This is a genomic window from Marivita geojedonensis (assembly GCF_002115805.1).
GTDB lineage: Bacteria > Pseudomonadota > Alphaproteobacteria > Rhodobacterales > Rhodobacteraceae > Marivita > Marivita geojedonensis.
In genome coordinates this window covers 57,672-114,557 of the sequence record NZ_JFKC01000003.1, presented here as the reverse complement: position 1 = coordinate 114,557, position 56,886 = coordinate 57,672, and the positions used below count along the sequence as shown (strand labels likewise).

Genomic DNA, 56,886 nt, shown 5'->3' with positions numbered 1-56,886 from the left:
CAGAGCCAGAATCTCGGCCTGGATTGTCACGTCCAGCGCTGTCGTCGGCTCGTCCGCGATCAGCAGACGCGGTTCACAGGCGAGCGCCATCGCGATGACCACGCGCTGCCGCATCCCGCCGGACAGTTCGTGCGGATACTGTTTCAGCCGCCGTTCCGGTTCCGGGATGCGCACCTGACGCAGAAGCTCCAGTGCCCGCGCTTCGGCCTGTGCCCGCGACATGCCCTTGTGCAGCCGCAACCCTTCGGTCAGCTGCCGCCCCACCGTGAACACCGGGTTGAGCGCGGTCATCGGCTCCTGGAAAATCATACCGATCTCGTTGCCCCGGATCGTGCGCATCAGATCCTGATCGGTTTCCGACAGATCGACCTTGCCCTGATCCTTGCGATCGAAAAGCAGGCGCCCGCCCGCAATGTCGCCGCCGCCGAACTCGATAAGCCGCATTAGAGCCAGCGAGGACACCGATTTGCCCGACCCGGATTCGCCCACCACGCAAACGGTTTCGCCGGGATTGATCTCGAACGAGACGTCTTCAACCCCCACCACGGTTCCGGACTTTGTCTGGAATTCAACGCGAAGATTCTGAATCTGGGCAATGCTGCCGTCCGGCATGGGCGCGGTCCTTATTCTGACGTTGCCCAAACGCTAACCACAGTTCCGCCAGAGTCAAACGCTGTCTCCACGTCGCCTCTGTTATCGCTCCCAGAGGACTTGCATTTTGCTCAAAAGCTGTTTCGATGCGCAATCAGGGGGAAAAAGACCTGCGTTTTGTCAAACGTGAACCTGTGTGATCCGCATGGCGCCGCGACGGAGCAAATCCCGGAGTTTCCCACCACAACGAGAACGACACGGAAAAACTGTGTCCAACAAGGAGAGACGAATGAAACTCAAATCCCTACTCATGGGTGCTGCGGCTGCCGTTGCACTTGCGCCTGCCGCGTTTGCCGAGCGTGGCGCCGACGGCGAGGTCAAGATCATCTACTGGCAGGCTCCGTCGATTCTGAACCCGTTCCTGTCGGGCGGGACGAAAGACGTGGAATCCGCGTCGATGATCATCGAACCGCTGGCGCGCTATAACGAAAAAGGCGAGCTGGTTCCGTGGCTCGTCGAAGAGATCCCGACGGTCGCCAATGGCGGCGTCAGCGAAGACCTGACCTCGATCACGTGGAAAATCACCCCCGGACTGACATGGTCGGATGGCAGCGCGTTCACTTCTGCGGACGTGGCCTTCACCCACGCGTACTGCACGCATCCCGAAGGCGGCTGCGCACAGATCACCAAATTCGAAGGCGTCACCAGCGTCGAGACCCCGGACGACCTGACCGTCGTCGTGAATTTCGGCGGCCCGACCCCGAACCCCTATGGCCCGTTTGTGGGTGGCGAAAGCCCGATCCTGCAGAAAGCGCAGTTCGAAAGCTGCATGGGCGCGGCGGCCTCCACCTGCACCGAGCAGAACTTCAACCCGATCGGCACCGGCCCGTTTGTCGTCACCGAGTTCAAGCCGAACGACGTGATCACCATGGCCGCAAACGAAAACTACCGTGATCCGGCGAAGCCCGCCTTCGCAAGCGTGACCTTCAAAGGCGGCGGCGATGCCCGCGCAGCAGGTCAGGCCGTGATGGAAACCGGTGAATTCGACTACGCCTGGAACCTCCAGCTGGCACCCGACGTGATTGCGCAGATGCAGGAAGGCGGCAAAGGCGTTCCGATCGCAGGCTTCGGCCCGCTGCTCGAGCGCATCATGATCAACCAGACCAACCCTGATCCGAACCTGCCCGAAGGCGAGCGTTCCACCGCGGCGCACCCGCATCCGTTCCTGCAGGAACCGGCGGTCTACAAGGCGATGTCGATGGCAATCGACCGCCCGCTGCTGGTGGAAATCGGCTATGGTCAAGCCGGCAAGATCGGCTGCTCGTGGGTTCCGGCCCCCGAAGCGTTTGCGTCCACATTCGACGGCTGTGACGTGCAGGACCTCGACGGCGCGAAAGCGCTTCTCGATGGCGCAGGCATCGTCGACAGCGACGGCGACGGCGTGCGCGAGCACAACGGCGTGCCGCTTTCGATCCTTTACCAGACCTCGACCAACGCCGTCCGTCAGGACTTCCAGGCGCTGATCAAGGAATGGTGGGAACAGATCGGCTTTGAAGTCGAACTGCGCAACATCGATGCGTCGGTCTTCTTCGGTGGTGACCCGGGTTCGCCCGACACGTTCCAGAAGTTCTACGCAGACGTGGAAATGTACGCGAACACCTTCAACGGCACCGACCCGCAGACCTATCTCGGCAACGGCCTGTGCGACAAGGCTCCGCGCCCGGAAACACAGTGGCAGGGTGAAAACATCAGCCGCTTCTGCATGGAAGAGTTCGACGCGCTGCATGCAGAGCTGACCAAGACCGCAGACATGGCAGAGCGTCAGCGCATCGGCCGTGAGCTGAGCGGGATGATGGTCGACAACGGCGGGATGATCCCGCTGGTGCACCGTGGTCGTCTTTCGGCACACGCAACCACCCTTGGCGGTGTCGTGCTGAACGTTTGGGACAGCGAACTGTGGAACGTTGCGGACTGGTACCGCATCAAGTCCAAATGATCGCACGCCTGTGATCGCAGGGTGGGCACCATGCCCACCCTGCTTTTCGTTTCCCGTAAAAGACTAATGACCCGAGGCGCCACACGATGCTGACCTTCGCCGTCCGACGACTTGTTCTTGCCGTTCCGACGCTTCTGTTCATCAGTTTTGTCATATTCATGCTGCTCCAGCTCGCCCCCGGTGACCCGATGGCGCAGGTACCCCTGACGGTACCGCCCGAGGTGAAGCAGAAGATGCGCGAGGCGCTTGGGGTGGGTGAACCACCGCTGGTGCAATACTGGAAATGGCTGGTGCAGGTCTTCTGGCTGGAGCCAAAGGTCTTTATCGACTGGCTGACCAATTCAAGCACCCTTCTGGGCTGGCTGCCGGACACCCAGCTTTACCAGGGCGAACTGCGCGTCATCTCCTGGCAGACCCGTTCGCCGGTGATGGACATCGTGATCCAGCGCATCCCGCAAACGCTCTGGGTCGTTGGCATGGCCTACGTGGTGGGCATCCTGATCGCCCTGCCCATCGGCATCTATTCGGCCTACCGGCAGTATTCGGTCTTCGACCAGTCCGGGACGTTCATCACGATGATCGGCTTTTCGATCCCGCCGTTCTTCACCGGCCCGCTGCTGATCGTGATCTTCTCCGTACAGCTGGGCTGGTTCCCGTCGATTTATGACACAACCCATGTGGTGAACGACTGGGCCAGCTTCAAATACCAGCTTCAGCAGATGATCCTGCCGGTGATGGTACTGGCCCTTCAGACCACGGCGCAGATCAGCCGCTACATGCGCGCGTCGATGCTGGACAACCTGAATCAGGACTACGTGCGCACCGCCCGGGCAAAAGGTCTGAGCGAGGCTGTCGTTGTGACCGTGCACGTGCTGCGCAATTCGATGATCCCGGTCATCACCGTCATCGCACTCAACGTGCCGTCGATCTTCGGCGGCGCGATCATCACCGAGAACGTGTTCAAGGTGAATGGCATCGGGCAGCTTCTGATCACGGCGCTCTTTGCCAATGACCTGCCGATGGTGATGACGCTGACCTTCATCTTTGCCGTGCTGATCGTTCTCTTCAACCTGATTGCCGATATCCTCTACGGCCTTCTCGACCCGAGGATCCGCTATGACTGAGCCCGTCCAAGCCACTCCGACCCCGATCGAAGCGCTGGCCGACAAAGGCCCGCTGGAGCCGCCGCGCAGCCAATGGCTCGATGTCTGGGACCAGTTCCGCAAGCACAAGGGCGCCATGTTCGGCGGCGGGTTTCTGCTGTTCATCACTCTGGCCGTCCTGCTTGGCCCGTATCTCTGGCAGGTGGACGCGCAGAAGCTCGACATCCGCAACAAGGACCTGCGCCCGATCTGGAACCTTCTGTGGGACAGCGGGGCCAAGGTCGCCTGGAACCGCCCGTTCGGCACGGATCAGCTGGGCCGCGATCAGCTCGCGCAGATCATCCAGGGCGGGCGGACATCCATGGCCGTCGGTTGGGCCGCAATGGTTCTGAGCCTGATCATCGGCACCACGGTCGGTGTTCTGGCGGGGTTCGTGCGCAAGGCCGACGGGCTGCTCATGCGTCTCACAGACCTGTTCCTGTCGCTGCCGATCCTGCCCCTGCTGCTGGTGGCTGTGACGCTCTTCCGCCAGCCCCTGCGCGAGGCATTCGGTCCCGAAGGCGGGATGTTCGTGCTGATCGTCGGCATCATCGCCATAACAAGCTGGATGCCCACCGCCCGCATCGTGCGCGGCGATATCCTCGCGCTCAAGGAACGTGAGTTCATTCTGGCTGCGCGCTCCATTGGCACCACGCCCTTCCGCATCGTGCAGCGTCACCTGCTGCCCAACGTGCTGTCACCGATCATGGTCTCGGCCACGCTTGGCCTCGCCACCGCGATCATCACCGAAAGCGCGCTCAGCTTCCTTGGCGTCGGTTTCCCGTCCGACTTCCCGACATGGGGCAAGATGCTCGCCGACGCGGTACAGCGGATGCAGCAGTTCCCCGAACGGGTCTACCTGCCGGGCATCGCGATCTCGCTGACGGTGCTGAGCGTGAACTATCTGGGTGACGGCCTGCGCGACGCGCTGGACCCCCGCATCCGGGGCCGGTGACAGGCGTACAAGTGAAATAAGATTGATCGGCTTGAGGAGCACGCCCGCCGCCGAACGCCGGACCCGATTTTTCTTGAAAAATCGGAACAGCGTTCTGGCCTGAAGCGAAATCCCAAGACCCAATCCCCCAGGGAGCGCCTCAAAGGCGCTGCCCCACCCTTGCCGCAGGAATATATTCCCTCCATCTGGCCTCAAGGCAAATGGAAGGAGCGACCCATGTTCGAATCCCTGGGCTTTGAGAATTACACCGCGCCGCAAGTGGCGGTGGGTCTGGCGCTGGTCCTTGGCGCCGTGTTCGGTCTGCTGGCCGAGCGCACGAAATTCTGCTTCCGCCGCGGGCTCGTCGGGGACGACCGCAAACAGGCGCTCGGCGTCTGGTTGACCGCGCTGGCCGTGGCCGTGCTTGGCACTCAGGCCGCAGTTCTGTCCGGCTTCATCACCTTCGACGACCACCGCTTCATGTCCGGAGAGTTGCCGATCCTCGCCATCGTGCTCGGCGGGTTGATGTTCGGCGCCGGGATGGTGCTGACGCGTGGCTGTGTCTCGCGGCTGACCGTGCTGTCTGCCAGCGGCAACCTGCGCGCCGTCTTTGTGCTGCTGGTCTTCGCCATCACCGCCCATGCAACGCTGAAAGGCATACTGGCCCCGGTCCGCACGACACTGGGTTCCGTCACCGTTTCGTTGGGCGACACTGTCTCTCTGGCCGCGCTGCCCGGCGGCGCGTTGGTCTGGTCCGTGATCATCGCCGCTGTCGCACTGGCCATTGCAGCCCGCTCAGGAAACCGGGTCATCACACTGGTAATGGCTGCACTTCTGGGGGCCTTGGTGCCGGCAGGGTGGGTTGGAACGGGCTTCGTCCTCTATGACGATTTCGACCCGGTGGCGCTGGAAAGCCTGTCGTTCACCGCACCCTTTGCCGACACGCTCTTCTGGACCGTCGCCTCTACCTCGATCCCCGCCAATTTCGGTGTGGGCCTGATCGGCGGCGTGGTGATCGGGGCGCTGGTGTCCTCGCTGATCTTCGGCAGCTTCCAGTGGCAATCCTTCCACGCACCGGCAGAAACCGGTCGCTATGCGGGTGGTGCGGTTCTTATGGGTGTCGGTGGCGTTCTGGCCGGCGGCTGCACCGTGGGCGCGGGTCTCGCTGGCGTGCCGACCCTTTCCTTCGCGGCACTGCTCGCCATTCTGTCGATCGCCGGGGGCGCGCTGCTCACCAACGCGGCGCTGAAGCCCGCGCGCCAGACAGCCTACGCACAGCCCGCTGAGTAAGGGTCAGATGTCGATCTCGCCGTCCTCGGGCGGCGGGAGATCATCAAGCGGCGGCGCGTCCTGCTTGCGTTTGAGAAGAATGTCCCCGTTGGGCAATACCACCGGCGGCTCATAGGCGGACCAATCCTCGACCTGCGCCATCAGCTCCCGCAGAGCCGGTCCCATCTCCTCGGCAAAACTGCGCAGCGCCGGTTCAATGTCTTCGGCCAGCCCTTCGAGTTCACGCAGGGCGGGTTCCATTTCTTCCATCAATCCCCGGAAAAACAGCTTAGCCCCCTCTTCCATGAGGCTGGTGCCGTTTTCCTCGGCGGATGCGCCCGTCGCAAGAAGGGCCGCCGCAAGCGCATATGCAGAAATCTGTTTCATGCGGCCAATATAAGCGATCCCGGCGCGGATTTCACCTCAGAGATCAAGATCCAGCGTCACCGGGAAGTGATCCGACGCGGTCAGCAAGGCCTCGCGCAGTTCGACCGTCTTCCAGCAGGCCGGATCGTCGAACGGGTGCCAGATGCGCCACCGGACCGCCTTTTCCCGCAGATCAGGAGACACCATCACGTAGTCCAGCAGCGCCTGAAGATACCGCTCTTCCTGAGACAGGTAGAACCGTGCCGTGGTGGGCTGGGGGCCGAACTTGCGGGACAGAGCCTGCGCCGCGTTGGGATCGAAGAGCACATGATCTCCGTGCCCCATGACAATCTCGACCGAGCTGCGCCCGAACAGATGCTCATACTCATCAAGCCCCGGACCGTCGTTCAGATCGCCCATGACGATCAGCGGCTCTGCGGCGTCCAGATGTTCGGCCACCCGGGTCCGCAACCAGATCGCCTGCGCAAGCTGCTTGCGGCGGTTGGCAATCGACAGGCGCATCACCTCGTCTCGGTTGGTTGCGCCATGGGGGGCCTTGGATTTCAGATGCGCACCGATCAGGCGGATCGTTTCCCCTGTGGCCCGCACCGTCATTGCCACTTCCAGCGGCGGCTTGGAGAACACCACCCGGTCCTCGGTCGCGTCGATATCGAGGTCGATGCGGAAAGTGCCGTCAAAGCGGGGCGCACCATCGACCTGCGGCGCGCCCGGCACCGGAGCCTGCCCTCTCGGATCATGCCGGGCCGACACGATGTCCGGATCGTACAGCAATGCAATCTCCTGCTGGGTGTCATTGCTGAAGCCCATGACCGCCCTGCGGGCCCGAAGACTGAACGCCTCGGCAAAGCCCTCGAGCGCGCGCACCGTGTCGCGCTGCCGGTTTGTGTCGGGCGCTTCGACCACCATCACCGCGTCCGCGTCCATGGCGGTAAAGACGATGCCCAAGGCCTCGATCTGCATGGCCCGGGTCACGTTGTGGCGGGCGGACCATGCGTCGTCCACGAGAAGCTGCCCGCTATCGTCGAACAGCGCGTCGAACCATTCGACATTGTAGGTGGCAAGTCTCATCCGTGCCGCTTCAGGCGTGCTCCCGCGCCGCGATTTCCTCCCAGGCGCGGTTGATATCGATGAGACGACGCTCCGACAGCTTGACCGCCTCCTCCGGCACCCCACGGGCGATCATCCGGTCCGGATGGCTGTCGCGCACCAGTTGACGCCACGCAGAGCGGATTTCCGAAAGCGGCATATCCGGCGAGACCCCAAGCACGTCATAGGGGTCGGGTGCGGCATCGGGCACAAAGCGCGTTCTGAGGCGGCGGAACGAACTTTCCGGCAGTTCGAAGATTTCAGCCACCCGCAGCAGGAACGCATCTTCGCCCGGATGATAGGTGCCATCAGCCATCGCGATATGAAACAGACCTTCCATCAGATCGCAAAGCGTACCCTGATCCTGTCCGAACATCGCGCGAATGCGTTTGGCATAATCCTCGAATCCGGCCACGTCCTGACGCGCAAGGTTGAACACGCGTGCCGCACCCGCCTCGTCCTCGGGCGGAATGTGAAACACCTCGCGAAAGGCCATGACCTCGTCACGGGTCACAAGCCCGTCAGCCTTCGCCATCTTGGCCGACAGGGCGATCACGGCAATGGTAAACGCCACGGTCTTTTCCGGTGGCGTCCGCAGCCGGTCGAACACCGCAGCCAGGCCCTCGCCCGAGGCAAGGGCCGAAACGGCGTCCGCAATGCGTGTCCAGATCGACATGCCTTCAGTCTATGGCAGAGCACGCAAATTGTCAGTGCGGCATCAGAGCTTTTTCTGCATCAGCACAAGGTCGATCCAGCGCCCGAACTTGAACCCCACCTCGGGCAGAGTGGCGACTTCGACAAATCCGATTGCCACATGAAACGCGCGGCCGGACGGGTTTTCGCCACTGACACCGGCGATGAGGGAATGCACCCCCTCCCCGCGCGCAACCTCTTCCAGAGCCGTCATCAGGGCTCGTCCGGCACCCTGACCCCGCGCACCCTGCCCCAGCGCTATGGAATGTTCTTTCGTCCAAGCATACCCAGGACCGCTGCGAAACGGGAAGAAACTCGCGTAGCCCGCGGCAACGCCATCGATCTCGACAACCTGATAGGCCGGGCCACGCGACGCGATGTCGTCACGGACCATCGCTTCGGTCTTCCGGTCCGAGGTAAAGGTGATGGTCGTGTTGTCGATCACATCGTTCAGGATCGCCGTCAGTGGCGCCGCATCCTCGGGTCGCCCCGGACGGATGATCATCTGAGCACCAGCGACGTGCCGTCCGGCGCGGTGAACTCCGCAACCAATTCCCGGTCGTCTGCCGTTTCGAACCGAACACGCGCGTCCCGAAACGCAGGAGAAAGCCGTTCAGCCAGAGCATGTGCATCCGGACCCGACACCGTCAGGCTGCGCAGGCGCAGCCCGGACGAGGACAGAGTCTGCCCCGGAGGGGTATCGGTATGCCATTGAATGATCGCCGGAAACTGCCCGCCAAACGGCAAGCGGCCATCGCGCGGCACAAGCATCGTCCAGCTCAGATGGCCCCGAGACAGCCGAACCGGCGCTCCGGCTTCGGGAAACGCATCCTGCGCTGCTGCGATGTCCGAACAGCGGATGATCCATTTGTCGAGTCGCGCCGCACCCCGGAACTCATCCAGCCCGAACCAGCGCGGGAACGCTGGCGTCGGCTGCGACGGGTCGATGGCGATGGCCTCGAAATAAAGTCCGTCCTCGAGCCCGAGAAGCTGGTTGTGGGTGGCGAAATGGCTGTGCTGCCCGCCGGGAAGAAGCGGCACACCCAGCACCGCTTCGGAGTGTTCAACGGCATCGGCCAGCGTCTCGCCAGCCACCGCGATATGATCGAGTTCGAAGTCCATACGTACATCGACACATGCCACGGATTTTCCGTCAACGGAAAATCGCAGACGCGTGGACGCGTCCGCGCGCCTTCAGATCAGCCGCGTGCTTCGCGGATGAGCCGCAGGATGTCCTGCGCCGCCTCCGGAATGTTGGTGCCCGGACCGAAGATCGCCTTGACCCCGGCATCATAGAGGAACTGGTAGTCCTGCTGCGGAATGACCCCGCCGCAGATCACCAGAATGTCGCCTGCACCCTGCGCCTTCAGCTCCTGCACCAGCTGCGGCGCCAGCGTCTTGTGCCCTGCGGCCTGGCTTGAGATCCCGATCACATGCACATCGTTGTCGATGGCGTCCTGCGCCGCTTCGGCCGGTGTCTGGAACAGCGGGCCCACATCGACGTCAAAGCCGATATCGGCAAAGGCCGTCGCGATGACCTTCGCGCCCCGGTCATGGCCGTCCTGCCCCATCTTGACCACAAGCATCCGCGGGCGGCGGCCCTCATCCTCGGCGAACGCCTCGACCGAACGCTGGATCGCCGCAAAGCCTTCGTCGCCCTCGTATGCCGCGCCATAGACGCCGGCCAATGTCTTCACCTCGGCCCGGTGACGGCCGAACACCTTTTCCATCGCCATGCTGATTTCTCCTACTGTGGCGCGGGCGCGGGATGCTTCTACCGCCGCCTCCAACAGATTGCCGCCTTCGGCCGCACGTTTCTCAAGTTCGGCCAGAGCCGCATCGCAGGCCGCCTGATCGCGGGTCGCACGGATCTTCTCGAGGCGGTCGATCTGGCTCTGCCGAACCTTGACGTTGTCCACGTCCAGAATGTCGAGCGGATCTTCCTTGGCGAGCCGGTACTTGTTCACACCCACGATCACATCGGTGCCCCGGTCGATATCCGCCTGCCGCTGCGCCGCCGTTTCCTCGATCCGCAGCTTCGGCATCCCAGAGGCAACGGCCTTGGTCATGCCGCCCATCTCGTCGACCTCTTCGATCAGCTTCCACGCCGCTTCAGCCAGATCATGGGTCAGTTTTTCAACGTAGTAAGACCCGGCAAGCGGATCGACCACCTTGGTCACGCCGGTTTCTTCCTGAAGGATCAACTGCGTGTTCCGCGCGATGCGGGCACTGAACTCGGTCGGCAGTGCAATGGCTTCGTCCAGCGCGTTGGTGTGCAGCGACTGTGTACCGCCCAGAACCGCGCTCATCGCCTCATAGGCGGTGCGGATCACGTTGTTGTATGGATCCTGCTCGGCCAGCGACACACCCGAGGTCTGGCAGTGTGTTCGCAGCATCTTGGAGCGGTCATTCTTTGCGCCCAGATCGGTCATGATCCGGTGCCAAAGCAGACGCGCCGCGCGCAGCTTGGCCGCTTCCATGAAGAAGTTCTTGCCGATGGCAAAGAAGAACGACAGACGTCCGGCGAACTTGTCCACATCCATGCCCCGCGCCATCGCGGTCTGCACGTATTCCTTGCCGTCCGCCAATGTGTAGGCCAACTCCTGAACGAGGTTCGCGCCCGCTTCCTGCATGTGGTAGCCCGAGATCGAGATCGAGTTGAACTTCGGCATCTCGTTCGAGGTGTATTCGATGATGTCTGCGATGATCCGCATCGACGGCTCGGGAGGGTAGACATAGGTGTTGCGGACCATGAACTCCTTGAGGATGTCGTTCTGGATGGTGCCGGACAGCACAGCGCGGTCATGCCCCTGCTCTTCGCCTGCAACGATGAAACTGGCGAGGATCGGAATGACCGCACCGTTCATCGTCATCGAGACGCTGACCTGATCGAGCGGTATGCCGTCAAAGAGGATCTTCATGTCCTCGACGCTGTCGATGGCAACGCCGGCCTTTCCCACGTCCCCCACCACACGCTCGTGGTCGCTGTCATAGCCGCGGTGCGTGGCAAGGTCGAAGGCGACGGACACGCCCTGCTGACCGGCAGCAAGGTTCTTGCGGTAGAACGCGTTCGACTCTTCGGCGGTGGAAAAGCCCGCATATTGCCGGATCGTCCAGGGACGGCCCGCATACATGGTGGCCTTTACACCGCGCGTGAACGGCGCTTCGCCGGGGATCGTGCCCAGATGCGGCAGGTCCTTGATGTCGTCTTCCGTGTAAAGCGGTTGTACCTCGATGCCTTCCAGCGTCTTCCAGGTCAGCGCATCCAGCGGCTTGCCCCGGAGTTCTTTTTCCGCAAGAGCGCGCCATGTGTCTTTCTTGGCTGTCATCGTGATGTGGTCCTCTGGTTCTCGTCAAAGCCGGATCCGCATGTGCAGCGGATCGCGGCATGGTGTGTTCGTAGCGGTGCCGGCCCATGCACGGCCCCGATGGGCAGCCCCCTGCGGCTGCCCGGTTGATCGGTATGCGTCTGTTCCTGCATCACGCCCTCTTCGTACGGTCGCCCGGCTGAATGCCGAAATTTTGTACGTGGCTGTGCAGCGGCCCCTTCGCATTGGAAGAAGCCCGCACTATGTTTTGGAATATGAAGACATTCAGACCACTCATTCTGGCGCTTGCCGCAGCGATCCTACCTCTGTCCGCAAACGCTGCGGACACCTCCGTGCAGGCGGAAGCGGAAGAGGTGCAGGTGATTTTCGATGCCAAAGACGTCAATCTTGATGAATATCTCTGGATCGCCCGCCCTGTGCTGGTCTTTGCAAATTCCCCGGCGGACCCGCTCTTCATCCAACAGATGCAATACCTGACCCGCGAACTGGACGAATTGCGCGAACGCGATGTCGTGGTCATCACGGACACCGATCCGGCCGCACAGACCGATGTGCGCACGAAGCTGCGCCCCCGGGGCTTCATGCTGGCGCTGATCGGCAAGGATGGGCAGGTCAAACTGCGCAAACCCCTGCCGTGGAGCGTGCGAGAGCTGACCCGTTCCATCGACAAGATGCCGATCCGGCAGCAGGAAATCCGCGACCGCCGGGCATCGGGCCTCTGAGTCCTGATCCCGCAGCCGGACAGCCTGCCCGACATCCCCATGGGAGCACCAGTCGAACCGGTGCCCATGTGGCGTGATATCGCGCAGGCAAGGGTCATTGATTATTCGAACTCCATGATCACGTCGTCCACGGCAAGACTGTCGCCAGCCGCCGCGTTGATCTTGGAGACGACGCCTTTGCGTTCGGCGCGCAGGATGTTTTCCATCTTCATCGCCTCGACAGTGCACAGCGCCTGACCTTCCTGCACTTCCTGTCCCTCTTCCACGTCGACCTTCACGATCAGACCCGGCATCGGACAGAGAAGCATCTTGGAGGTGTCCGGTGGAACCTTCTCGGGCATCTTGCGGGCAAGTTCCGCCTGACGCGGCGTACGGACATGGACCTTCAACTCGGCCCCGCGCGACCGGATACGGAACCCGCCCGGTATTTTGCCGACCTTCATCACCAAAGGCGCACCGTTGACCGTCATGCGGGCAAGCTGATCCCCTGGCGTCCAGTCACCGCTCACGCGGATCTCCGACCCATCGGTGAACGTGACGGTCGACCCGCCATGATCCGCCGCGATGGTCACGTCGAAATCCTGCCCCTGCAGTGCGACGTTCCAGTCTTCACCGACATGGCGCTCGTGGTTGTCGAGCGTTCCGGTGATACGGGTCCGCCGGATTTCGGCAACCCGGTTCATCGCCGCACAGGCCGCCGCGATACCGCGCAGAGCGTCGTCGTCCAGCGTAACGCCCTCAAATCCGTCGGGGTATTCCTCGGCGATAAAGGCCGTGGTCATGTCACCCGAGATGAATTTCGGGTGGTCCATCACCGCTGACAGGAACGGCAGGTTGTGTCCGATGCCCTCGACCTCGAAACTGTCGAGCGCCGTGCGCATCACCTCGATGGCCTCGCCCCGGCTCGGCGCCCAGGTGCAGAGCTTGGCGATCATGGGGTCGTAATACATGCTGATCTCACCGCCTTCGTAGACGCCGGTGTCATTGCGCACCAAACCCGCACCGAGTTCCCCCTCTGCCGGCGGGCGGTACCGGGTCAGACGACCGATCGACGGCAGGAAGCCGCGATACGGGTCTTCGGCGTAAAGGCGGTTCTCGATGGCCCAGCCGTTGATTTTCACATCGTCCTGCGTGATCGTCAGCGGCTCACCATTGGCAACGCGGATCATCTGTTCGACCAGATCGACACCGGTGATCAGTTCTGTCACCGGGTGTTCCACCTGAAGACGGGTGTTCATCTCGAGGAAGTAGAAGTTCTTCTCGCCATCGACGATGAATTCCACCGTGCCCGCGCTGGCGTATCCCACCGCCTTGGCCAGAGCGACCGACTGTTCGCCCATCGCCTTGCGGGTGGCCTCGTCAAGGAAGGGCGACGGCGCTTCTTCAACCACCTTCTGGTTGCGGCGCTGGATCGAACATTCCCGCTCGTTCAGGTAGATCCCGTTGCCATGCGCATCGCACAGCACCTGGATCTCGATGTGACGCGGCTGGGTGACGAACTTTTCGATGAAGATCCGGTCATCGCCAAAGCTGTTTGCAGCCTCGTTCTTGGACGACTGGAAGCCCTCGCGCGCCTCGGTGTCGTTCCACGCGATCCGCATGCCCTTGCCGCCACCGCCGGCGGAGGCCTTGATCATCACCGGGTAGCCGATCTCGTTCGAGATCTTCACCGCCTCTTCGGCATCCTCGATCAGACCCATGTAGCCCGGCACGGTGGACACCTTGGCCTCCTGCGCAATCTTCTTGGAGGTGATCTTGTCCCCCATCGCCTCGATCGCCCCTTTCGGCGGTCCGATGAAGGCAACGCCCGCAGCCTCAAGCGCCTCGGCAAACTTCGGGTTCTCCGACAGGAAGCCGTAGCCCGGATGCACCGCCTGTGCGCCCGTCTGCTTGATCGCGTCCATCACCTTGTCGATGACGATATAGGACTGGTTCGCCGGCGGCGGGCCGATATGTACCGCCTCGTCTGCCATTTCGACATGCAGCGCGTGCTTGTCGGCGTCCGAATAAATCGCCACGGTCTTGATGCCCATCTTGCGGGCGGTCTTGATCACCCGGCAGGCAATCTCGCCTCGGTTGGCAATCAGGATCTTGTCGAACATGTCTGTCCCTTTCCGTCAGTCTTTTCTTGGCCCGGGACATGTCCCGCAGCGATGGCATGAAAAAGACCGCCCGGGCGGCAAGCCCGGACGGTCGCATTTCGAATGGAAGAGTGGTGGCCCGATGCGTCAGCAGCGTTCCGGATAGGTTTGGCAATAGGCGACATTGGCCGCAGCTCCGACAGCTGCCCCCGTGAGCGGGTCGCCTCCGGCTGCCGCGGCTGTCCCGCCGCCCGCCGCGCCGCCAAGCAGCACCTGTTCCCCAAGAGTGTCGCCACAGGCCGCGAGGCCCAGCAGCGCAACGAGGGCAAAAGCCGATGCCGGTTTGATGTTGTGAGTGTCCATCTGTCTGCTCCTTTGCAGGTCGTTGCCTGAAGAGCAGTAACACCCCGGATCGCGGCCCGGTTCCAGCCCTCAGCGGAAAACCCGCGCGATTGGGCAAAACCTTGCCTTAAACTGTAACATCCTGTTTCAGAACGCAAAAAGTCGGGCGCTTGGCATGGGGTATGACCAAGACGCCCGACAGGGGAAGGGTAACGGTGAACAACTGGCGCAATCTGCCAACGCCATGTCACTAGGAACATGTCCACAGTGTCAGAACCGCGTAACGCGTCAATCTTGGATGTTGCACAACCCAAGGTATCGGCCTTTTCCCGCGCATTCCTCAGCACCGTCAGCAACATCACGCCCATTCCCCATCGTCGAAGGCTTCGGGGAACGACGCCCGCGCCACGGGCTCGTTGATGATCAGCAGAGCTTCATAGCTGACAGGATCGAACGGGTCGTCATAGGGCAGCACTTCGCGCCCGAAGAGCCAGCTCAGTCGCCCGGCATCGAGATTGCCCCGCTCAAAGGGTTCATCCCCGAAATGCGCCCAAAGTGCCGCCATGAAAGCCGTGTCGGCCTTGCGATCCACGGCCTTGCGGTCGCGGTACCGCTCGCGCTTGATCAGCGGCGTCACCCCCTTGGGGTTCGGTCTGCGAATGACGAACTGGAAATCCGTACCGGGAAGCCGCCCCGGAAAGCCGCGATGCTTCAGCATGGGACACCCCCGCGAAGCGATCGGGAAAAGGGGGCGGACGCCTCTGCCCGCCCCGTTTCAAGGTTACTTGTACTTGCCTGTGTACGCGGGCTCGTGGCTGATCGGCTCAGGGTCGATAACCACAAACTCTTCTTCGGCCTGCTTCTGTCCGCACGCGGACAGGACTGCAAAAAGACCGACTGCGGCAAGAAGCTTGATGCTCTTGGACATCTTGTTCTCCTGTCAGGTTCAAAGGACCCAACAAGACCTGCTGGTCCTGCCTGTCCTCGGTTCGAGGTAATGACTGCTTGGGTGCAGTCGGCCTCAGAATACCCTGAAACGGGGGCGAAAAGATATCCACAGCCCGCAACATCGCGCCCCTGTGACGCAAAAGACTCAAACCGGTTCGGGCTTGAACTGTGTGCCGCAACATATTGTGGACGCATCAGAAAAACTCCAAGATGCAGGTTCCGTCTTCGACGCGATACGCCTCGAAAAACTGGATGACGTCTTCGTTGGCGACGCCGAATTCGGTCTCTTCCTGACCAAAGGAAATCACGATCTGACTGGGCTTCGGCCCGGTCTCGGCAAGGCGCGGTATGGCGAAGGTTTCGCACAGATGATGCATGTCGACTTCCACATCCTCGTATTCCCGGCCATCCTGCCCGATCTCGGGCGCAACAAACCGGAAGCGGTAGATCAGCCCCCCGCCGGGCCGGTCCCAGAGCATTTCCTGGAAGCTGACCGGCTGGCCGGACGGAACAGGAAGCAGGTCATCGGCGGCGAACGCAGCTGTCCCGCCAAGCGCCAGAGCGCCCGCTGTCAGATGCTGCCAAGCTCCACCTCTCGCCACAGATGACCTCCTCCCGTAGGGTGCGTGCGCACACGCACCTCAGTTCCGATCACAACGGAATGTTGTCGTGCTTCTTCCACGGCATCGACTGCTGCTTCGACCGCAGCGCGGCGAACGCACGGGCCACCCGCTTGCGCGTGCTGCGCGGCTGGATCACCTCGTCGATGAAGCCACGCTCTGCCGCCACGAACGGGTTGGCAAAGCGGTCCTCGTATTCCTGGGTGTGCGCCGCGATCTTCTCCGGATTGCCCGCATCGGCACGGTGAATGATCTCGGTGGCACCCTTGGCCCCCATCACCGCAATCTCCGAGGTCGGCCACGCATAGTTCACATCCGCACGCAGGTGCTTGGACGCCATAACCACGTAAGCGCCGCCATAGCTTTTGCGGGTAATCACCGTCACCTTCGGCACTGTCGCTTCGCCATAGGCAAAGAGCAGTTTCGCGCCGTGCTTGATGACGCCGTTGTATTCCTGGCTGGTGCCCGGCAGGAAGCCCGGCACGTCCACCAGCGTCAGGATCGGAATCCCGAAGCAGTCGCAGAAGCGCACGAACCGTGCAGCCTTGCGGGCGCTGTCGATGTCCAGAACACCGGCCAGCACCATCGGCTGGTTCGCCACCACACCCACGGTCTGCCCTTCGAGGCGGACAAAGCCGGTGATGATGTTCTTGGCGAAGTCTTCCTGAATTTCGTAGAAATCGCCCTCGTCCGCGATCTTGAGGATCAATTCCTTCATGTCGTAAGGCGTGTTGGCGTTCTCCGGCACCAGCGTGTCGAGCGAATCCTCCACCCGGTCCACATCGTCGAAGAACGGCCGCGTCGGGCTGGGTTGACGGTTGTTCAGCGGAAGGAAGTCCACCAGTCGGCGCACTTCGGCAAGTGCTTCCACATCGTTTTCGAACGCACCATCGGCGACGGACGACTTGCGCGTGTGCGTTGTCGCGCCGCCCAGTTCCTCGGCAGTGACATGCTCGTTGGTCACGGTCTTGACCACGTCCGGACCTGTCACGAACATGTAAGAGCTGTCCTTCACCATGAAGATGAAGTCGGTCATCGCGGGCGAATACACGGCACCACCGGCGCACGGTCCCATGATCACGCTGATCTGCGGCACCACACCCGACGCCATGATGTTGCGCTGGAACACCTCGCCGTAGCCCGCAAGGCTGTCGACGCCTTCCTGAATCCGCGCACCACCCGAGTCGTTGATCCCGATCACCGGCGCGCCGTTCTGCATCGCCATATCCATGATTTTGCAGATCTTCATCGCATGTGTGGCCGACACCGATCCACCCAGAACAGTGAAGTCCTGGCTGAACACATAGACCATCCGGCCATTGATCGTACCCCAGCCGGTGACCACGCCATCGCCTGCGGGGCGGTTCTTCTCCATCCCGAAATCGGTACAGCGATGGGTCACGAACATATCGTATTCTTCAAAGCTGCCCTCATCGAGCAGCAGTTCGACCCGCTCGCGCGCTGTCAGCTTGCCCCGCGCGTGCTGCGCATCGATGCGTTTCTGTCCGCCGCCCATACGGGCATCGGCGCGGCGCGTTTCCAACTCTTGCAGAATGTCTTTCATGGACCGTCCCTTTTCGCTTTGTGGCGAACATACTGAGGCGCGGTAGCGTCTCAAGCGTAAATGAGCAAATTTGCAAACTATGGAAATGAGGTCAGTTGCAATTTGCAAAACTGCAAATTGTATCGTTACGCCTGCAAATATGGACAATCCCGAAGCCCGGGCGTAGCGATAGGTAATGAGTTACGCCTCACGGGTCCGATTTCTCGACCGTTCCACACCGCCGCATATTGTCACACTGATCCTGCTCGCAGGACTTTCGGCGTTGGTCATGAACATTTTCCTGCCGTCCCTGCCCAACATGACCGCGTATTTCAACACCGAATACCGCCTGATGCAACTGTCGGTCGCGGTCTATCTGGGTGTGAATGCGGTGCTTCAGGTTCTGATCGGTCCGATCTCCGACAAGCTGGGCCGCCGACCGGTCATCCTGTGGGGAATCGGCGGGTTCTGCCTGGCGACGCTCGGCTGCATCTATGCGCCCGACATCTATACCTTCCTCGGCTTCCGCATGGCGCAGGCGGTGATCGTGACCGCGATGGTGCTCAGCCGCGCGGTGGTACGCGACTGCGTGCCGCAGGATCAGGCAGCCTCGATGATCGGCTATGTCACCATGGGCATGGCCGTGGTTCCGATGATCGGCCCGGCCTTCGGCGGCGTGCTGGATCAGTATTTCGGCTGGCAGGCGAATTTCTGGCTTCTCCTGATCCTCGGCCTTGGCCTGTTCTGGCTGACATGGAGCGATCTCGGCGAAACCGCCGCGACAAGCGGGCTGAGTCTCGGCCAGCAGTTCGCCCAGTACCCCGAGCTTCTGACCAGCCCACGCTTCTGGGGCTATGCGATTGCCTCGGGCATGTCGTCAGGCGCGTTCTTTGCCTATCTGGGTGGCGCCCCCTTTGTCGGAACCGAAGTCTTCGGCATGTCGCCAGCTGTTCTGGGCTTCTTCTTCGGCGCACCCGCGATCGGCTATTTCCTCGGGAACTTCGTGTCCGGCCGGTTCTCGGCCCGGATCGGGGTGAACCGCATGGTCTTTGTCGGAACGCTGATCAACTGCACCGGGATCGTCCTGTCCATGCTCGTTTTCTGGCTTGGCCTTGGCTCGGAATGGACCTTCTTCGGCTTCATGACCTTTGTCGGCCTCGGAAACGGCATGACCATCCCCAACGCAACCGCGGGCATGCTGTCGGTGCGGCCGCATCTGGCGGGCACGGCATCGGGCCTTGGCGGCGCGATCATGCTTGGCGGAGGCGCGGGCCTGTCAGCGCTGGCGGGCGCGCTTCTGGTGCCCGGGTCCGGCCCATGGCCGCTGCTGTGGATCATGCTGGCCACCGCGATCTGCGCCATCATCGCGATCCAGCTTGTGATCTGGCGCTCTGCGCGGCTGGCGGGGCTGGACAGCGCAGAGTGAATTTGCAAACTCGGTTCTGACAGTCTGCAAAGCTGCAAAGCCCCGAGGATGCCATGGCGACACAGAAACTCTATGCCGGAGCCAAGCTGCGCGAGATCCGCACCCGGCTGGGCATCACCCAGCGCGATTTCGCGGCCAAGCTGGGCGTGTCCCTGCCCTATCTGAACCAGATGGAGAACAACAAGCGCCCGCTCTCCACCACGGTGGTGCTGGCGCTGGCGCAGGAATTCGGCGTCGATGTCACCGAGTTGGGACAGGGCGATGCAGAGCGCATGATCTCGGACATGCGCGAGGCGCTGGCCGATCCGGTCTTTGCCGACGCCGCACCCCCTGTGGCCGACCTGCGCCTGACCGCCTCCAACGCGCCGGGGCTGGCCCGCGCCTTTCTGGAACTGCACCGCGCCTATCGCCAGACCCATGAGCGGCTGGCATCCCTGGATGAGGCGCTGGGGCGCGAAGGCGCGCAGTTGCAACCCTCGCCCTGGGAAGAAGTGCGGGACTTTTTCCACTACTGCGACAACTACATCGACGCCGTGGACAAGGCCGCAGAACATGTGGCGACCAAGCTGACCGGCAGCGACCGCGTCCGCGCCGCCATTCGCGGGCTGGAGGCCGAAGGACTGCATGTGCGCTTTGCCAATATGCCGGAACTGCGCCGCTTTGATGAGTTGCGGCAGGAGGTGACGCTGTCATCGCTTGCCGCCCCCGAGACCCAGACCTTCCAGATGATGCTGCAACTTGCGCTGACGCGGCACGGCAAGCTTTTGGATGCAACACTTGATCTGGGTCGGTTCCAATCCGACGCCGCGCGCGCCATCGCGCGGCTGGGATTGGCGAACTATTTTGCCGGGGCTGCCGTGATGCCCTACGGCCAATTCCTTCAGGCAGCCCACGACACGCGGCACGATCTTGAACTGATGGCACGCCGCTTTGGCGCGTCCATCGAACAGGTGGCGCATCGCCTTTCGACTCTGCAAAGGCCCGGCGCGAAGGGCATCCCGTTCTTCTTTGTCCGGGTCGATCAGGCGGGCACCATCACCAAGCGCCACTCGGCCACACGGTTGCAATTCGCCCGCTTCGGGGGCGCCTGTCCGTTGTGGAACGTACATCGTGCGTTCGAGACACCCGGCCGGTTCCTGCGACAGCTTGCGGAAACCCCGGACGGTGTGCGGTATATTTCATTGGCGCGGGATGTGTCCAAGACGGGCGGGCATTTCGGCGCGCCGGTCCGGCGCTATGCGATTGCTTTGGGATGCGAGGTCAAACACGCGGGCGCGCTGGTCTATGCGGATGGGCTCGACCTGAATCGCGACGGCGCGTTTGAGCCGATCGGGATTTCCTGCCGGATCTGCGAACGGGCAAATTGCCACCAGCGTTCGGTCCCGCCGCTGGAACGGAAGCTGACGATCCAGCCGCATCGGCGGGGGATCCTGCCCTACGAATTGAGTTGAGCGCACGAGCGATGCGACGACGCATCGCGTGTTTCCGTCGACGGAAACACTGGGGGGGGGCGTTCATTTGTGCGCCATTGGTTCAAGCCCAATGGACGACCCCCAGACCCCCGAGGTATTTGGAAAACAGAGAAGATCAGGACGCGGCGACCGGCCAGCGCTGTGCAAGATTGGCCATGATCGCGCGGTCTGTGTCGTCGAGCGGACCTGTTATGCCCGGACGGAAGCGCAGGCGGAAGCTGTGCAGCAGCGTGTCGAGAGGGACCTCGGCGGTGTAGCCGAAACGGCGTGCGTTTTCGGTGAAATCGCCTTCTCCCCGTGCATCCGGCCAGATGGCGAGGCGCTGACGCGCCAGTCTTTGCCAGTCGAAACGCGGGCCGGGATCGATCTTGCGGCCCGGTGCCATGTCGGAATGGCCGATCACCCGTTCCGGCGGAATGGCGTGCCGGTCCATGATCCCGGCCACCAGAGTGTCGAGCGCGTCCATCTGCTTTGCTGCAAAGGGCGTGCTGCCGGTATTCGAGATCTCGATTCCGATGGAGCGCGAATTCACATCCGTGACCGGCCCCCAGGCCCCTGCCCCGGCATGCCACGCGCGGTCGGCTTCGTCGACCAGTTGCCAAACCGTGCCATTTGGCGCGACCACGTAATGTGCCGACACCTGCGCGTCGGCATGGCAGAGCCAGTCGCGCGCCTTTTCGGCGCAGTCCATTGCCGTGTAGTGCAGAACAATCAGGTCAGGCCGCGCGCCATCCCGCCGCGGCCCGCAATTTGGCGAGGGATGCCAGTGCGCCGTCAGTTGCGCACCGCCCGGAACGGGGCCGGATCCCATGTGCATGCGAAACCGTCGCCATCGGGGTCGAGGTTCTGACGGTCCCGCTCGGGCCCGCCATTGGCGAGGAACTCCTCCTGCGCCAGATCTGCCGACGCGAAGGCCGCGCAGTTGCGCAGATGACGGCTTTCGGAAGCAAAGGACGAGCGGCGATAGATCGGCGCGCCCTTCGGATTGGTGGTTTGCAGCGCGTAGGCCACGATATTGGGACGATCTGTGCCGGGCCGCGTGGGCAAGGCCTCGGGCTGGATGATCTGGTACCGCGCGCGGTTCTGCGCGATCAGCGCCGCGTCCCCTTCGATGCTGCGGGTGTTCGAGACGGCGTTGAAATCGTTTTCGTCCGAAATCCCGACCGCGTTTTCGACGATCTGAGGGGCCGGGTTGCCAGGAGAAGCCTGCACCGGATCGACGCCGGAATTGGCCCGGCGCGCATCGAGTGCGGCCTGATCCAGCGGGCCGGTGGCGGAAAGCGGTGCGCCGGTGACCTGCGGCGGCGCACCGATTGTCGTCGGTGCCGCGCGTCCTTCCAGCACCGCATCGCGGCGCTGCTGGTAGGTGTCGTAATCATCAAAGCCGACGCCACGGGCGCTGTCCGGCACCTCGCTGGTGCAGGCGGTCAGCACCAGGAGCGCAACGCTCCCGGCAAACACGCGAAAAAAGCCTTGTTTCTGGGTCATATCCTGCCTCATTCGGCGCGTTTTACCACCATTGGGTGGGCTTCGCCACAAAGCCCGCCGCCTGCTCGAGCGCGTAGGCGGTATTCAGCAGATCACCCTCTTCCCACGGGCGGCCGATCAGTTGCAGGCCCAGCGGAAGCCCCTGCTTGTCGAGACCTGCAGGCACCGAGATGCCCGGCAGGCCAGCGAGGTTCACGGTCACGGTGAATACGTCGTTGAGATACATCTCGACCGGATCGGTGTGCTCTTTGCCCAACTCGAACGCGGAGGACGGCGTGGCTGGTGTCAGGATCGCATCCACACCTTGGGCGAAGACGTCCTCGAAGTCCTTTTTGATCAGGGTGCGGACCTTGCGCGCGCGGTTGTAGTACGCGTCGTAGAAGCCTGCGGAGAGCACATAGGTGCCGACCATCACGCGGCGCTGGACTTCGGGACCGAAGCCTTCGGCGCGGGTTTTCTCGTACATTTCGGTGATGCCGTCGCCCTGCGCCAGCTTCGCGCGGTGACCGTAGCGCACGCCGTCATAGCGTGCGAGGTTCGAGGACGCCTCGGCCGGCGCGATCACGTAGTAGGCCGGCAGCGCGTATTTGGTGTGCGGGAGCGAGATGTCCTTGATCACCGCGCCTGCGTCTTCGAGCATCTTGCGGCCTTCGGCCCAGAGCGCCTCGATCTCGTCCGGCATACCGTCCATGCGGTATTCGCGCGGAATGCCGATGGTCTTGCCTTTGATGTCGCCGGTCAGCATGGCCTCGAAATTCGGCACGGCCAGATCAGCGCTTGTGCTGTCCTTCGGGTCGTGGCCGCACATCGCTTCAAGCATGATGGCCGCATCGCGCACGTCTTTGGTCATCGGGCCCGCCTGATCCAGCGAGGAGGCAAAGGCGACGATGCCCCAGCGCGAGCAGCGGCCGTAAGTCGGCTTGATGCCGGTGATGCCGGTAAAGGCGGCGGGCTGGCGGATCGAGCCGCCGGTGTCGGTTCCGGTCGCGCCAAGGCAGAGGTCTGCGGCAACGGCGGAGGCAGAGCCACCGGAGGAGCCGCCCGGTGTCAGCGCGGTGTCGTCATTGCCACGGCGCCACGGGTTGATCGCGTTGCCGTAGGTCGAGGTTTCGTTCGACGAGCCCATGGCGAATTCGTCCATGTTGAGCTTGCCCAGCATGACCGAGCCGGCATCGAAAAGCTGGCTGGTGACGGTGCTTTCATATTCCGGCTTGAAGCCGTTGAGGATCGCGCTGGCGGCCTGAGACGGCACACCTTTGGTGCAGAAGAGATCCTTGATGCCGAGCGGGATGCCGCAGAGGTCGGGAGCGCCCCCGGCCTTGATCCGGTCATCGGCGGATTTTGCCTGATCCATCGCCACGTCGGGTGTCTTGTGCACAAACGCGCCCAAGGCGTCGGCCTTGTCGATCGCGGCAAGGCAGGCTTCGGTCAGTTCGACGGAGGACACGTCGCCCTTGCGCAGCGCGTCGCGGGCCTCGGAGATTTTGAGCTTGGTCAGATCGGTCATTATTCCACCACCTTCGGCACGGCGAAAAAGCCCTCGCGGGCGTCAGGCGCGTTGGACAGAATCTTGTCCTGCATACCGCCGTCGGTCACGCCGTCCTTGCGGCGCTTGAGGCGCATCGGCTCGACGCTGACCATCGGCTCCACACCCTCGACATCGACCTCGTTCAGCTGCTCGATAAAGCCGAGAATATTGCTGAATTCCTGGGCCAGCGCGGGCAGAGCGTCGTCTTCGACGCGGATGCGCGCGAGCTTGGCCACACGGGCGGCGGTTTCGATATCAATGGACATGAGGCGAGGTCCCTCTGGTTCTATGGCACGCTGATCTTTGGCAGCGTTTAGCGATAGGCGCAGGGGGGTTCAAGTGCGCAGCCGGGGCTTCACCACGCCGTGACGGGTTTGCCCGGGTTTCGCGCCCTTCAGGATGCCGATGGATCGACCTTCGGCGCAATCACGGTGCGCGGCACGGTCAGGCAATGGACGACCCCCGATCTGTGCCACGTGGTCTCAAGCCCGCCGTTCATCTGACGCACGATCGTCAACTCGATGAGGCGACTGCCGAAACCGGTTTCCGATGGGGCCTCGGGGATATCGGGACCACCCGCTTCCCGCCAGATCACCTCAAGCGTCGTTTCGTCCAGCGTGCCGGAAACATCCACCCGCCCCTCCGGACCCGACAGCGCGCCGTATTTGGCGGCGTTGGTGGCCAGTTCATGGATCACCAGAGCCAGATCGGTAACCACACGGCCGGACAGTTCCAGATCCGGCACGTCGATGCCGAGCCTGTCGGCCCCGCTGGTCAGATGCGGTTGCACCAGACGCTCGACCAGCGCACGAAGGTCTATGCTGCGCGTTGCCAGATCGCCCTCGCTCAGCGCCGGGCTGATCATCGAATGGGCCCAGTCCAGCGCGGAAAGACGCCCTTGCAGCACCTGCGCCATTTCGGAGGGCGTTTCGGACGACCGCGCCGTGAGGGTGACCATGCCTCCGACGATCGAAAAGAGGTTCTTGACCCGGTGATTGAGTTCGCGCGCCAGAGTCTCCATCGCGTCGCGCTCGTGGCGCAGCTGAAGCTCTGTTTCGACCATTCCGGCCAGATCGGTCATGACCTCCACATCACGTTCGGACCATGTCCGCGGCTTGTCGTCGATGGCGCAGAACGATCCGATACTCTGTCCACCCGGCGCGTGGATCGGAACACCCAAATAGGCGATCACATCCATGTCGGACACGGCACCATTCGACCTGAGCAGAGGGTGGTCGCGCGCGTCCGACACCGCAAGCGTGCGGTCATGTGCAACGACATACTGGCAGAAGGAATGGCTCAGCGGCGTTTCCCGTTTTGCGGCCTCTGCCTCGGGCAGCCCGCACTGAGCCTTGAAGAACTGGCGGCGGTCGTCGACGAAAGACGCAAGGCCCAACGGCACGCCCAGCGCGGTCGTGGCCAGACGCGCTGCGCGGTCGAACACGTCCTCGGGGGGCGAATCCATGATCTCGGTTTCGGCCAGCGCCAAAAGTCGCTCGGGATCGGACAGCCGCTCTTCATGGTCTGCACTCGGCGCAGAGGGAAACTCGGTAATATCTTGTGACTTCTGGATATTCACCCGCGCAGCCCCCCGATAACGCGATGTCTTTGAAACCTGACGTGCAGGACGCCTGCGCCCACCCCTGAGCACGGACATGTTGACACTTTGACCGCAATCCCGGCGGGATCACTGAAGCTATGTCGCAGATACACCATAGCTGCGCAACCCAAGCCACAAAAGCGGAAAAACGCCGTGCGGGTCGCGATGGCGCGGATCAGCTCCGCGCGAGTGTCAATTCAAACTGACAGGACGAGTTCGGGGACATCGCACAGCAAGACACCTCGCGGCAGGTGACATTCGGATGCACCAGAACACGGTACAGGTGTTCGAACACCGCCGCGTGCCACTGGCACAGCGGGCTTTCGCTGTGTTCACCGTGAACGATGGGGTTGTCCGCGATTTCGAACCGCCACGGCCCGCGTGCAACGAACCGGCCGGAGCCTGCGAACGTCCAGGCATGTTTGGAAATAGCCCGCGCAAGGCTGCGCGCCGCCAGAGGGGCCGGAAGCGCCTTGAGCAGCCATTGGGCCGGACGTGGAATCCGGTGCGCGAGGATATATTCGGCCGTCCCCCTGCCCGCCTCGGCGGCCAGTTCCGGGGCCAGAACCGGCTCATCGCGCCGCAGAACCTGATGCAGACGCGCCGCATCGCCTTCGGGGATCATGTGAAGTCCGTCGGGCACCTCGAACACGCCAGCCTCTGCCAGCATTTGCGCCACGCGCGCCTCTCCGCCGATGCGTTCGATCTGCGGCAGAAGCTGAAGGATCGCGTTCGGCCCGATCAGGGCGCCGCGATGGGCATCCTCAGACGTCCTCCATTTGCTGAGTGCCGCCTCCACAGGCCTTCACCTCGGCCCCGTTGGGCATCCTGAAGTCCTGCGACCGTTCGGCAGCGCGTTCCTTCATCTGTGCCTTGACCGCCTCGCGCCGTTCCCTGGCTGCTGCGGCCTTGTCGGCCGAGGCTTCCCAGTCCTCAAGCTGGGCTTCGGCCAGTTGGCGGGTTTCGTCGAAATGGAAATCCACCGACTTCTTGGTCTGCGGCCCCCAGTAGCCCGCCTTGCCCAGATCGTAGAAGGTGCGTCCAACCCCGGCCTTGAGGAAGGCGTAAAGACAGCCAAGCAGATAGCGCCGTCTGAATCCGGTGCCGCGCCACGGGTAATGGAAGAGCGCCTTCTTCATGTAGAAACGCCGATAGTTGTTCATCACCCCGTCAAGCAATTCCCCCCGCTCCATCGCGGCCGGTTTCATGATCGGCGTTACGAAATTGTATTTGGAGAAGTCATAGATCTCGACCTGGTCCTTCAACTCCTGAAACAGCGGCGTGAAGGGCCACGGTGTGTACATCGACCAGTTCGCCAGATCAGGCTGCCAGTCCCACGCCATCTGGTAGGTCTCTTCCAGAGTTTCCGGCGTTTCGTTGTCCAGCCCGACGATGAACTGTGCCTCGACCAGGATATCGGCTTCGCGCAGAAGTCGGATCGCGGTCTTGTTCTCGTCGACCTTGGTTTCCTTGTTGAACACGTCCAGCTTCATCTGCGCCGCGGCCTCGGTGCCAAGGCTCACATGAACCAGCCCCGCCTTGCGGTAAAACTTGAGCAGATCGCGGTCGCGGTAGATGTCGGTCACGCGGGTGTTGATGCCCCACTTGACCTTGTCCGGCAGCTCCCGGTCGATCAGCTCCTGACAGAAGGCGACGAATTTCTTCTTGTTGATGGTGGGTTCTTCGTCGGCAAGGATGAAGAACCCGACACCGTGGTTTTCGACCAGATCTTCGATCTCGTCGACCACATCCTTCGGATCGCGCACGCGGTAGTCGCGCCAGAATTTCCACTGGGAACAGAACGAACAGGTGAACGGACAGCCGCGCGCAAGGTTCGGGATCGCCACGCGCGTGCCCAGCGGGATGTAGATGTATTTCGACCACTCCAGAACGGTCCAGTCCGGCTTGATCTTCGACAGGTCCTTGACCGTGCTCGCCGCCGGGGTCGCGACGATCTGGTCACCGTCCTTGAACGCTAGACCCCTGATCCTGTGCCTGTCGGCGGGCCAGCGACCGTCCTCGATGGCGAGCATCAGTTCGGTGCAGATCTCTTCGCCCTCGCCCCGCACGATGACATCGACCCAGGGCGCTTCCGAAAGAACCTGTTTGAACATGAAGGTCGCGTGCACCCCGCCCAGCATCCGCACGGCATCGGGTACCACCTCGCTGGCGACCTTCAGCACATCTTCCGCGCGGTAGATGGACGGGGTGATTGCGGTCACACCCACAACATCCGGGTCCAGCGCCTCCATACGCCGGGCCAGTTCGGCATCCGAGACATCATCGGTCATCGCGTCGATGAAATGAATGTCGTCAAAGCCGGCCTGTCGCAGATGACCTGACAGATACGCCACCCATGCCGGAGGCCATGTGCCCGCGATCTCGGCGCCGCCGGATCGGTAGTTCGGATGGACAAACAGTATGCGCATGGCGACTCTCCCCGTATGTGTAAACTTATCCTGACAGTATTGGCGTCATTTTAAATTGACATAGATCAAAATACGCCGCCCTCTTTCACCTCGCGCGCGCTGTGCTAGCCTGCGATGCACAGGGAGTCAGGAGGACAGGACATGAACATCATTTGGCTTGGACACGGATCGTTCCGGATCGAGATTGGCGACCAGATTCTGCTGGTCGATCCGTGGCTGAACGGCAATCCGATGATGGAAGGGCAGGATCACGAGGCCGCCATCGCCGGGGCGACGCAGATCCTCGTCACACACGGGCATTTCGATCACACGACCGATGTGGTGGAAATTTCGAAAAAGACCGGCGCGCCGGTCAGCGCAATCTACGAACTGGCGAACTACCTTTTCGGACAGGGAGCTGTCGAAGGGGCCGGCTTCAACAAGGGCGGCACACTGAGCTTTGGCAACGTGACCGTGAGCATGGTCCCCGCATCTCATTCTTCATCCATGGTTGTCGATGAACGCCCCGTCTACATGGGGATGGAGACCGGGTTCATCATCAACGGGGATGGGCACACGATCTACCTGTCCGGCGATACGGCGATCATGGCCGATATGGACTGGATCGGGGATTACTACCAACCGGACATCGGCATCCTGTCCGCAGGGGGTCACTTCACCATGGACATGGCAGGCGCGGCCTATGCGGCCAAGCGGTACTTCAATTTCAAAACGGTCATCCCCTGCCACTACCGCACATTCCCGCTGCTGGAGCAGACTGCGGACGTTCTGAAGGCCAGCCTGCCGGATGTGGAGGTCATCGAGCCTGAGGTGATGCAGCCGATCAGCCTTTGAGGCTGAGTTGCAAGCCCGTTCGAACGGGCTTGCCGCACTTTCGAAACTGTGGGAAAGGCCCCTAGAAGGGCCTTCCGCCTTACCTGGCTGCGTTCAGCGCCTGATTCAAATCCGCGATCAGGTCAGCCGGGTCTTCGATGCCGATGGAAATCCGCACGACGCTGGGGCCTGCGCCCGCCGCTTCCTGCTGCTCTGGCGTCAGCTGACGGTGTGTGGTGGAGGCCGAGTGGATCACAAGGCTCCGCGTATCGCCAAGATTGGCCACATGGCTGAAGATCTCGAGCGAGTCGACGAACTTCACACAGGCGTCATAGCCACCTTTCAGTTTGACCGTGAACAGGCCGCCTGCCCCTTTCGGGCAGATGCGCGCCACGCGGTCATTGTAAGGCGACGATGGCAGACCCGCATAGGTCACAGCTTCGACCGCGTCATGAGTTTCAAGCCAGCCTGCCACTTCCATCGCGTTCTCGACGTGCTTCTGCATCCGCAGCGACAGGGTCTCGATCCCCATCAGCGTGTAATGCGCCGCCTGCGGGTTCAGCGTCATGCCGAGGTCGCGCAGACCGATGGCGATGCCGTGGAAGGTGAAGGCGAGCGGACCGAAGGTCTCGTGGAATTTGAGCCCGTGATAGGCCGGTTCCGGCGCGCTGAGCGACGGAAACTTGTCAGAGGCGGACCAGTCGAACTTGCCGCTGTCCACCACGACGCCACCTGTGACCGTGCCGTTGCCGGTCAGGTACTTGGTCATCGAATGCACCACCAGTGTGGCGCCATGTTCGATCGGGCGACAGAGATACGGCGTGGCCGAGGTGTTGTCGACGATGAGCGGGATGCCAGCCGCGTCGGAGATGGCCGAGATCGCATCGAGATCGGTGATGTAGCCGCCGGGGTTGGCGATGGATTCGCAGAACACCGCGCGGGTGTCGTCGTTGATTGCCGCTTTCACCGCATCAAGATCGTCGAAATCGACAAAGGTCGCGGACCAGCCGAAGCGTTTGATCGTCTGGCTGAACTGCGTGACCGTACCGCCGTAAAGACGGGTCGAAGCGACGATGTTCTTGCCCGGACCCATCAGCGGGAACAGCGCCATGATCTGTGCCGCGTGACCCGAAGAACAGCAGACCGCGCCCACACCGCCTTCCAGCGTTGCGAGCCGCTCCTGCAGCGCTGCGACGGTCGGGTTGGTCAGACGGGAGTAGATGTAGCCCACTTCCTGAAGGTTGAAGAGCGCCGCCGCGTGATCGGCATCGCGGAACACGTAAGCGGTTGTCTGGTAGATCGGCACCTGCCGAGCGCCGGTGGCCGGATCGGGCCGCGCGCCGGCGTGGATTTGAAGCGTGTCGAAACCGTAGCTCGGTCCGTCAGTCATGGTTCTCTCCCCTTGGAACTGTTTGGTTGCGCACAGGATTAGGGCATCGCGGAGCACCTCACAACTGTTGGTGTATGTGAAAGAACGTTCGCACGCGGTTCGCCGTCCTTCCGAAGAACAGCATTTCGGTTTCAGCGGACTGACGGAAACTCTGTTCCGTGGACTTGCAGAGCGCCCGCAATCTGCGACACAAGGAAGGCCAACAGACAGGAGCCCGTACCGCCATGACGCTTCCCACCTCCATGACCGCTGTCGAGATCACCACCCATGGCGGGCCTGAGGTCTTGCAGCCTGTGACAGTTCCCGTGCCCGTCCCCAAGGCGGGTGAGATCCTGATCAAGGTCGCCTATGCCGGGGTCAATCGGCCCGATGCGCTGCAACGCGCGGGACTCTACAACCCTCCGCCCGATGCCTCGCCCCTGCCCGGGCTTGAGGCCGCTGGCATCGTGGCGGCGGTTGGACCGGATGTGGCGCGCTGGACCGTGGGGGACGCGGTGACGGCGCTGCTTCCCGGGGGCGGCTATGCGGAATACGTCACCACCGATGCCGATCACGCGCTGCCGGTGCCCGAGAGCATGCCGATGGATCAGGCGGCGGCACTCTGCGAGACATATTTTACCGTTTGGTCAAATGTGTTCCGGCGCGGTGCGCTGCAGGCGGGCGAGCGGTTCTTGGTGCATGGTGGATCGTCCGGAATCGGCACCACCGCGATCCAACTGGCGGCCCTGCGCGGCGCGCGGGTGTTCACCACCGCCGGATCTGCGGACAAGTGCAACGCCTGTCTGGCGCTGGGGGCCGAGGCGGCGTGGAACTACCGAGAGGTGGATTTCGTCGATGCGATGCGCGCGATGGGCGGTGCGGATGTGATCCTCGACATGGTGGGCGGGGATTACCTGCCGCGCAACGTCAAGGCGCTGGCCGATGATGGGCGGCTGGTGCAGATCGCGTTCCTGCAAGGGCCGAAGGTCGAAATGAATTTCGTGCAGATGATGACCCGAAGGCTGACACTGACCGGATCGACCCTGCGCCCGCAGTCGGTCGCCGCCAAAGCCGCCATCGCCCACGACCTTGAGAAAGAAGTCTGGCCGCATCTGGCCTCAGGCCGCATTGCGCCGGTGATGGACAGCGAGTTTGCCCTCGCGGATGCCGCGAAGGCCCATGCGCGGATGGAAGGGTCGACCCATATCGGGAAGATTGTGCTGAAGGTGGGGTGAGCGAGGGACGCGGCCCGGCGTACCGCCAGGCTGGCCGGATTGGACCGAGCGCCCTACCCCGCAAACCCGATGGTCGCGTCAATCGCGCGCTTCCACGCGCCGTATTTCCGCTCGCGCACATCGGCCGCCATGTCCGGCTCAAACCGGCCGTCGACCGCCCATTGCGCGGCAAAGGCCTCCATGTCGGGCAATACACCGGCCTTGTAGCCCGCGAGCCACGCCGCGCCCATCGCGGTGGTTTCCAGCACCTTGGGGCGCTCCACGGGGGCGTCGATGATGTCGGACAGGAACTGCATGGTCCAATCGGACGCGCTCATTCCGCCATCAACACGCAAAGCGGTTTCTGACTGGCCGGACCAATCGGCCTTCATCGCCTCCAGCAGATCGCGGGTCTGGTAGCCGACGCTTTCCAGCGCGGCACGGGCGAATTCCTCTGGCCCGGAATTGCGGGTCAGGCCAAAGATCGCGCCACGGCATTCGGCGTTCCAATAGGGTGCGCCGAGGCCGGTGAACGCGGGCACAAGCACCACGTCCTGCGTGTCGTCGGCTTTTTCGGCAAGTGGCTGGGTCTCTTTTGCCTCGCGGATGATCTTGAGCCCGTCGCGCAGCCATTGCACGACCGCCCCCGCGATGAAGATCGACCCTTCAAGCGCGTAGGTGGGTTTGCCATCCAACTGATACGCGATCGTCGTCAGCAGTCGGTTGGTCGAGGTCACAGGCGTGTCGCCCGTGTTGAGCAGCGCGAAGCAGCCGGTGCCGTAGGTAGATTTCAGCATCCCCGGCTTGAAACAGGCCTGCCCCACGGTTGCTGCCTGCTGATCGCCCGCGATGCCGCAGATCGGGATGGCGCGGCCGAAAAGATCGGGACGGGTTTCGCCGAAATCGGCGGCGCAATCCTTGACCTCGGGCAACAGCGACATCGGGATGCCCAGCTTGTCGCAGATGGTTCTCGACCAGCGGCCTTTGCGGATATCGTAGAGCATCGTGCGGGCGGCGTTGGTGGCGTCGGTGACATGGACCTTGCCCCCCGTCAGGTTCCACACAAGCCAGGTATCGACGGTGCCAAAGGCCAGTTCGCCTGCTTCGGCGCGTGCGCGCACGCCGTCCACATTGTCGAGAATCCAGGCCAGTTTTGTGCCGCTGAAATAGGGGTCGAGCAGCAGGCCGGTGCGGTCGGTTACGACCCCTTCGAACCCTTCGGCCTTGAGCCCCTTGCATAACTCGGAGGTCCGGCGGTCCTGCCAGACGATGGCGTTGAACACCGGCTTCCCGGTCTTGCGATCCCAGACCAGCGTGGTTTCCCGCTGGTTCGTAATCCCGATGGCCGCGATATCTGCGGTGCCGCCGCCCGCCTTTTCGATGGCCGCACGGCAGGTGGCGGCGGTGGTCGACCACAGGTCCGAGGGGTCATGCTCGACCCAACCGCTTTGCGGATAGTGCTGGGTGAATTCTTCCTGCGCCGAAGCAACGACGCTGAGGGTCTCATCAAACAGGATGGCGCGCGTCGAGGTCGTGCCCTGGTCGATGGCAAGGATATGGGTCATGTGCGGCGGGCCTCCCTTTTTGGCTCAAAGGACCACCCGATGCTACCGGATGGCCCAATTTGTTTTGTGGTCGTCACCGGGCGTGTCCCGATGATCTCTACGGTCCGAGGTCCTAGGGTCAAGCCCAAGAGCCATCCTGTCCTTAGCCGACTGCCGAGACCGGATCAGCGCATCCTCCAAAGCTGCCATCCATCCCGGTGGTCATGGTGTCTCGTCAAACCGGTTTCCCTATTCTGCGGCTTTGGACAGCGTGCGCAGGTGCTTGGCCATCCAAATGTCCAGTGCCTGGATCTGTTCCGTGCTTAGTCTGAGACCGAGCTTGTTGCGACGCCAGACCACATCCTCTGCGGTATGGGCGTATTCGTTCTCCATGAGCCAGCGGACCTCGGTTTCCGTCAGAGTCGCACCGAAGTCCTGACCCAGATCCGCCGCTTCGCGCGCGGAGCCGAGCATCCCGACAGCCTCGGTTCCGTAGGCACGCACAAGCCGGCGCGCCCAGAACCGGTCAAGGAAAGGGAAGCGGTTCTGCACATCCGCGACCAGCGCATCGAACCCATCGACAGCAAAGTCGCCACCGGGCAGCGGCACTCCGGCAGTCCACGGCCCTTTCACGTTGGGCAGATGCTCTGCGATCTTCTCAAGTGCGCTTTCGGCCAGACGGCGATAGGTCGTGATCTTGCCACCGAAGATATTCAGCACAGGCGCACCGCCATCGGCATCGACCTTGAGCGTGTAATCGCGCGTCGCCGCCGTCGCGCTGCTGGCCCCGTCGTCATAAAGCGGACGGACGCCGGAATAGGTCCAGACCACATCGGCGTCAGACAGATTCTGCTTGAAATACTGATTTGCGAAATTCAGCAGGTAGCCTTGCTCCTGCGGTGTGCAGACCGGTTTGTTCGACGGATCGTCATGCTCTGCGTCAGTGGTGCCGATCAGGGTGAAATCGGTCTCATAGGGAATGGCAAAGATGATCCGGCCATCGGTGCCCTGGAAAAAGTAGCACTTGTCGTGATCATAGAGCCTGCGGGTCACAATGTGCGACCCGCGCACAAGGCGCACACCCTCTTTCGAATTCAGCCGCACCTTGGTCTGGATGATGTCACCGACCCACGGACCACCGGCATTCACCAGCATCTTCGCATGATGCACATGGGTTTGATTGCTTTCGGAATTTTGCGTTTCTATGCGCCAGAGACCGCCCTCCCGCGCCGCTGAGACAACCTTGGTGCGCGGCAGAATGGTGGCTCCCCGTGCTTCGGCATCGCGGGCGTTCAGAACCACAAGGCGGGAATCCTCGACCCAGCAATCAGAATATTCGTAGGCCTTGGCAAAGCGATCCTCCAACGGTGCGCCTTCCGGACGGCCATGCAGGTCGAGGGTAGATGTTCCCGGCAGAATTCTGCGTCCACCCAGATGATCATAAAGGAACAACCCCAGACGGATCAGCCACGTCGGTCGACGCCCCTTCATCCACGGCATGGCATAGCTCAGAAGGCGCGACGTAGGCGTATCGGACTCGAACCGCATATCCTTATGATAAGGCAGAACAAATCTCATCGGCCAGCTGATATGCGGCATGGCCCGCAGCAGAACTTCGCGTTCCACCAACGCTTCGCGCACCAGACGGAATTCAAAGTATTCGAGATAGCGCAGACCGCCATGAAACAGCTTGGTCGACGCAGAAGACGTCGCAGACGCGAGATCGTTCATTTCAGCCAGCGTCACGGACAATCCTCGACCAGCCGCATCGCGCGCAATACCGCAGCCGTTGATGCCGCCTCCGATGATGAAAAGATCCGTTGGCTCGACATTCCGGTCGATCACCGCACCACCTCCCAAGGCTCCGAAACCGCGCCCAGTTTATGCGCGCCAGCACGGAGCCATGCAAGGCGATTTTTTTCGCTTTTGTTCGCTTTTGCGCATCCATTTGAATACAAACGGAATTTGACATTAGGTTTTCAGGGCAAATGCCCGCTATGATCGGAAAACCGGCGTCTGCCGCAGGTATCATACCGGACCCGCCGCAGCGACAGCCCCAAAAGACCAGACCGAGACTGCCCATGTCCCATGCCTTTCGCCACCGAGATATCCTTGAAATCGCGCGGAAGGATGGAAAGGTCACGGTCGAAGGACTGGCCCAGCATTTCGGCGTCACGCTGCAGACGATCCGACGGGATCTCTCCGATCTGGCCGAGGAAGGCCGGTTGGAACGGGTGCATGGCGGGGCGATGCTGCCGTCAAGCACCAGCAATATCGGATACGAGGAACGCCGAGTTCTGAATGCGCGGGCCAAGACGGCGATGGCCAAAGCCTGCGCGGCGCGGATACCAAACAATATCTCGCTGTTCCTGAATATTGGCACCAGCACGGAGGCCGTGGCGCGGGAACTGCGCAATCACCGGAACCTGCTTGTGATCACCAACAACATGAACGTGGCCAACATCCTTGCCGAAACGCAGGATTGCGAAGTGGTGGTGACGGGCGGAAACCTGAGACGCACGGATGGCGGACTGGTCGGCAAACTGGCGACCGACACGATCCTGCAGTTCAAGTTCGATCTGGCGATCATCGGCTGTTCGGCGCTCGATCCGGATGGGGATCTGCTCGATTTCGACATTCAGGAGGTGGGCGTCAGCCAGGCCATCCTGCAGCAGTCGCGCAAAACCTATCTGGTGGCAGATGCGTCGAAGCTCAAACGAAATGCCCCGGCCCGGATCGCGTCTCTGTCCGAGATCGACACGGTGTTCACCGATGCCCCCCTGCCCGCCGACCTGCCCGAGAAATGCGCGGTCTGGGACACCGAAGTGGTGGTCGCACGGCCTTAAGCCCGGATCGGGCGCGCCGCTGCCAACAGTCCGTCAATGTCGAGATGCGCCTCCATATGCGCCGCAAGGTCGTTCAGCGTCCGTTCGACCGTACGCATGTAATCCGCCCCACCCGAGGCGTGCCCCATCTGCTGAAGGAAGGCCTGCCGGAAGCCGCCATTGGCGAAAAGCCCATGAAGGTAGGTACCCATCACCCGGCCATTGCCGGACACGGCCCCGTCGGGCGCATCTCCGATCCGGGCGAACGGACGCACGCTGTCCGGGCCGCTGGTCTGGCCGATATGAATTTCATAGCCGTCAAAGCCTGCCCCCGTCGGAACATGCACCGCGTCCACGCGGGTCAGCGTCTTGCGCGGCTGCATCTCGGTGATGACGTCCAGCAGACCCAGCCCCTGCGTTGTGCCCGCCTCGCCTTCCAACCCGTCGGGATCGTCGATACGGGTGCCAAGCATCTGGTACCCGCCGCAAATCCCCAAGACCCGACCACCGCGCCGCAGATGGGCGACGATATCGATGTCCCAGCCCTGCGCCCGGAGAAACGCCAGATCGGCGCGGGTGGATTTGGTGCCGGGCAAGACGATCAGATCGGCATCTCCGGGCAGCGCCTGTCCCGGCGGTACCATCGTCAGCCGGATGTTCGGTTCGGCCTTGAGCGGGTCGAGGTCGTCAAAATTGGCGATCCGAGACAGCATCGGACAGGCGATGTGGAACCCCTGCCCGCCCCCGGTCTCGGCCAGTTCGACTGCATCCTCGGCTGGCAACAGATGCGCGGCGTCAAACCACGGCAGCACGCCATAGCCGGTCCAGCCGGTGTGATCCTCGATCGCGCGATAGCCGTCGTCGAACAGGGATACGTCCCCCCGAAACTTGTTCACCAGAAACCCGGCAACCTGCGCCACATCTTCGTCGGTCATCACCCTATGCGTGCCGACGATCTGCGCAATCACCCCACCTCGATCGATGTCCCCGGCCAGGATCACCGGCACATCCGCCGCACAGGCAAAGCCCATATTCGCAATGTCACCGCGCCGGAGGTTCACCTCGGCCGGGCTGCCGGCGCCTTCGACAAGGATCAGATCCGCAGTTTTGGCCAAAGCGTGGAAACTGTCCAGAACCACGTCCAGAAGCACACCCCGATCCTCGCGAAAGCGGCGCGCCTCCAGCCAGCCGCGCACCTGTCCCTGCACGATGACCTGCGAGCCCCGGTCGCTTTCGGGTTTGAGCAGAACGGGATTCATATGCACCGACAGGTCGCGCCCGCAAGCAATCGCCTGCAACGCCTGCGCGCGACCGATCTCGCCCCCATCGGCGGTCACGGCAGCATTGTTCGACATGTTCTGCGGCTTGAACGGCGCGACCGAGAGACCACGCAGATGCGCCGCCCGGCACAGCCCTGCGACCAGCATCGACTTGCCGACATTCGACCCGGTGCCCTGGATCATCAGGGCGCGCGCATGTCCCGTCCCGTTCTGCGTGACCATCCCGCACTCTGCCATTGACTACAGGCTGCGGGCGTACTGCGTTCATACGGGCTTGTCGATGGTCGAGATCAGCGCGTCAGGTCCCGCAGGGAGTCGCGGATCTGCAGCGTGCTTTTCAGTTCAACCGACGCGCCGGTGCTGCGCTTTTCCACCATGTCGATCAGCGCCTGGGCGGCTTTGCGTCCCATCTCGCGATGCGGAACGTGCACGGTCGTGATCTGCGGCGTGACGATGCGGGCCAGTTCGATGTCGTCAAAACCGGTAATCGACACGTCGTCCGGCACCGAGAGCCCCATATCGCGCGCGCCGCGCAGCGCACCCACGGCCAGAACATCGTTGCCGCACATGACCACGCTGGGCGGGTCATCCGATGCCATCAGAGACTGAAGCGCCACCGCGCCGTTCTCGATCTCGTAGGGCGTTTCGATCAATGGCATTGCCTCTGGATCGAGCCCGTTCGCCGCCAGTGCATCGCGCAGCCCGGCAAGACGGGCCGCCGCCCGGTCATTGCCCTTGGTCACCCCGGAAATCATGCCGATGCGACGATGGCCGAAATCGATGACCTTCTGCGCCAGCGCCCGCATCGACTGCCGGTTGTCGAACCCGACCGTGGGCTGGTCACTCTCCGGAAGATAGACCCAGGCGGACAGTACGGGGATCGCACGGCTTTGAAGATAGCTGTAAACCGAGGGATCGCGATCATGGCCGATCAGAAGCAGTCCATCGGCACCCCGCGCCACCAGCGACCGGATCTGTTCGTCCTCGACCTCGGGCTGGTAGAGCGAACTGGAAACAAGCAAAGTGTATCCGCGTGCGTGAAGCTCTTCCTGGAAGGCCTGAAGGCCCCGCGCGAAGATCGCGTTTTCCATGGTCGGGATGATTGCACCGATTGTGAATGTGCGTTTCGCGGCCATGGCGCGGGCGCCGAAATTCGGTGTGTATCCAAGCTGTTCCACCGCAGACATGACGCGTTTGCGGGTTTGTTCGACAACGCGCTCTGGCGAATTCAGACAGCGCGACACGGTTGCCGTCGAGACCCCGGCGGTCCGGGCGACATCGTCCAGCGTTGGCACCGATCGCAACTCGGTCATCAATGGCCCTTTCAAAACAACACACAGCCGATTTCGCCGCCTTTATTAGCATAATATCTGACACCGCAAAATGTAAGCGCTTGCATGAATCGAATGTAAGCGCTTACACTAAGGTCAGAATCAAGCCACACCGGGGGCCGCACCGTGTTTCTTTCTGCATCCATCGCCGTCTTTGTCGTCTACTTCGCCAATGTCGCGCTGGGTGCAGCTTCGAACGCTGCGTTCCTCTCGGACGTTGGGGAGATGTTGGTTCTGTTCGCGGCGTCGATCCTGTTCGTCGTTGCCATTCTCAAAAAAGAGGCTGACCGAAAGAACAAAAACGGCAGCTGAGGTCCAATGGGAGGAGACCAGATGACCGATGAACGCAAGGAGCTCGCATCCGCCGAGCGTCGCAATTTCCTGAAACTGGTGGGCACCGGCAGCTTTACCGCTGCAATGGTGGCCGGCGCGGCTGGCACGCTTTGGTCCTCGGAAGCGGCCGCACAGACCGCAAACGAAGAGCGCGAGCGTGAAAACGCGGCAGAGCACACGATGGTTGTGGCTACAGCCTATGTGCTGGGCGCGTCGCGCAGCTATCCGATCATGCAGCTCGACCTGAAGGAAAACATCCAGAACGCCACCAACGGCAAGGTCTATGTCAAACTGGCCCCCGGTGGTCAGCTGGGCGCCGGCGGCGCACTGGTTCAGGCGGTTCAGGGCGGCACCATTCAGGCCGCGCAGCACTCGCTGTCCAACTTCGCGCCGTTCGCATCGACGGTCGACCTGATCAACATGCCGTATCTCTGCGGCTCGAACCAGCGTTTCACCAACCTCGTGAATTCGGATTTCTGGAACGCAGAAGTCCACCCGAAGGTCGAAGCCAACGGCTTCAAGGCGCTGTTCTATGTCAATATCGACCCGCGTGTTGTCGCGGTGCGCAAAGGTGGTGCCGGTGCCGTTCTCAGCCCAAGCGACCTGAGCGGCGTCAAGTTCCGCGTGCCGGGGTCCAAGATGCTCCAGCAGTACTACCGTATGGTTGGCGCAAACCCGACGCCGGTGGCCTGGGGCGAAACCCCGTCCGCTATCAAACAGGGTGTGGCCGATGCTCTCGACCCGTCCGTGGGCGCGCTTTACGTATTCGGCTTCAAAGACATCCTGAGCCACGTGACCTTCACACAGGCGGTGCCGGACAGTCAGGTCTATTCCTGTAACCTCGAATGGTTCAACTCCATGCCCGCCGACGTTCAGGACGGCATCATGTGGGGTTCGGAAATGACCGCGCACCAGAACCTTGCCAAGGTTCCGTCTGCCCGCGCCTATGCGATGGCAGAACTGGCCAAGGCCGGTGTCGAATTCCACTCGCTGAGCGACGACCAACTGGCCGAATGGAAAGAAGCCGGTGGCTACCAGCGTTCCGAATGGGACGAGTTCAAGACAGAGCTTGCCGGCTCCATGGACGCCTTCGCCAAACTGGAAGAAGCCGCCGGAACCCAGGGCAAATACTACGTCCACGACGCGTAATGTCGTCGGCGGGCGCCCGATCCGGCGCCCGCCCCCACTCTACTTTCCAGGCACCGTACCGGAGCATCCGCGCCCTTCGCGCGAACAGCCGGTCTGTGCCCATCGAAAGGCCACCACATGTCTGTCTGGCGACAAATCGATCGCGATGCCGAACGCTGGTTGCTTCTGGTCTTCTACGTGATGCTGGTCATCACGATGGCCATCGAGGTGCTGCGGCGCGAAATCTTCTCATTCTCCTCGATCTGGGGCGAAGAAATCGTTCGGTATTCCTTTATCTACCTTGCGTGGATCGGGGCCGCTGCGGCGGTCAAGGAACGCGCGCATATCCGCATCGACGTGATCATGCATTACCTCGGGCCGCGCCCGAAGGCGGTTCTTTATATCTTCGGTGATCTGGTGATGTTCGGGGTGGCCATCATCGCGCTCTACTGGTCGCTGGAAACCGTGCATGTGTCGATGAAGTTCGGATCGGTGACAGACGGGCTGCGCATTTCCAAAGTCTGGTTTCTGATGGCTGTGCCAGTCGGTTTTGCCCTGATGATCTGGCGGCTTCTGCAATCCTTTGTTCGTGACTGGCGGTCACTTCGGGACGGAACACCCGTCTACGAAGGCGACAAGCTGTTTGATTGAGGAGCCTGACACATGCTGTGGCAAACCATGAATCAAACGGTGGAACTGGGCTGGGATTTCTACCTGCCGGTGATCATCTTCGTCGGCCTCATCGCGCTGGCCGTGCCTGTCTGGGCCGCCATCGGTACCGCCGCCATCGCCATGCTGGTGATGTCGGGCGACCTGCCGCTGAGCCTTGTGGGCGAAAAGCTCTTCACCGGCATCGACGCCTTCGCGCTGACAGCGGTGCCGCTCTTCATCCTGACGGGCGACGTGCTGGTGCGCACCGGGCTGTCGCGGAAATTCCTCGATGTGGCCGAGGCTCTGACCTGCTTTGCCAAGGGCGGGTTCGGATCTGCGACCGTTCTTGTCTGCGGGATGTTCGCAGCCATCTCGGGTTCCGATGCCGCCGGTGCTGCCGCCGTCGGGCGGATGACCATCGCGCGGCTGGTGGAATCCGGCTATCCCCGTCCCTATGCCTGTGCGCTGGTCGCGGCGGGCGCGTGTACCGGCATCCTGATCCCGCCGTCGATCGCCTATATCATCATCGGTCTCGTTCTGGGCATCTCTGCGTCGACCCTGTTCCTTGCGGCGCTGATCCCCGGTCTTGCGATCCTCGTGTCGATCCTGATCACCAACCTGATCATGAACCGCATCTACGCCTATGAAGGTGGCGGCAACATGAGCATGGGCGAATGGGCAGGCAACCTGGGCCGGTCGCTCAAGTCCGGCTGGTACGCCTTCATCGTGCCGGGGATCATTTTCTACGGTATTTTCTCGGGTCGTCTGACCCCGACCGAGGCCGGTGCCACGGCGGTTGTGGTGACCATCATCATGGGGTTCATCCTGCGCACGCTCACGCTCGCGGATTTCCCGGCAATGCTGGTCAGTTCCGCGAAGGTCAACGGTGTGATCCTGCCGATCATCGCCTTCTCCGCCCCGCTGGCGGAAGCGCTGGCGATCATGGGTGTGCCGCAGGGCTTCGTGACATCGGTCACCGGCCTGACCAACGAACCGTGGCTGCTCATCCTGCTGATGATCGGTATTCTGATTGCAGCCGGTTGCGTGATGGAAACCACGCCCAACATCGTGATCCTCGCGCCCATCCTGAAGCCGCTGGCCGACAATATCGGCATGAACGAAATCCAGTTCTGCATCATGATGATCACCGCGCTCGGTGTGGGCTTCATTACGCCGCCACTTGGGCTTAACCTTTTCGTCGTGTCGGGGATCACCGGGGAATCCATCCTCAAGATCGCCGCCCGCGCCGTTCCTTTCGTGCTGTGCATGTTCGTCGTGGTACTTCTGATCGCCTATGTTCCCGCGATTTCCACAACGCTCCTGCCGGACATCTACAAGTAGGACCTCCTGACTATGACACGTGAATATCTGAAAAAGGCGACCCTGACGGCAAAATCGGATGCGTCCGAGGTGCACGAAACGGTGAAATCCATTCTGGATGATATCGAGGCCGGAGGAGACGCGACTGCGCTGGACTATGCCAAGAAGTTCGACAAGTACGAGGGCAACATCCTTCTTACCGAGGACGACATTGCTGCCGCCGCAGCCTTGGTCCCTGAGAAGCTCAAGCGCGACATCGAGTTTGCCCACAGCAACGTCAAACGGTTTGCCGAAGCCCAGAAAGGCACGGTGTCCGATGTCGAAGTGGAGATCGTGCCGGGCATGATCGCCGGTCAGAAGGCGATCCCGGTGGATGCGGCGGGTTGCTATGTGCCGGGTGGGCGCTACAGCCACATCGCGTCGGCCATCATGACTGTGACAACCGCCAAGGTTGCGGGATGCCGTCATATCACCGCCTGCTCTCCGCCCCGTCCCGGTGTCGGTGTTGCCCCTGCCATCGTCTACGCTGCGCATATCTGCGGGGCCGACAAGATCATGGCGATGGGCGGCGTGCAGGGCGTGGCTGCAATGACGTTCGGCCTGTTCGGCCTGCCCAAGGCCAACATCCTTGTCGGCCCCGGCAACCAGTTCGTTGCCGAAGCCAAGCGCATCCTCTTTGGCCGCGTTGGCATCGACATGATCGCAGGCCCGACCGACAGCCTGATCCTCGCCGACAGCACAGCCGACGCGCATATCGTGGCGACCGACCTCGTGAGCCAGGCCGAGCACGGCTACAACTCGCCGGTCTGGCTGGTGACGGACAACCGCGCGCTCGCGGAAAAGGTGATGGAGCTGGTCCCCGGTCTGATCGCTGACCTGCCGGAAGTGAACAGCCAGAACGCCGCCGCCGCATGGCGCGACTACGCCGAGGTGATCCTCTGTTCGGATCGCGAGGAAATGGCCGCCTGTTCCGACGACTACGCGCCCGAACACCTGACGGTGCAGGCCGACGATCTGGATTGGTGGCTCAACCGCCTGACCTGCTACGGCTCGCTCTTCCTTGGTGAGGAAACCACCGTGTCCTATGGCGACAAGGCGACCGGCACCAACCACGTTCTGCCGACGTCCGGAGCGGCCAGCTACACGGGCGGTCTGTCAGTGCACAAGTACATGAAGATCGTCACCTGGCAGCGCGCCACACGCGAAGGCTCCAAGGCGATTGCCGAAGCCACTGCGCGCATCTCGCGTCTGGAAGGCATGGAAGGCCACGCCCGCGCGGCGGATGTGCGTCTGGCCAAGTACTTCCCAGGCGTGAATTTCGACCTGACCGCAGATGGCTGACATCGCAGACCTGTTCCACCTTGGCGGCAAGGTGGCTGTCGTCACCGGGGCCAGTTCCGGCCTCGGGCGGCGGGCGGCAATCAAGCTGGCGGCGGCCGGCGCGATGGTCGTCGGGGTCGCGCGGCGGCAGAACGAGCTGGAGAGCCTCTGCAAGGAGATCGGCTTTGCAGCCGCCGGTGTGGTCGGCGACGTGACCGACCGCGATGGACTGCCCGCGCTGGTCGAGGCGATCTCGGCCCCGTTCGGCGCACCCGACATCGTGGTCCACGCCGCGGGGATCAACACCCGTGAGGCAGCAGATGACGTGACCCCCGACGGCTGGGACGTGACGCTGGCGCTGAACCTGTCGGCCCCGTTCTTTCTGTCACAGGCTCTGGTGCCCGCGATGAAGGCGAAAGGCTGGGGCCGCATCGTCAACTTCGCCTCGCTCCAATCCACACGCGCCTTTCCGGGCGGCATCGCCTATGGCGCGACCAAGGGCGGCATTGCCCAACTGACCCGCGCCATGGCCGAAGCGTGGTCGCCCCATGGCATCACCGCCAATGCCATCGGTCCGGGGTTCTTTCCAACCGAACTCACACAGGCGGTGTTTTCCGACCCAGACCGCGCCGCCCGCAACGCGGCACAGACCTGCATCGGGCGCAATGGCACGATGGAGGATATCGACGGCCCGATCCTGTTCCTCTGCTCGGACGCATCGGCCTATGTGACGGGTCAGGTTCTCATGGTAGACGGAGGGTTTACCGCGAAATGAAGGCGCTCATTTACGAAGGTGTCGAAACGCTGGCCTATCGGGAGGTGCCCGACATCACCGCTCGCGAGGGTGAGCACCTGATCCGCATTGCAGCGGTGGGCATCTGCGGGTCCGACATGCACGCCTATCTAGGCCATGACGCCCGCCGCCCCGCCCCGCTGATCCTTGGTCACGAGGCAGCAGGCGTGGTTCAGGGCGGGCCGATGGATGGCACCCGCGTGACGATCAATCCGCTGGTGACCTGCGGCACCTGCCCCGCCTGCACAAGCGCGCGGGAGAACCTCTGCCCCACGCGCCAGATCATCTCGATGGAGCCGCGACCAGGAGCCTTTGCCCAATACGTGTCGATGCCCGCGTCGAACCTTGTCACCGTGCCGGACGATGTTCCGCTGGACAAAGCGTCATTGGCCGAACCCCTGGCGGTGAGCTGGCACGCGGCGCGGCTGGCCATGGCGGCGCTGCATCCGTCGATGGAGCGCAAGGCCCTCGTCCTCGGCGGCGGGGCCATCGGTCTCGCGGCATTGCTCGCGCTCAAGGCGATGGGAATCGAAACTGTCACCGTGGTCGAACCCAACCCGACGCGACGCGCGTTCCTGACCGACACCTGCGGGGAAACCGCATTGGCCGAACCGGATGGCATGTACCCCCTCATCATCGACGCGGTGGGTTATGCCGCCACCCGCGCGGCGGCCTCGGCCCATGCGCGGCCCGGTGGCGTGATCGCCCATGTGGGCCTTGGCGAAGACACAGGCGGTCTGGATGTGCGCCGCATGACGCTACAGGAGATCACGTTCATCGGCACCTACACCTATACCGCGCAGGACTTCCGCGACACGGCCGCCGCGATCTTTGACGGGCGGCTTGGCCCTCTTGACTGGTTCCAGACCCGCCCGCTGGCCGAAGGGGCCGCCGCGTTTCACGATCTGCGCAACGGCGCGGTCGCCACACCGAAAATCGTTCTCGACCCCTGGGCCTGACCCTTTTCCGACAGGAGACCCGACATGTACAACAAGATCCTCGTTCCCATGGCTCTCGATCACGGCATTTCGCCCCAGACGCTTGAAGTGGCACGGGTGCTGTGCTCCGAGGGCGGAGAGATTGTCGCCCTTCACGTCTACGAAGCGCCGCAGGGAACCGTCAGCGCATATCTGGACGAAGACGTCGTCAAGGCCGGGTATGAACGCGCCCGGGAACGGCTGCACGAAAAGATCGCCGGTATGGACGGCGTGAAACCCGCTCTGGTCAAAGGCCATTCCGCGCGTACGATTATCGACTATGCCGAGGAGCACGGGTTCGACTGCATCGTGATCGGTTCGCACAAACCGGGGTTGAGCGACTTCTTCCTAGGCTCGACAGCTGCGCGGGTGGTGCGCCACGCACCATGCGCCGTGCATGTCCACCGCGACACCGACTGACCCCGTCCACAAATGGCCCCAGCCGACCACATTCATTCCGCCGAGGATGCCCGGCGGCTGGCCAGACGCCGTCTGCCGTGGATGGTTTTCGACTATATTGACGGGGCAGCCGGGCGTGAAACCGGGCTCACCCGCAACCGCGCGGCACTGGATGCGCTGACCCTGCGACCCCGTATCCTGCGGGATGTGAGCCAACGGTCCTTGGCGACCACGCTATTCGGCGCAACCGCAGACCGCCCTTTCGGCATTGCGCCAATGGGCATGTGCAACCTCTCCTGCCCCGGTGCAGACCTGATGCTGGCGCGGCTCGCGCGGGATTTCAAAGTGCCTCATGGCGTGTCGACTGTGGCCTCCACCCCGCTTGAGACGATCATCGAGGTCGCCGAGGGACACGCCTGGTTCCAGATCTATTTCAGTGGCGATGGCAGCGGTACGTTCAAACTGGTCGAACGCGCCCGCGATGCTGGGTACGAAACGCTGGTGGTAACCGTGGATGTACCCGAGGTGGGCCGCCGCCCGCGTGAGCTGCGGCGCGGGTTCAAGATGCCCTTCCGCATCGGCCCCAGCCAGTTCGTCGATTTCGCCCTGCACCCGCGCTGGTCGATCTCCACCCTGCTGCATGGCCGCCCCGAAATGGCGAATTTCCAGATGCCCGGCTACAGCTTTGACCGCACCGAAAGCCGCGCCAAGGCGGATTGGGATACGCTGGCGCGAATGCGCGACATGTGGCCCGGCAAGCTGGTGGTCAAAGGCGTGCTGGATGCCGAAGACGCTCTGCGCCTCAAGAACAGCGGCGCGGATGCCATTCAGGTCTCAAGCCACGGCGCAAGGCAGTTGGAAAGCGCCCCGACGCCGGTCGAGGCGCTGCTGGCCATCCGCGAGGCGGTTGGCCCTGACTATCCGCTTTTCTTCGACAGCGGCCTGCGGTCCGGCGAGGACGCGCTCAAACTGCTCGTCCACGGTGCGGATTTCTGTTTCTTCGGACGTATCCTGCAATTCGCCATGGCAGCGGGTGGCGAAGTGGGGCTGCGCCAGATGTGGTCCGTCCTCAGTGACGAGATGAGCATCGCCATGGCGCAGACCGGCATGACCGGACTGCAGACCGCCTGACGGTCACTGCACCGCGATCGGCTTGGCCTTGCTCTTCTGTTCGGCCTCGTCACGCTGCATGACAAGCGTCCGCGTCGGGAACGGAATATCGACACCCGCCTTGTCCAGCGCCTCTTTCACCTTGCGCTTCATATCGGCCTGATACTGGAAATAGACCGACGCATCGCACCAGACGCGCACAAGGAAATCCACGCTGCTGCTGTTGAGGTTGTTGACCTGAATGAACGGCTCCGGGTCCGTGTGCGACCGGGGATCGGACATGATCGTGTCACGGATCACCCGCTCCGCATCTGCCAGATTGGCGCCATAGTCCACACCGAATTCCCATTCCGCGCGACGGGTTTTGTAGCCGGAATAGTTCTTGATCGTGTTGCCCCAGACCTCGGAGTTCGGGACAACCACCTTCACGTTTCCGACATCCGCGATCTCGGTGTAGTTCAGCGTGATTTCCTTGACCGTGCCGACCACGTCATTGACCTGCACGAAATCGCCGTTCTTCAACGGCCGGAACAGGATCAGCATCACCCCCGCCGCGACGTTGGACAGCGTTCCCTGCAACGCCAGACCAATTGCCAGACCGGCAGCACCAATGACGGCCACCACAGAGGTCGTCCGCACCCCGAATGTGTTGAGCACGAACAGCGCGGTGAAGGCCAGAACCGTGTATCGCGCGATGTTGCCGAAGAAGACGAAGAGCGTGTCATCCAGGCTTGCATGCATCTGCCCGATCCGCGTGATGCGGCGGCTCAGAATGCCGGAGATAATGAAGCCCGCACACAGGATCAGAATGGCTGCAATCGTATTGCCCAGCAGCGACAGCATGGCTTCCAGTGTCAGCAGGTCGGCAAAGGATTTGCCGTTGTAGATCTCCATCGTGAAGATCGACGCGATCTGGTCCCAAACACTTGTTGCGACGGCTTCTACTTCTTCCATGCGGGTCTGTCCTGTGTTCCATACGTTTTGCGCGGCTCACGGCCACGTTTGCCAGTGCAAACGCATGACCGCCCTCCCGGTTCCCGAGCACGCAAAAAAGAATTTGACCATTTGGTAAAAAAAACGGCCCGGCAGGTCCACCGGGCCGCATTCGCAATATCGGCTGAGATCACGCCGCTTCCGGTGCTTCCTTCGCCCCCGTCATGAACGCGACCGCGTCGGACATGGTGTAGTCCTTGGGGTCTATCACGCAGAGCCGCTTGCCCAGACGGTGCACGTGGATGCGGTCCGCAACCTCGAACACATGCGGCATGTTGTGGCTGATCAGGATGATCGGAATGCCGCGCGATTTCACGTCCTGGATCAGCTCCAGCACCTTACGGCTTTCCTTCACCCCCAGCGCGGCTGTCGGTTCGTCCAGAATGATGACCTTGGACCCGAACGCCGCCGCACGGGCCACGGCGACCCCCTGACGCTGGCCCCCGGACAGGGTCTCCACCGCCTGGTTGATGTTCTGGATCGTCATCAATCCCAGTTCCGACAGCTTTTCGCGGGCGAACTTCTCCATTGCGGGCTTGTCCAGTTTGCGGAACCACTTGCCCATCACGCCCGGCATGCGCAATTCGCGCCCCATGAACATGTTGTCGGTGATCGACAGAGCGGGCGACATGGCAAGCGTCTGGTACACGGTCTCTATCCCGGCATCGCGTGCTTCGATGGGAGAGGAGAACCGCACCTCCTTGCCTTCGAGCGTCACAGTCCCCTCATCAGGGACAACCGCACCCGAGACCGCCTTGATCAGTGTCGACTTGCCTGCCCCGTTGTCGCCAATGACCGCAAGGATCTCGCCGGGATAGAGGTCGAAGTCGCAATGGTCGAGCGCCGTCACCTTGCCGTACCGCTTGACCAGATTCCGTCCTTTGAGAATGGGTTCCATTATGCTGACACCTTTCTGATCCATTGGTCGACAGACACAGCCGCGATGATGAGCGCACCGATGAGAAGGAAGGTCCATTGCGGGTCGGCCCCCGCCATGCGCAGACCAAGTTCAAACACCCCCACGATAAGCGCACCGAAAAACGCGCCAAGGATGGAGCCGCGCCCGCCAAAAAGCGAGATTCCCCCGATCACCACAGCGGTAATGGACTGGATGTTGCCCATCATCCCCGTCGAAGCCGAAGGCGACACCGATCCGAAGCGACCGATCATGACCCAACCCGCAAGGGCACAGATAAAACCGACCAGCATGTAGACTGACATCAGCGTCTTGTGCACATCCACACCGGCAAGCTGAGCGGCTTCCGGGTCATCGCCCACCGCATAGACATGACGGCCCCATGCCGTGTTGCGCAGGACATACGCCAGCAGCAGAACCAGCAGGATCATCACCAAAACGCCCAGCGTAAAGGTCGCGCCGCCGATCTGGAACTTGTAACCCATGAAGTGCAGGAACGGAGCATTCGCCTCGATGTCCTGTGCCCGGATCGTTTCATTACGCGAGAACAGGTAATTGGCCGCCAGAACGATCTGCCACATGCCCAGTGTCACGATGAAGGGCGGCAGCTTGACCCGGCTGACGAGCCACCCGTTGAGCGCGCCGATCGCCGTCCCGATGGCAAGCCCTGCTGCAACCGCCATCGGTGCCGGAAGGCCGTAGCGGAACGTGAACTGACCCATGATCACAGACGAGATCACCGCCATGGCCCCAACCGAAAGGTCGATTCCGGCGGTCAGAATGATAAGGCTCTGCGCCGCCGCCAGAACGCCGACAATCTGCACCTGTTGCAGGATCAGCGTCAGGGCAAAGGGCGAAAAGAATTTGCTGCCCAACGCGATGCCGAAAATGATGATCGCCGCGACAAGGACGATCAGCGGAACAAGCGCTGGGTTTGTGTGCAGCAGATCGTGCAGTCGTCCGACAAAGCCTTTCTTGTGGTACTCGAAAGAGGCGACATCGGTCGATGCACCCGAAAGTGCGGACTCGTAATTGTCATTGGTGCGGTCAGAGGCCATGAGAGCTACTCCTGCCAGAAAAACCGGATCGCCATCGCGCCGCGTGCGACGGATGGCGGATTACACCCGGTGTTGTGGTGAATTGACAAGCCGTGACCGGAGGGCGCGGCGCGCCCCCCGGCAAAAGCGGGATTAACCCCAGCAGCGTGCGAGACCTTCCTCGACACTGATCGACTCGACACCATCAACGGGCTGGTCGGTGACGAGGCCAACGCCTGTGTCGTAGAAGTTCTTGCCTTCGGTCGGCGCGGGCTTTTCACCAGTTTCCGCGAATTTGGCGATCGCCTCGATGCCCAGCGACGCCATCAGCAGCGGATACTGCTGCGAGGTTGCGCCAATCACGCCATCGCGGACATTCGCGACACCGGGACAGCCGCCATCCACCGATACGATCAGGACGTCGTCTTCACGGCCCAGTGCCTTGAGTGCTTCATATGCACCAGCGGCGGCCGGTTCGTTGATGGTGTAGACCACGTTGATGCCCGGATCGGATGCGAGCAGGTTTTCCATGCCCTTGCGGCCACCGTCAGCGGCACCGTCGCTCACATCATGCCCGACGATCCGCGGATCGGTTTCGTCACCCCACTTGTTGGGATCACCCAGATCGATCCCGAACCCTTCGAGGAAGCCCTGGTTGCGGAGAACGCCCACGGTCGGCTGCGAAATATTGATATTCAGAAGACCGATCTTTGCCTCCGAAGCCGCATCGCCCAGCTGCGCGCGCGCCCACTGACCGATCAGCTGACCGGCTTTGTAGTTGTCGGTGGCGAAGGTCATGTCGGCGGCGTCAATCGGATCCAACGGCGTGTCGAGCGCGATCACGAGGATGCCCTGGTCGCGGGCCTGCTCAACAACCGGAGCGATGGCCGCAGGGTCAGACGGCGTGAGCAGGATACCTTTGGCACCATTGGCAATGCAGGTCTCGATTGCGGCAACCTGCGTTTCGTTGTCACCATCGATTTTGCCCGCATAGGTGTTGAGCTCGACACCCAACTCTTCCGCCTTTGCGGCGGCGCCTTCGCGCATCTTCACGAAGAACGGGTTGGTGTCGGTTTTGGTGATCAGGCATGCGCTGACACCGTGGCCACCCGCAAGGGCTGCACCGGACATGGACGCCAAAGCAACTGCCGAACTCAGTAGAAGTTTTTTCATGGTTTCCTCCCAGAAATCAGATTTTTTAAGCATCGGGCCTGCATGAGCCCGTTCCCCCTGCCCGCAAATTCCGCTGCAGGTTGACGCCGAAAAGGCCAGATAATGACGGCTCTGTCAATAAATAAATAAACTTTATTTATTAAATATAGTCTGGCATCTTACGCAGATGCATTTCGCAGGGTAATGTCGCGCCATGGATGGTGGGAAGATCAGGACAGCAAGCGGCGGTGTGAACCAAAGCGGCGTGCGCAATCACAATGAGCGCCTGCTTCTTTCCATGCTGCAGCGCCGTGGCCCGATGCCGGGAATCGAACTCGCGCGTCTGACCGGGCTGTCGCCCCAGACGGTGTCGGTGATCTTTCGAAAGCTGGAACAGGATGGCGTTCTGCGCCGGGGCGAGCCGATGCGCGGCAAGGTGGGCAAGCCCTCTATTCCGATGGAACTGTCTCCGGATGGCGTTCTGTCTCTGGGCCTCAAGATCGGGCGCCGCAGCGCTGACCTGCTGCTGCTGGATTTTACCGGAAACGTCCGGGCGCAGACATCGACCAGCTACGCATACCCCCTGCCCGACGAGGTCTTTGCCTTTCTAGAAGCGGGAATGCAGTCCCTGTTGGGAGAGCTGTCCGAAGACGCGCTGACACGGCTCTGCGGGATCGGAATCGCGGCGCCGTTCGAGCTGTGGAAATGGAATGATCTGATCGGCGCGCCGACCCAACAGTTCCAATCCTGGAAAGATCTGGATTTCAGCGCACAGGTCGCCCGCTTCAGCGATCTTCCGGTGTTTGTCGTCAATGACGCAACTGCGGCCTGCCGGGCGGAACACCTATATGGGCGCAACCATGGCTTCCGCGACTATGCGTATTTCTTCATCGGGTCCTTCGTCGGCGGCGGGGTCGTGGTCAATGACACGGTGTTCGAAGGCAATCAGGGAAATGCAGGGGCACTCGGGTCAATGCGCAGCACCGGTCCGCTGGGGGAAAGCCGCCAGTTGATCGACGTCGCCTCGATCCACCTGCTCGAAGACAGGCTGGAACAGGCAGGGCTGGACCCCCGCGTTCTTTGGCACCAACCGCAGGACTGGAGTGATCTGAACCGCTATGTCGAGCCCTGGATCGGTGAAACGGCGCAGGAACTGGCCAAAGCATCGCTCTCGGTCTGCGCGGTGATCGATTTCGAAGCGGTGCTGATTGACGGGGCCTTCCCGGAGCCGGTTCGCAATGAACTGGTCGAACGGGTCCGGCGCTATCTGGTCAATCAGGATACCCGTGGTCTGATTGCGCCGCAGATCGAACCGGGCAGCATCGGTGGAAACGCGCGGGGCATCGGTGCGGCGAGCAGCCCGATCTTTTCGCAGTTCCTGCTGAACACCAATGCCGGGCTCGCCGCTTTTTGACCATTTGGTCAAAAAAGCCCTTTGCGGATCAGTGCGTCCTCAAGCCCCGGAAGTGGGTCGATCCCGAACGCGTCCTGCAGGCAGGACCGAACCGCATCCGGAGTTTGCAAAGTCTCGGCCTCCGGCGCCCTGCCGTCTGCAAATCTGCGAAATGTCGTGCCGTCCAGCACCAAGCGCGTGTCACCGCTGTGGCGGGTCACGATCAGGGTGCGGGTAAAGAGCGACCCCGGCAAGGTCGCGGCCAGCCAGTTGCCCGCCTGCACATCCGACATCGTGGTCATCTCGTCGGTAAAGGCATAGAGATCGCGCCAATCGCCCCTGCCCACCTGTCGGCTCAGAACGGTGCCCAGCCCGTCCCGAGGTGCAATCCGCAGGTCGGGGCCATCTGATCCCAGAAGCAGCGGGGCGGTCGGACCCGGACCGCCAAAGCCCACATCGACGAGGTACTCGTCCCCCCCGATCCGCACGAGGCACAAACAATGGCTGCGCGGCCCCGGCGCGTCTCGCTGCCAGAGCACCCGCGCCATCCGGAGCCGGGCGTCGAACCCCAGCGCGCGCAGACCAGCGCAGAGGAGTGGGTTCAGCTCGACGCAATATCCGCCACGCCTTTGACGAAGAATCTTCTCTTCCAGCGCGTCAAGACTGATATCGGGAACATCGCCGCAGAAAACGGTCAGGTTCTCAAAGGGGATGCGGTCCAGATGCGCACGCGTGATCTTGGTCAGGCTCTCCAGTGTCACGGGCAGGTCAGAGGACAGCACAAGACGGGACAGCCACGCATCGACCATGTCGTGGGACATTACATCCACGGTGGTCCGTCAGCCCTCTGCCGGAGGTGTGCCGTGGGTGTGGAAGGTCTCAATGGTCTTGAGCCCCCACGCCTGCCCCTTCTTTCGCTCATCCTCGGTCCAGGTGACGGTTTCCCAGTCAGGCTGCAGGATCAGGCGCGCACCAGCGTTGGCCAGTTCGATACGGTTTCCGGCAGGCTCCCACACATAGAGGAAGAAGGTCCCCTGAATGGCGTGCTTGTGCGGGCCGGTTTCGATGTGGACGCCGTTTTCAAGAAAGATGTCGGCCGCGCGCAGGATGTCTTCGCGCTGATCCGTGGCGTAGGTGACATGGTGCAGGCGATTGCTGCCCCGGCCGTGTTCTTCGGTGCAGGCCAGATCGTAGGTCTTGTTGTTGATGGTGAACCAGCACCCCCCAAGCCGCCCGTTGTTGAGGCGGATCTGTTCGGTCACGCGGCTGCCCAGGCAGGTCTGCATGAAGTCGCGGAACTGGGTCACGTCCTCGGCCAGAAGGTTCAGGTGATCGATCCGACGCGGCGACACACCCTGCGCGTGGAAACGGCTCGACATGTTCTTGAGGGCGGGCCGGTCCTCGGGCGGCGGGTCATATTTGACCGTGTCCCAATACAGCTCGAACACGTGGCCGAACGGATCCTCAAAGCGGTAGGCCCGGCCATGGCCGAGATCCCCCTCGACCCAGCCATGGGTCTTGTAGCCCGACGCCTCGATCGCTTTGACGCGCCGCTCCAGCGCAGCCTCGGAGGACATGCGGTAGCCGATATGGGCAACGCCGGTCGTGTCGGATTTCGTGAGCTTCATCGAGTGAAACTCGTAATCGTCCCACGCCCGAAGATACGCGCTGTCGCCCTCCAATGCGGACAGCTTCAGCCCGTAGACGCGGGTGAAGAAATCAAGGCTCTCGTCGAACTTGTTGGTCAGGACCTCTACATGGCCAAGATGAGCAACGTCAAAGCAGGGTTCGGTCATGGGTGCCTCAATTGATCATGGTGTTTGGCAGAAAGAGTGAAATCTGCGGGAAGGCGACAAGGATCGCCAAAGTTACCAGCATCATCACCCAGAACAGGATGACCCCGGTAAAGATGCGCCCCAGCGACACGCCCGGTGCCACCGATTTCACGATGAAGACGTTCAATCCCACAGGCGGGGAAATCAGGCCCATTTCGAGCGCCAGCACGACCAGAACGCCGAACCAGATCGGGTCGATGCCCAACTCCAGCACGATGGGAAAGAAGATCGGCAACGTCAGAACCAGCATCGCGAAGCCTTCGAGGAAGCACCCAAGCACAATGTAGATCGCAAGGATCACCAGCAGGCTGCCCGTCGCCCCGAGTTCGAGCGAGACAAAGAACTCACCAACCAGCTCGGTCATATGGCTCAGCGCCAGAAAAGGGTTGATCATATGCGCGGCGATCAGGATCAGCATCACTGTTGCGGTGGTCACGACGCTGTCCTTTGCCGCAGACCAGAGCATCGACAGTTTGAGCTTCCGGGTAACCGCGCCGATGACAATCACGGCCCCTGCCCCGACAGCCGCTGCTTCAACCGGTGAGAACAGCCCGCCATACATGCCGCCGATGGTCAGGAAGATCACGCCGACAATCGGCCCTGCGCCACTCAGCGCGCGAAGTTTTTCCCCGAAAGTGGTGCTGGGCCCTGCCGGACCGAAATCGGGACGCAGCATGCAGAGAACGGATACCGCGAGGACAAAAAGCGACAGGAGCAGGATGCCCGGAAGAACCCCGGCGAGGAACAGGCGTCCGATGGATTGCTCGGTCAGGATCGCGTAGATTACGAAACCCGTTGACGGCGGGATCAGGATGCCCAGCGTGCCACCGGCCGCGACGACACCTGTGGACAGGCGATCATCGTATTTGAACCGCTCCATCTCGGCGAGGGCGACCTTGCCCATCGTCAGCGCCGACGCCACGGACGATCCGGACAGGGCTGCAAAACCGCCGCAGCCGATCACCGTTGCCGAGGCGAGACCGCCCCGGATGGAGCCGATTACCGCATAGGCGGCGTCGAACAGCTGGCGGCTCATGCCCGTGTGCGACGCTACGTTGCCCATCAGGATGAAGAGCGGGATCACCACCAGTTCCGGCGACGATGCCAAAGTGAAAGCCTCGGATGCCAATAGCGAAGTTGCGGCATTGAGCCCATTCAGCGCCCAGATGCCCAGAAACCCCACAACGAACATCGCAAAGGCCACGGGCACCCGCAGGATGAGCAGCGCGAAGAGAGCGACAATGCCCAGGAGACCGGCGACGGATGCGCTCATCGTTTGATCTCCGTCCGCACATCCCGGCCTGTCGTTGCCAGCTCAACCGCGCGCAGTGCGAGCCCCAGCGCCGCCAGAAGCATGAAGGCGATGGTCGCCCACTGGAAATACGCCTTGGGCAGATACAGAAGGTTTGTCGAAAGGTTCAGCATGACTGACAGCTTGGCGCTTGCCCATGTCGCCCAGGCCAGCGTGGCAAAGATCACCGCCCCGATCGCGGCGACGGAAATATCGATGGCCCGGTTCATGCCGTCCGGGAAATAGCGCTCGAACAGATCGACCGAGATATGCCCGCCCATGCGGTCACAGAGCGCCATCGGAGCGAAGACCAGGATCACCGCTGCCATGGTGGTGATGTCCTGTCCGCCATAGAGTGGGTTGCCGAAGGCGCGACCCACCACATCGACAAGGATCACGACGACGATCAGAATGAGCGCCGTCGAGCCAATTGCAGCGGACAGGCCGATCAGCCTGTCCGCAAGGGTGCGTATCCGCTCCAAGATTTATTCCTGCATCGCGGCCAGTGCGGCTTCGCCACCAACACTGGCGACATATTCCGCCACAACGCCGGACACGGCATCGGCAAAGGCCTGTGCCTGTTCCGGGGTCAGATCGACAAAGGTGTTCTTGCCGTCCTGACGCGCCCGCGCCACGCCTTCTTCGCCAGTGGCGTTCCAGGCGGTCTCGGCATTGTTACCAAGAGCGCAGCCGCTGTTTGCGTCGAATGCGGCCTTCGCGTCGTCGGACAGTCCGTTATAGGCGTTCTGGCCCATGACTGCGAAGAATGCGAGGCGGCCCAGCGGGGCACCGATTGTGAAGGCGTCGGCCACTTCATCGAGTTTGAAGTCGTTGAGCGTGGACGAGCCTGTGAACACGCCGTCGATCAGGCCGGTCTGCAGGGCGTTGTAGACTTGGTTGATCGGCATCTGCACAGGGGTCGCGCCAAGCGCTTCGGCCACTTTGCCTGCGGTTGCACCCGCGACACGGATCTTGAGCCCGGCAAGATCTTCAGGCGTGCGGACGACCTTGTCCTTCATGATCATGATGTTGGGTTCAGAGGTCCAGAGCGCGACCGGAACGGTGCCCGGGAATTCGCCCGAGATTTCGTCCATCGCATCGCAGAGCGCGTCAGCACCGGACTTGCCCTCGGGGACAACACCCGGCAATTCGACGATCATGGTCTTCTGGAACTGCTGCGAGGTGTAGCCCGGCAGCCCCCATGTGATGTCTGCCACGCCCTGCACGGCGCGGACATACTGCTCGACCGGGCCGGCACCCAGCTCACCGCCATGATAGCCGCGGACCGTCAGGCTGCCGCCTGTCGCCGCCGACAGATCGGCGTTCAGCTTTTCGATCACACTGGCGTTGACCGTGTGGAACGGCGGCGTGAAGTTGGCGAATTTCAGCTCTTGCGCGGCGGCCGGAACGGCGGCCGCCAATGCGAGCGCGGCACCAACAAATGTAGAACGTAGTGTCATGTCTTCCTCCCTTGACTGGCCTGCATCCTGTCAGGCCGATTGAATGGTTGCGGCGGCCCTTCTCTGTGACCGCCGCAGACCTCGTGTTGCCGATCAGCTGGCCTTGGTGCGCCAGCTGTCCGCCGCATAGCTTTCCCGCGCCTCGCTCGAATACGGCGTCGGAGAGACCCGAACCCGAATCTCGGCCTGCTTGTGCTTTTCGGTGGATGTCTTGGCGGTGTCGTCGGATTCACCCCAGCGCAGCGTCAGCACGTCACCGATTTCGACGCTCTGATCGACCACGCCGAGCGACAGCACACAGCGTTCGTTGTAGCTGTAGCCATTGAACATGCTCATACCGACCATCTTGTCGCCATGCATGACCATGTCAGCAGAAGACGACGCGTAGTTCGGCTGCGGGAAATCGATCCACTTGTACGGAGTCCCCTCTTCGAAGGCCGATGCGATCACCTTGAGCACATCTTCCTTGTTCCACTCAAAGGTCACCTTCTTCCGGTTGGTGCCGCTCTCTTTCATCTTGAGAAGGGCATCCTTGCCTATGAAGTCATCCTTTTTCCACCCGATGTAGAAGTCGTAGCCCAATTCGAACGGATTGACATAGTAATCTTCGATATTGTCGCTGATGAAACTGCCGCCGATGGCGCCGGCCGCTTCGTACATGTCGGTGCCCAGCCAGTCGCGGTAATCGGCCAGCATGCCGTCGCCGGTGTAGATGCCCGGAAGCGGCGACGGGATCCAGCCCGACTCGAGCGTGTTGGTCGAATAGGCACGGCTTC

Annotated in this window: 55 protein-coding genes (2 of these 55 running past the window's edge); 20 read left to right on the top strand and 35 right to left on the bottom strand. The window is 62.2% G+C overall.

The annotated features are described in order from the left end of the window. On the bottom strand, positions 1 to 612 hold the 5' portion of the coding sequence (locus tag MGEO_RS05555) for an ABC transporter ATP-binding protein (RefSeq protein WP_085635727.1). 1,209 nt of this gene lie to the left of the window's left edge; only the first 612 of its 1,821 coding nucleotides appear in the window; its start codon is at positions 610 to 612; its stop codon lies beyond the left edge, outside the window. A 268-nt stretch (positions 613 to 880) separates the two neighbouring features. Between MGEO_RS05555 and MGEO_RS05550 the strand changes: the two genes are divergently transcribed. The 4 genes from MGEO_RS05550 to MGEO_RS05535 all read left to right on the top strand — a co-directional run bounded on the left by MGEO_RS05550 (position 881) and on the right by MGEO_RS05535 (position 5,953). Continuing rightward, a complete protein-coding gene (locus tag MGEO_RS05550) occupies positions 881 to 2,587 on the top strand; it encodes a peptide ABC transporter substrate-binding protein (RefSeq protein ID WP_085635726.1) in 1,707 nt (568 codons plus the stop codon). Between the two features lie 86 nt (positions 2,588 to 2,673). Then, complete coding sequence (locus MGEO_RS05545; RefSeq protein ID WP_085635725.1) at positions 2,674 to 3,711, top strand: ABC transporter permease; 1,038 nt, start codon at positions 2,674 to 2,676, stop codon at positions 3,709 to 3,711. Next, positions 3,704 to 4,684, top strand: a complete 981-nt coding sequence (locus tag MGEO_RS05540) for an ABC transporter permease (RefSeq protein ID WP_085635724.1) — start codon at positions 3,704 to 3,706, stop codon at positions 4,682 to 4,684. Before MGEO_RS05545 ends, MGEO_RS05540 begins: the two co-directional genes overlap by 8 nt. 216 nt (positions 4,685 to 4,900) lie before the next feature. Next, positions 4,901 to 5,953 carry a YeeE/YedE family protein gene (locus MGEO_RS05535; protein ID WP_085635723.1) on the top strand — a complete coding sequence of 351 codons (1,053 nt, stop codon included), beginning with the start codon at positions 4,901 to 4,903 and terminating at the stop codon, positions 5,951 to 5,953. 3 nt (positions 5,954 to 5,956) lie between these two features. Here MGEO_RS05535 and MGEO_RS05530 read toward each other — a convergent pair whose 3' ends face one another. From MGEO_RS05530 to scpA, 6 genes are all read right to left on the bottom strand, one after another. Then, positions 5,957 to 6,319 (bottom strand): hypothetical protein, encoded by a 363-nt coding sequence (locus MGEO_RS05530; RefSeq protein WP_085635722.1) that lies wholly within the window; start codon positions 6,317 to 6,319, stop codon positions 5,957 to 5,959. A gap of 36 nt (positions 6,320 to 6,355) precedes the next feature. Beyond that, on the bottom strand, positions 6,356 to 7,387 hold the full coding sequence (locus MGEO_RS05525; RefSeq protein ID WP_085635721.1) for an endonuclease/exonuclease/phosphatase family protein: 1,032 nt from the start codon (positions 7,385 to 7,387) through the stop codon (positions 6,356 to 6,358). 10 nt (positions 7,388 to 7,397) lie between these two features. Beyond that, positions 7,398 to 8,081, bottom strand: coding sequence for a molecular chaperone DjiA (locus MGEO_RS05520; protein ID WP_085635720.1), 684 nt, complete (start codon positions 8,079 to 8,081; stop codon positions 7,398 to 7,400). Positions 8,082 to 8,123: 42 nt separating this feature from the next. Next, positions 8,124 to 8,603: a GNAT family N-acetyltransferase gene (locus MGEO_RS05515; RefSeq protein ID WP_085635719.1), complete on the bottom strand. Its 480-nt coding sequence runs from the start codon at positions 8,601 to 8,603 to the stop codon at positions 8,124 to 8,126. After that, positions 8,600 to 9,220 carry a VOC family protein gene (locus tag MGEO_RS05510; RefSeq protein WP_085635718.1) on the bottom strand — a complete coding sequence of 207 codons (621 nt, stop codon included), beginning with the start codon at positions 9,218 to 9,220 and terminating at the stop codon, positions 8,600 to 8,602. Before MGEO_RS05510 ends, MGEO_RS05515 begins: the two co-directional genes overlap by 4 nt. Before the next feature lie 77 nt (positions 9,221 to 9,297). Beyond that, positions 9,298 to 11,427, bottom strand: coding sequence for a methylmalonyl-CoA mutase (gene scpA, locus MGEO_RS05505; protein ID WP_085635717.1), 2,130 nt, complete (start codon positions 11,425 to 11,427; stop codon positions 9,298 to 9,300). Positions 11,428 to 11,681: 254 nt separating this feature from the next. On the opposite strand from scpA, the gene MGEO_RS05500 reads away from it, so the two are divergent. After that, on the top strand, positions 11,682 to 12,149 hold the full coding sequence (locus tag MGEO_RS05500) for a DUF4174 domain-containing protein (RefSeq protein ID WP_085635913.1): 468 nt from the start codon (positions 11,682 to 11,684) through the stop codon (positions 12,147 to 12,149). A gap of 101 nt (positions 12,150 to 12,250) precedes the next feature. Here the strand turns inward: MGEO_RS05500 and MGEO_RS05495 are convergent, their stop codons facing one another. The 6 genes from MGEO_RS05495 to MGEO_RS05475 form a co-directional block, all read right to left on the bottom strand. Further along, entirely contained in the window at positions 12,251 to 14,251 is a 2,001-nt protein-coding gene (locus MGEO_RS05495; RefSeq protein ID WP_085635716.1) for an acetyl-CoA carboxylase biotin carboxylase subunit, read from the bottom strand. A 126-nt stretch (positions 14,252 to 14,377) separates the two neighbouring features. Beyond that, positions 14,378 to 14,593, bottom strand: a complete 216-nt coding sequence (locus MGEO_RS05490) for a hypothetical protein (protein ID WP_085635715.1) — start codon at positions 14,591 to 14,593, stop codon at positions 14,378 to 14,380. 337 nt (positions 14,594 to 14,930) lie between these two features. Then, entirely contained in the window at positions 14,931 to 15,290 is a 360-nt protein-coding gene (locus tag MGEO_RS05485; protein WP_085635714.1) for a hypothetical protein, read from the bottom strand. A 63-nt stretch (positions 15,291 to 15,353) separates the two neighbouring features. Further along, positions 15,354 to 15,500, bottom strand: coding sequence for a lipoprotein (locus MGEO_RS21535; RefSeq protein ID WP_170102893.1), 147 nt, complete (start codon positions 15,498 to 15,500; stop codon positions 15,354 to 15,356). A 214-nt stretch (positions 15,501 to 15,714) separates the two neighbouring features. Beyond that, positions 15,715 to 16,122 (bottom strand): DUF6497 family protein, encoded by a 408-nt coding sequence (locus MGEO_RS05480; protein ID WP_233139669.1) that lies wholly within the window; start codon positions 16,120 to 16,122, stop codon positions 15,715 to 15,717. 49 nt (positions 16,123 to 16,171) lie between these two features. Then, on the bottom strand, positions 16,172 to 17,704 hold the full coding sequence (locus MGEO_RS05475; RefSeq protein ID WP_085635713.1) for an acyl-CoA carboxylase subunit beta: 1,533 nt from the start codon (positions 17,702 to 17,704) through the stop codon (positions 16,172 to 16,174). A 175-nt stretch (positions 17,705 to 17,879) separates the two neighbouring features. On the opposite strand from MGEO_RS05475, the gene MGEO_RS05470 reads away from it, so the two are divergent. Next, positions 17,880 to 19,109, top strand: coding sequence for a multidrug effflux MFS transporter (locus MGEO_RS05470; protein WP_085635712.1), 1,230 nt, complete (start codon positions 17,880 to 17,882; stop codon positions 19,107 to 19,109). Positions 19,110 to 19,162: 53 nt separating this feature from the next. Next, positions 19,163 to 20,560, top strand: a complete 1,398-nt coding sequence (locus MGEO_RS05465; RefSeq protein WP_085635711.1) for a helix-turn-helix domain-containing protein — start codon at positions 19,163 to 19,165, stop codon at positions 20,558 to 20,560. Positions 20,561 to 20,696: 136 nt separating this feature from the next. Here the strand turns inward: MGEO_RS05465 and MGEO_RS05460 are convergent, their stop codons facing one another. The 7 genes from MGEO_RS05460 to bchE all read right to left on the bottom strand — a co-directional run bounded on the left by MGEO_RS05460 (position 20,697) and on the right by bchE (position 27,626). Then, entirely contained in the window at positions 20,697 to 21,392 is a 696-nt protein-coding gene (locus MGEO_RS05460) for an N-acetylmuramoyl-L-alanine amidase (protein WP_085635710.1), read from the bottom strand. Next, positions 21,356 to 22,069 carry a hypothetical protein gene (locus MGEO_RS05455; RefSeq protein WP_085635709.1) on the bottom strand — a complete coding sequence of 238 codons (714 nt, stop codon included), beginning with the start codon at positions 22,067 to 22,069 and terminating at the stop codon, positions 21,356 to 21,358. The genes MGEO_RS05460 and MGEO_RS05455 overlap by 37 nt, the downstream gene beginning before the upstream one ends. 22 nt (positions 22,070 to 22,091) lie before the next feature. Further along, on the bottom strand, positions 22,092 to 23,576 hold the full coding sequence (gene gatA, locus MGEO_RS05450; RefSeq protein WP_085635708.1) for an Asp-tRNA(Asn)/Glu-tRNA(Gln) amidotransferase subunit GatA: 1,485 nt from the start codon (positions 23,574 to 23,576) through the stop codon (positions 22,092 to 22,094). After that, positions 23,576 to 23,863: an Asp-tRNA(Asn)/Glu-tRNA(Gln) amidotransferase subunit GatC gene (gatC, locus tag MGEO_RS05445; RefSeq protein ID WP_085635707.1), complete on the bottom strand. Its 288-nt coding sequence runs from the start codon at positions 23,861 to 23,863 to the stop codon at positions 23,576 to 23,578. The genes gatA and gatC overlap by 1 nt, the downstream gene beginning before the upstream one ends. A 128-nt stretch (positions 23,864 to 23,991) precedes the next feature. Then, positions 23,992 to 25,176: an HWE histidine kinase domain-containing protein gene (locus tag MGEO_RS05440; RefSeq protein ID WP_158090974.1), complete on the bottom strand. Its 1,185-nt coding sequence runs from the start codon at positions 25,174 to 25,176 to the stop codon at positions 23,992 to 23,994. 196 nt (positions 25,177 to 25,372) lie between these two features. Continuing rightward, on the bottom strand, positions 25,373 to 25,996 hold the full coding sequence (gene bchJ, locus MGEO_RS05435) for a bacteriochlorophyll 4-vinyl reductase (RefSeq protein WP_085635705.1): 624 nt from the start codon (positions 25,994 to 25,996) through the stop codon (positions 25,373 to 25,375). Then, a complete protein-coding gene (gene bchE, locus MGEO_RS05430; protein ID WP_085635704.1) occupies positions 25,962 to 27,626 on the bottom strand; it encodes a magnesium-protoporphyrin IX monomethyl ester anaerobic oxidative cyclase in 1,665 nt (554 codons plus the stop codon). Before bchE ends, bchJ begins: the two co-directional genes overlap by 35 nt. 141 nt (positions 27,627 to 27,767) lie before the next feature. Between bchE and MGEO_RS05425 the strand changes: the two genes are divergently transcribed. Further along, complete coding sequence (locus tag MGEO_RS05425; RefSeq protein ID WP_085635703.1) at positions 27,768 to 28,460, top strand: metal-dependent hydrolase; 693 nt, start codon at positions 27,768 to 27,770, stop codon at positions 28,458 to 28,460. A 79-nt stretch (positions 28,461 to 28,539) separates the two neighbouring features. Here MGEO_RS05425 and MGEO_RS05420 read toward each other — a convergent pair whose 3' ends face one another. Next, the gene (locus tag MGEO_RS05420) at positions 28,540 to 29,829 is read right to left on the bottom strand and encodes an O-acetylhomoserine aminocarboxypropyltransferase/cysteine synthase family protein (RefSeq protein ID WP_085635702.1); all 1,290 of its coding nucleotides are present in this window, start codon (positions 29,827 to 29,829) and stop codon (positions 28,540 to 28,542) included. A gap of 224 nt (positions 29,830 to 30,053) precedes the next feature. Between MGEO_RS05420 and MGEO_RS05415 the strand changes: the two genes are divergently transcribed. Then, complete coding sequence (locus MGEO_RS05415) at positions 30,054 to 31,043, top strand: NAD(P)H-quinone oxidoreductase (protein ID WP_085635701.1); 990 nt, start codon at positions 30,054 to 30,056, stop codon at positions 31,041 to 31,043. Positions 31,044 to 31,096: 53 nt separating this feature from the next. Here the strand turns inward: MGEO_RS05415 and glpK are convergent, their stop codons facing one another. Next, positions 31,097 to 32,587 (bottom strand): glycerol kinase GlpK, encoded by a 1,491-nt coding sequence (gene glpK / locus MGEO_RS05410; protein ID WP_085635700.1) that lies wholly within the window; start codon positions 32,585 to 32,587, stop codon positions 31,097 to 31,099. Positions 32,588 to 32,815: 228 nt separating this feature from the next. Then, complete coding sequence (gene glpD / locus MGEO_RS05405; RefSeq protein ID WP_085635699.1) at positions 32,816 to 34,411, bottom strand: glycerol-3-phosphate dehydrogenase; 1,596 nt, start codon at positions 34,409 to 34,411, stop codon at positions 32,816 to 32,818. 236 nt (positions 34,412 to 34,647) lie between these two features. Here glpD and MGEO_RS05400 point away from each other — a divergent pair, with 236 nt between their 5' ends. Next, positions 34,648 to 35,412, top strand: a complete 765-nt coding sequence (locus MGEO_RS05400) for a DeoR/GlpR family DNA-binding transcription regulator (RefSeq protein ID WP_085635698.1) — start codon at positions 34,648 to 34,650, stop codon at positions 35,410 to 35,412. Here the strand turns inward: MGEO_RS05400 and MGEO_RS05395 are convergent. Together MGEO_RS05395 and MGEO_RS05390 are read right to left on the bottom strand one after the other, a co-directional pair. After that, on the bottom strand, positions 35,409 to 36,893 hold the full coding sequence (locus tag MGEO_RS05395; RefSeq protein WP_085635697.1) for a cobyric acid synthase: 1,485 nt from the start codon (positions 36,891 to 36,893) through the stop codon (positions 35,409 to 35,411). The genes MGEO_RS05400 and MGEO_RS05395 overlap by 4 nt on opposite strands. A 68-nt stretch (positions 36,894 to 36,961) precedes the next feature. Continuing rightward, positions 36,962 to 37,984, bottom strand: a complete 1,023-nt coding sequence (locus MGEO_RS05390) for a LacI family DNA-binding transcriptional regulator (RefSeq protein WP_085635696.1) — start codon at positions 37,982 to 37,984, stop codon at positions 36,962 to 36,964. Between the two features lie 144 nt (positions 37,985 to 38,128). Between MGEO_RS05390 and MGEO_RS05385 the strand changes: the two genes are divergently transcribed. The 9 genes from MGEO_RS05385 (at position 38,129) to MGEO_RS05345 (ending at position 46,054) form a co-directional block, all read left to right on the top strand. Then, complete coding sequence (locus MGEO_RS05385) at positions 38,129 to 38,314, top strand: hypothetical protein (protein ID WP_085635695.1); 186 nt, start codon at positions 38,129 to 38,131, stop codon at positions 38,312 to 38,314. Between the two features lie 21 nt (positions 38,315 to 38,335). After that, complete coding sequence (locus MGEO_RS05380; RefSeq protein ID WP_085635911.1) at positions 38,336 to 39,484, top strand: TRAP transporter substrate-binding protein; 1,149 nt, start codon at positions 38,336 to 38,338, stop codon at positions 39,482 to 39,484. Between the two features lie 117 nt (positions 39,485 to 39,601). Then, a complete protein-coding gene (locus MGEO_RS05375; RefSeq protein ID WP_085635694.1) occupies positions 39,602 to 40,114 on the top strand; it encodes a TRAP transporter small permease in 513 nt (170 codons plus the stop codon). A gap of 12 nt (positions 40,115 to 40,126) precedes the next feature. After that, a complete protein-coding gene (locus MGEO_RS05370) occupies positions 40,127 to 41,455 on the top strand; it encodes a TRAP transporter large permease (RefSeq protein WP_085635693.1) in 1,329 nt (442 codons plus the stop codon). A gap of 12 nt (positions 41,456 to 41,467) precedes the next feature. After that, positions 41,468 to 42,775, top strand: a complete 1,308-nt coding sequence (gene hisD / locus MGEO_RS05365) for a histidinol dehydrogenase (RefSeq protein ID WP_085635692.1) — start codon at positions 41,468 to 41,470, stop codon at positions 42,773 to 42,775. After that, positions 42,768 to 43,529 carry an SDR family NAD(P)-dependent oxidoreductase gene (locus tag MGEO_RS05360; protein WP_085635691.1) on the top strand — a complete coding sequence of 254 codons (762 nt, stop codon included), beginning with the start codon at positions 42,768 to 42,770 and terminating at the stop codon, positions 43,527 to 43,529. Before hisD ends, MGEO_RS05360 begins: the two co-directional genes overlap by 8 nt. Further along, positions 43,526 to 44,506 carry a zinc-dependent alcohol dehydrogenase gene (locus tag MGEO_RS05355; protein ID WP_085635690.1) on the top strand — a complete coding sequence of 327 codons (981 nt, stop codon included), beginning with the start codon at positions 43,526 to 43,528 and terminating at the stop codon, positions 44,504 to 44,506. Before MGEO_RS05360 ends, MGEO_RS05355 begins: the two co-directional genes overlap by 4 nt. A 24-nt stretch (positions 44,507 to 44,530) precedes the next feature. Further along, entirely contained in the window at positions 44,531 to 44,944 is a 414-nt protein-coding gene (locus MGEO_RS05350; RefSeq protein WP_085635689.1) for a universal stress protein, read from the top strand. Positions 44,945 to 44,956: 12 nt separating this feature from the next. Further along, positions 44,957 to 46,054, top strand: coding sequence for an alpha-hydroxy acid oxidase (locus MGEO_RS05345; protein WP_085635688.1), 1,098 nt, complete (start codon positions 44,957 to 44,959; stop codon positions 46,052 to 46,054). Positions 46,055 to 46,057: 3 nt separating this feature from the next. On the opposite strand, the gene MGEO_RS05340 is transcribed toward MGEO_RS05345, so the two are convergent. From MGEO_RS05340 to MGEO_RS05325, 4 genes are all read right to left on the bottom strand, one after another. Continuing rightward, positions 46,058 to 46,987: a mechanosensitive ion channel family protein gene (locus tag MGEO_RS05340; protein ID WP_085635687.1), complete on the bottom strand. Its 930-nt coding sequence runs from the start codon at positions 46,985 to 46,987 to the stop codon at positions 46,058 to 46,060. A gap of 169 nt (positions 46,988 to 47,156) precedes the next feature. Beyond that, positions 47,157 to 47,924 (bottom strand): ATP-binding cassette domain-containing protein, encoded by a 768-nt coding sequence (locus MGEO_RS05335; RefSeq protein WP_198948085.1) that lies wholly within the window; start codon positions 47,922 to 47,924, stop codon positions 47,157 to 47,159. Further along, the gene (locus MGEO_RS05330; protein WP_085635685.1) at positions 47,924 to 49,000 is read right to left on the bottom strand and encodes an ABC transporter permease; all 1,077 of its coding nucleotides are present in this window, start codon (positions 48,998 to 49,000) and stop codon (positions 47,924 to 47,926) included. The genes MGEO_RS05335 and MGEO_RS05330 overlap by 1 nt, the downstream gene beginning before the upstream one ends. A gap of 132 nt (positions 49,001 to 49,132) precedes the next feature. After that, complete coding sequence (locus MGEO_RS05325) at positions 49,133 to 50,152, bottom strand: sugar ABC transporter substrate-binding protein (RefSeq protein WP_085635910.1); 1,020 nt, start codon at positions 50,150 to 50,152, stop codon at positions 49,133 to 49,135. Between the two features lie 193 nt (positions 50,153 to 50,345). Between MGEO_RS05325 and MGEO_RS05320 the strand changes: the two genes are divergently transcribed. After that, a complete protein-coding gene (locus tag MGEO_RS05320) occupies positions 50,346 to 51,545 on the top strand; it encodes an ROK family transcriptional regulator (RefSeq protein WP_085635684.1) in 1,200 nt (399 codons plus the stop codon). An 8-nt stretch (positions 51,546 to 51,553) separates the two neighbouring features. Here MGEO_RS05320 and MGEO_RS05315 read toward each other — a convergent pair whose 3' ends face one another. The 6 genes from MGEO_RS05315 to ligM form a co-directional block, all read right to left on the bottom strand. Next, complete coding sequence (locus MGEO_RS05315) at positions 51,554 to 52,345, bottom strand: arylamine N-acetyltransferase family protein (RefSeq protein ID WP_085635683.1); 792 nt, start codon at positions 52,343 to 52,345, stop codon at positions 51,554 to 51,556. Positions 52,346 to 52,363: 18 nt separating this feature from the next. Further along, complete coding sequence (locus MGEO_RS05310; protein ID WP_085635682.1) at positions 52,364 to 53,320, bottom strand: VOC family protein; 957 nt, start codon at positions 53,318 to 53,320, stop codon at positions 52,364 to 52,366. Between the two features lie 7 nt (positions 53,321 to 53,327). Then, on the bottom strand, positions 53,328 to 54,632 hold the full coding sequence (locus MGEO_RS05305) for a TRAP transporter large permease (protein ID WP_085635681.1): 1,305 nt from the start codon (positions 54,630 to 54,632) through the stop codon (positions 53,328 to 53,330). Next, complete coding sequence (locus tag MGEO_RS05300; RefSeq protein WP_233139668.1) at positions 54,629 to 55,132, bottom strand: TRAP transporter small permease; 504 nt, start codon at positions 55,130 to 55,132, stop codon at positions 54,629 to 54,631. Before MGEO_RS05300 ends, MGEO_RS05305 begins: the two co-directional genes overlap by 4 nt. A 3-nt stretch (positions 55,133 to 55,135) precedes the next feature. After that, positions 55,136 to 56,110, bottom strand: a complete 975-nt coding sequence (locus MGEO_RS05295; protein WP_085635679.1) for a TRAP transporter substrate-binding protein — start codon at positions 56,108 to 56,110, stop codon at positions 55,136 to 55,138. 93 nt (positions 56,111 to 56,203) lie between these two features. After that, positions 56,204 to 56,886: the end of a vanillate/3-O-methylgallate O-demethylase gene (ligM, locus tag MGEO_RS05290; protein WP_085635678.1), read on the bottom strand. It continues 724 nt past the right edge of the window; the window shows 683 of its 1,407 coding nt (coding positions 725-1,407); the start codon falls outside the window, past its right edge; the stop codon is at positions 56,204 to 56,206.

Coding starts and splice junctions, on each gene's coding strand:
- MGEO_RS05535 (WP_085635723.1), top strand. CDS start 4,901: ATGTTCGAATCCCTGGGCTTTGAGAATTACACCGCGCCGCAAGTGGCG.
- MGEO_RS05485 (WP_085635714.1), bottom strand. CDS start 15,290: ATGCTGAAGCATCGCGGCTTTCCGGGGCGGCTTCCCGGTACGGATTTC.
- MGEO_RS05345 (WP_085635688.1), top strand. CDS start 44,957: ATGGCCCCAGCCGACCACATTCATTCCGCCGAGGATGCCCGGCGGCTG.
- MGEO_RS05515 (WP_085635719.1), bottom strand. CDS start 8,603: ATGATCATCCGTCCGGGGCGACCCGAGGATGCGGCGCCACTGACGGCG.
- MGEO_RS05525 (WP_085635721.1), bottom strand. CDS start 7,387: ATGAGACTTGCCACCTACAATGTCGAATGGTTCGACGCGCTGTTCGAC.
- MGEO_RS05470 (WP_085635712.1), top strand. CDS start 17,880: ATGAGTTACGCCTCACGGGTCCGATTTCTCGACCGTTCCACACCGCCG.
- MGEO_RS05490 (WP_085635715.1), bottom strand. CDS start 14,593: ATGGACACTCACAACATCAAACCGGCATCGGCTTTTGCCCTCGTTGCG.
- bchE (WP_085635704.1), bottom strand. CDS start 27,626: ATGCGCATACTGTTTGTCCATCCGAACTACCGATCCGGCGGCGCCGAG.
- MGEO_RS05460 (WP_085635710.1), bottom strand. CDS start 21,392: ATGGGATCCGGCCCCGTTCCGGGCGGTGCGCAACTGACGGCGCACTGG.
- MGEO_RS05395 (WP_085635697.1), bottom strand. CDS start 36,893: ATGGTCACGCAGAACGGGACGGGACATGCGCGCGCCCTGATGATCCAG.
- MGEO_RS05360 (WP_085635691.1), top strand. CDS start 42,768: ATGGCTGACATCGCAGACCTGTTCCACCTTGGCGGCAAGGTGGCTGTC.
- MGEO_RS05415 (WP_085635701.1), top strand. CDS start 30,054: ATGACGCTTCCCACCTCCATGACCGCTGTCGAGATCACCACCCATGGC.
- MGEO_RS05495 (WP_085635716.1), bottom strand. CDS start 14,251: ATGTTCGACAAGATCCTGATTGCCAACCGAGGCGAGATTGCCTGCCGG.
- MGEO_RS05315 (WP_085635683.1), bottom strand. CDS start 52,345: ATGTCCCACGACATGGTCGATGCGTGGCTGTCCCGTCTTGTGCTGTCC.
- hisD (WP_085635692.1), top strand. CDS start 41,468: ATGACACGTGAATATCTGAAAAAGGCGACCCTGACGGCAAAATCGGAT.
- MGEO_RS05310 (WP_085635682.1), bottom strand. CDS start 53,320: ATGACCGAACCCTGCTTTGACGTTGCTCATCTTGGCCATGTAGAGGTC.
- MGEO_RS05475 (WP_085635713.1), bottom strand. CDS start 17,704: ATGAAAGACATTCTGCAAGAGTTGGAAACGCGCCGCGCCGATGCCCGT.
- MGEO_RS05510 (WP_085635718.1), bottom strand. CDS start 9,220: ATGGACTTCGAACTCGATCATATCGCGGTGGCTGGCGAGACGCTGGCC.
- MGEO_RS05500 (WP_085635913.1), top strand. CDS start 11,682: ATGAAGACATTCAGACCACTCATTCTGGCGCTTGCCGCAGCGATCCTA.
- MGEO_RS05320 (WP_085635684.1), top strand. CDS start 50,346: ATGGATGGTGGGAAGATCAGGACAGCAAGCGGCGGTGTGAACCAAAGC.
- MGEO_RS05425 (WP_085635703.1), top strand. CDS start 27,768: ATGAACATCATTTGGCTTGGACACGGATCGTTCCGGATCGAGATTGGC.
- MGEO_RS05390 (WP_085635696.1), bottom strand. CDS start 37,984: ATGACCGAGTTGCGATCGGTGCCAACGCTGGACGATGTCGCCCGGACC.
- MGEO_RS05305 (WP_085635681.1), bottom strand. CDS start 54,632: ATGAGCGCATCCGTCGCCGGTCTCCTGGGCATTGTCGCTCTCTTCGCG.
- MGEO_RS05400 (WP_085635698.1), top strand. CDS start 34,648: ATGTCCCATGCCTTTCGCCACCGAGATATCCTTGAAATCGCGCGGAAG.
- MGEO_RS05370 (WP_085635693.1), top strand. CDS start 40,127: ATGCTGTGGCAAACCATGAATCAAACGGTGGAACTGGGCTGGGATTTC.
- MGEO_RS21535 (WP_170102893.1), bottom strand. CDS start 15,500: ATGTCCAAGAGCATCAAGCTTCTTGCCGCAGTCGGTCTTTTTGCAGTC.
- MGEO_RS05455 (WP_085635709.1), bottom strand. CDS start 22,069: ATGACCCAGAAACAAGGCTTTTTTCGCGTGTTTGCCGGGAGCGTTGCG.
- MGEO_RS05330 (WP_085635685.1), bottom strand. CDS start 49,000: ATGGCCTCTGACCGCACCAATGACAATTACGAGTCCGCACTTTCGGGT.
- MGEO_RS05340 (WP_085635687.1), bottom strand. CDS start 46,987: ATGGAAGAAGTAGAAGCCGTCGCAACAAGTGTTTGGGACCAGATCGCG.
- MGEO_RS05530 (WP_085635722.1), bottom strand. CDS start 6,319: ATGAAACAGATTTCTGCATATGCGCTTGCGGCGGCCCTTCTTGCGACG.
- glpK (WP_085635700.1), bottom strand. CDS start 32,587: ATGACCCATATCCTTGCCATCGACCAGGGCACGACCTCGACGCGCGCC.
- MGEO_RS05520 (WP_085635720.1), bottom strand. CDS start 8,081: ATGTCGATCTGGACACGCATTGCGGACGCCGTTTCGGCCCTTGCCTCG.
- gatC (WP_085635707.1), bottom strand. CDS start 23,863: ATGTCCATTGATATCGAAACCGCCGCCCGTGTGGCCAAGCTCGCGCGC.
- MGEO_RS05375 (WP_085635694.1), top strand. CDS start 39,602: ATGTCTGTCTGGCGACAAATCGATCGCGATGCCGAACGCTGGTTGCTT.
- MGEO_RS05550 (WP_085635726.1), top strand. CDS start 881: ATGAAACTCAAATCCCTACTCATGGGTGCTGCGGCTGCCGTTGCACTT.
- MGEO_RS05355 (WP_085635690.1), top strand. CDS start 43,526: ATGAAGGCGCTCATTTACGAAGGTGTCGAAACGCTGGCCTATCGGGAG.
- MGEO_RS05335 (WP_198948085.1), bottom strand. CDS start 47,924: ATGGAACCCATTCTCAAAGGACGGAATCTGGTCAAGCGGTACGGCAAG.
- MGEO_RS05420 (WP_085635702.1), bottom strand. CDS start 29,829: ATGACTGACGGACCGAGCTACGGTTTCGACACGCTTCAAATCCACGCC.
- MGEO_RS05380 (WP_085635911.1), top strand. CDS start 38,336: ATGACCGATGAACGCAAGGAGCTCGCATCCGCCGAGCGTCGCAATTTC.
- gatA (WP_085635708.1), bottom strand. CDS start 23,576: ATGACCGATCTGACCAAGCTCAAAATCTCCGAGGCCCGCGACGCGCTG.
- scpA (WP_085635717.1), bottom strand. CDS start 11,427: ATGACAGCCAAGAAAGACACATGGCGCGCTCTTGCGGAAAAAGAACTC.
- MGEO_RS05325 (WP_085635910.1), bottom strand. CDS start 50,152: ATGAAAAAACTTCTACTGAGTTCGGCAGTTGCTTTGGCGTCCATGTCC.
- MGEO_RS05465 (WP_085635711.1), top strand. CDS start 19,163: ATGGCGACACAGAAACTCTATGCCGGAGCCAAGCTGCGCGAGATCCGC.
- MGEO_RS05545 (WP_085635725.1), top strand. CDS start 2,674: ATGCTGACCTTCGCCGTCCGACGACTTGTTCTTGCCGTTCCGACGCTT.
- MGEO_RS05350 (WP_085635689.1), top strand. CDS start 44,531: ATGTACAACAAGATCCTCGTTCCCATGGCTCTCGATCACGGCATTTCG.
- MGEO_RS05295 (WP_085635679.1), bottom strand. CDS start 56,110: ATGACACTACGTTCTACATTTGTTGGTGCCGCGCTCGCATTGGCGGCC.
- MGEO_RS05540 (WP_085635724.1), top strand. CDS start 3,704: ATGACTGAGCCCGTCCAAGCCACTCCGACCCCGATCGAAGCGCTGGCC.